Below are 57,671 nucleotides of genomic sequence, written 5' to 3'. Positions count from 1 at the left end.
GCTTACTGACCGGTAAAAAATCCTCCGCCGCATAGGTTCCCTCGGAAGCCACCGACAGGCGCTGAATACTTAGCTGATTTACCCCGTTGTAAATGCTGACATTTCCCTCCACGTACACATAGTCCATGGGAGAAAAGTCCGATATCCCCGGAGAATTGGGTTCCCATACCTTGGCATCAATGGTGCCGGTTCTGTCTTGCAAACAGACATTCAAGTATTCCTTCCCATTTTTTGTTACCGCAGCGTTCTTGGTTTTTACCAGATACACATTATTTACCCGAAGCCCATCTCGAAAGTTCTCAATAAAACGATTGGGGTTAGGAACTCGTTCCATATTCTTTCCTTCCTACCTTGCCTGTATAGGGCAAGAAAGCACTAACTCTACATACTCTTTACCATTATAACGGAGAAGTTCCACGGGAACAACCGCTCCTTCCGCCTGTTCCTGCAAAGTATCCTGAAAAGCCTTGCCGGTATCAACGCTCTTTCCGTTCAATTTTATGATAATATCCCCGGGAAGAATTCCAACAGAGTAGGCGGGACTGTCTTCCACCACCTCCGTGACATAAACCCCTTCCGGAATTCCCAGCTCCTTCATGGTCTTGGAACTGTTTTGAATCTTTACGCCGAAATAGGGAAGAATTCCTCCATTACTGAGTCGTTCCAGACTTTCTAAAGCATCAGATATTCCGATAATCTGTCTTCCTGCTTTTCTATCCTCTGCCTCCGTGTAGAAGCCTACCCATTCCCCCTTTGTGTTTAAAACAAAGGCTGTGCTGTTTTCTTCTCCGGAGAACTGCATCTTGATTTCTTCCCAAACCCTGTCCTCCGAAGCCTTGTCATAGGACAAAACGCCGATGGTGCTTAAAGCTGAGGAATAGGCCTGTCCCAAGGGGGAGCCTAAAAGCAGTACCGTGTCTCCCTTTTGCAGAAGTCTGGAATTTCCTCTGGGCATTTCCTGAATTTTCTCCCACTCCTTATCCGTTAGAGAAGAAAGTTCTACGGTAAGAACCACCCATCGATCCCTGCCGCTTTTCCCCCGAAGAGTGGCGGGAAGCTTTTTTTCCCGGTTAAAGGTGACCTCGTAGCCTGCCCCTGCCTTGGCCTCTCCCAAAAAGAGAATCACCGCCTCTTCTTTGGTCTTTTTTAAAATCACCCCGGTACAATGCTGGTTTGCTTCACTGAGAGAATCTTCTCCGGGAGTATGAATACTGACCTCTACCAAGGATTTTTCACCTTCGGAAATCAGCGTTTTGGCATTGGACATCAGGCTGTCATAGCTGGATACGGAGAAATCAAACTTTTGCAACTCTGACTGTACTACATCTTCAATCGCTTCGGTTTCCGCCGTGCTTTCCGATGCCGCTTCCGTACTTTCTTCCACCAGGGCAATGCTTTCCTTTGCTTGCTCAACTTCCCCCTGGGAAAGGCGTTTTCCCAGAAAAAAGAAAGAAAAGGCTGCCGCTATACCAAAAAGCCCGCCGGAAAGCAGAATCAGTACCGCCTTCTTCAGCCTTTTTTTCCATTTTCCCTTAGGACCTACGATTTTCTCTCGAATAAAATGTTCTTCCATCTTGCGTTCCTCTAAAGCCCTGCTATCTTACTCTTCTACCCGTTCCATTGCGGGAAGTGAAAAGCTGAATTCCGTACCCACTCCTTCCGTGGAAACACAGTCAATGTTTTCCTCGTGGGCAGTGATAATACTTTTTACAATGGCCAGTCCCAAGCCGGTACCGGCTTTATCCTTTCCTCTGGAAATGTCCGTCTTATAAAAACGCTCCCAAATCTTCCCCAAATCCTTCTTGGGAATTCCGATGCCCTGATCCTTAATGCCCACCAGCACCTTCGTGCCTTTTTGCTCCGTCCGAATCTGAATCTCCGAATCCTCCTTGGAGAATTTTACCGCATTGTCCAAAAGATTGTAAAAGACCTGCTGAATCTTAGGATAATCCCCATTGACCATCTGTTTTTTCTCTGCAAACACCAGAGAAAATCCCAGCTTTTTCTTCTGACACTGCATTTCAAAGCTGGCACAAACTTCTCGAATCATCCGGTTTAAATCAAAATTGCTTCGGTTTAAAGAGCTTCCCTGATCCAGCTTGTTTAAGCTCAGCATGGACTGGGTCAGTTTACTCAGGCGCTCCGTCTCGGAAATCAGCCGAAGCAAATATTTTTCCTCCGCCTCCTTGGGGATAGTTCCATCCAACATAGCCTCCAAATAGCCCTTTATGGAGGTTAGCGGGGAGCGGAAGTCGTGGGAAACATTGGCAATAAACTGCCTTTGGTAGTCATCGGATTTTTGGATTTCCTCCGCCATGAAATTCAGAGTATCCGCAAGGTAGGACATTTCATCCCCTCCACCGACGGAAATCCGATACAAATATTCTCCTGCCGCATAATGTACCGCCCCTGCCGTAATTTTTCCCAGCGGTCGATAAACCCAAAAGTAAAAAACGAAAAAAATGGAAAGAGACAATACGGCCACAGCCAGAAAGCCTCTATAGAAAATGCTGAACAGCATTGCTTTTTCCTGCTCTATTCCCGCTACGGATTTATGTAAAATCAGGTAAGCAAGATTTTGGTAATTTCTCTGAATGGGAGCCTGGGCCAAGATATGTTCCTCAGGCAGTAAACCGTGAAGATTGCCTCGGAAAGCAATTTTTCCACCGTTTTCCGTAGGATCAAAATCACTCACAATCTTTCCGCTCAGATTGTCCTTCCCCTTATGCTGTAGAATTTTCCCGTCCTTATCCACCAAGGTCCATTCCACGTTACTTCTATGAATGTTACCTTCCATCTCCTTACTGAGTCTATCCAGAGAAAGGGCTCCGTTTTCCTCTTTGGAATAGAAGTTGGCAAGCCTGGTAGCCTCACTATAAAGCTCCTGTCCCTCTCTTTGGTATAGATTCTGCCCGATAGACTTTTCTCCGTAAAAATAAAGAAAAAGAAAGCCAAAGAGAAAAAACAGCAGGTAGGTGATGATAAATTTGATAAATAATCGTTTTCCCAAATTCCCTCCTGCCTTATTCTATCCATCTCAACCTGAGCTTAGCTTCCGGTCTTTATCCTAATCTGAACTTGTACCCTATGCCCCAGACTGTGGAAATCTCCCACTCTTCCACCTGGGGAAGCTTCTCCCGAAGCCTCTTGATATGCACATCCACTGTCCGGGAATCTCCGGCAAACTCATAGCCCCAAATATGATCCAAAAGCTGCTCTCTGGTAAAAACCTGATTGGGAGAGCTGGCTAAGAAATACAAAAGCTCCAGTTCTTTTGGGGGCATATCAATAGCCTTTCCTTTATAATGCACCGCATAATTGCTTAGGTTGATTACCAAGTCTTCGTAGGCGATATATTTGCCCTTTCGTAAAAGGTCTTCTCCCCCTTCCTTTTCCTTATCTTCCTCCAAAGGTGGCGAAAAGACATGCTGGCTTCTTCGCAAAACCGCCTTCACTCTAGCTACCAGCTCCTTGGTATCAAAGGGCTTTAGCATATAGTCGTCCGCTCCAAGCTCTAAGCCCAGCACCTTATCAAAGGTCTCTCCCTTTGCGGAAAGCATGATAATGGGCACATTGGAGCTTGTGCGTATCCTTCTGCAAACCTCATAGCCATCAATTCCCGGAAGCATCAGGTCTAAAATAATCAGTGCCACCGGCTCCTTTTCCAGACTTTTCAAGGCTTCTTCCCCGTCTTCACAGATACGGGTATCGTAGCACTCCTTTTCCAAATATAGGGAAACCAACTCTGCAATGGAGCTGTCATCATCCACAATCAAGATTTTTTGTTTTTCCGCCATGCTTCCTCCTTTCTAATGTTTTCCAACTTTCCTTACGTTAAAAATCGCCGAAGCTGCTTTTCCCTTCAAGCTATGCAGTAGATGAGCGTTTATCGGCTTATTTCTGTAGTCTATGCAGAACTTAAGCTGCATCGGCTTTTTACTTCTTAAAAAAGGCAATGCTGACACCGTCAGAGCCTTCCCCATACTCTCCTAAACGGAAGGATTCGATATGCTTATTCTTTTTCAAGCATTCCTGCACCATCTTTCGAAGGGCTCCGGTACCTCTTCCATGAACGATTCGTACCTGAGGCAGTCTGGCCAAAAAGGCATCATCCAAATATTTATTTAATTCCGGCAACGCATCCGCCGTCATTTTTCCGATTAAGTTAATTTCCGGAGAGATTCCCAGCACCTTTCCTCTTCCGATGGAGGCGACTTTTCCCTGATTCTTTTCCGGCTTTTCCTTTTCCTTTTCCTTATGCTGGATAAATTCCACATCCTTGGCGGAAACCTTGGTGCGAAGCATACCGGCAGTAACGGTGAACATTCCATTTTTATCCGGAAGAGTGGTAACCGTTGCCACCATATCGTGCATGCTTAAAACCCTTACCTTGTCTCCGATGGCCAATTTCTTTAAGGAAATGGTTTGGGAAGGTCCCTTTACCATGGTGGAGGACAGAGCCTCGTCATTTTCCCGTATCTTTTGGTGAAGCTTGGTTCTGGTTTTTTCTCCCTCTAAGGCACTGCTCTTTCCTGCCTCCTGCCGACGTAGTTCCTTTACCACCTGGTCAGCGGTTTCCTTAGCCTCCCGTAAAATCTGAGCAGCCTCTTCTCTGGCTCTTTGCAGGATTTTCTCTCTTCCTTTTTCGATGCCTTTGGTGGATTCTCTGGCACGCTGCTTTAAACTCTCCACCTCCGCCTTGTAGCGCTCAATTTCTTCCTTTTCCCTCTGGGCAAGTCGTTTGGTATTTTCCAAATCCGCAATTACATCTTCAAAATGCAGGTCTTCCTCTCCCAAACGGTTCTTCGCAGAAGCAATGATGTCCTTTCGAAGACCAAGCTTCTCCGCAATGGCAAAGGCATTGGACTTTCCGGGTACACCGATCAAGAGATGATAGCTAGGCCTGAGACTTTCCACATCAAAGGCGCAGGCGGCATTTTCCACTCCATCAGTAGACAGGGCGTAAAGCTTTACCTCCGCATAGTGGGTGGTAGCCAGGGTTCGTATTCCCTGTTGGAAAAGGTGGTCCAGAATAGCCAATGCCAAAGCCGCTCCCTCTGTAGGATCTGTTCCTGCCCCAAGCTCATCAAAAAGGCAAAGGCAGTCTTCCCTTGCCCCCTGTAAAATCCGTACCGTATTGGTCATGTGGGAGGAGAAGGTGGAGAGACTTTGCTCAATGCTTTGCTCATCCCCGATATCTGCATAAATCTCCCGATACACCGTAATGCTGGAGCCTTGGAAAGCCGGAATAAAGAGTCCCGCCTGCCCCATCAATTGGAACAATCCTAAAGTCTTTAAGCAAACCGTCTTACCACCGGTATTGGGTCCGGTAATCACCAAAAGACTGAAGTCATCTCCCAGGCGAATGCTGATGGGCACCACTTTGTCTTTGGGAATCAGAGGGTGGCGGGCATCCAAAAGCACCGTCTTTCGTTCCTGATTCAAGATGGGCTTTACCCCGTCCATCTTATTGGCAAGTTTTGCCTTGGCAAAAACAAAGTCCAAATGACTTAAAATCTTTACATTTTCCCCCAGTTCCTCGGTAAAGGGCGCTAAAGAAAGGGAGAGCTGTAAAAGAATCTTCTCCACTTCCTTTTTCTCTAAAGACAAAAGTTCCCGCATATCATTTTCCAGCTGAACAATGGAGAAGGGCTCCATAAAAAGAGTAGCCCCTGAGCTACTTTCATCATGAACAATTCCCCGGAAAGCATTTTTATATTCCGCCTTAACAGGGAACACATGCCTTCCGTTTCGAAGGGTTATCACCGGATCCTGCAGCATGGAACGGTTATGCTGTAAAATTCGATTTAATTCCTGGTTGATTTTTTCCTCTAAGCCCTTTTCCTTCCTGCGTAGCTGGGAAAGCTCCGGACTGGCATCATCCGCCAGCTCCTCTTCGGAAAGGATACAGCGCTGCAGCTCTCTTCGAATATCATCCAAGGGGGCTAAAGCCTGAAAATACTCCTGTAAAGCATCTTCCCTCTCTTCTCCCTGATCCTTTGCTTTTTTGGTCTTTTCTAAAATCAGGATAATATCATATAGCTCCGGAATGGAAAGGGCTGTGGATAAGGCTAAACGGGAAAAATAGGGGCGGACTTCTTTGATTCCCCGAAAGGAAATTCCTCCCCCTAAACGAATGCGGTCTTGTGCCGCCTCTGTTTCCGAAAGACTCTGCTCCACCTCTAAAAAGGAAGAAGAAGGCTCTAAGGCCTTCAACTTCTCCTTACCCAAAGAAGAGTCTGCCTCCTCCACTAATCGGTCTATGATTTTGTAAAACTCCAATGTCTTTAAGACCTTTTGGTTCATTCTATCCCTTTCTACTCTTGGACGAACTTGTCCGGATTTACTTCCGCTAGACGATATCCATTCAAAGCATTTCTATTTTATACCTATTTATAGAGAAAACTATTCCCTATCCAGCATCAGCTTTGCACAACCGTAAATTCCTGCATCATTTCCAAGCTTAGCCAGCATCAGCTCCGCCTTTTTGTTTAAAATCGGTGTGTGCTCCTCGTAATGCTTCTTAATAATCTGTAAGAGGAAGTCTCCTGCTCGAGAAACGCCCCCACCGATAACGAAAATCTCCGGGTCCGCAATCATGGAAACCTGTGCCAAAACAATTCCCAGATAACGCATACTGCATTCTAAACTTGTACTGGCCAGAATGTCTCCCTCCTTAGCCGCTTCACAAACAATCTTTGCGGTAAGGGCTTTTCCATAGATACGAAGAGAAGAAGGATCTCTGAACATCCGAAGAAAACGCTCTGCCTCCTTCACTATTCCGGTAGCGGAAGCCACCTGCTCCAGACAACCCATGCCGCCGCAGGCACAACGTTCTCCCTCCACATCCCGCACATGGATGTGTCCGATTTCCGCTCCTGCACCATGAGCGCCGGTAACAATTTTGCCATGCAGAATCAAACCGCCACCTACGCCGGTTCCCAAAGTTACCATCAGCATATCGGAGAAACCTCTTCCTCCTCCCTGCCAAAGCTCTCCAAGGGCCGCCACATTGGCATCATTTCCTACTGCACAGGGAATCTTTCCGCCCATCAGCTCTCTCATGATTTTTGCCGGATAAATGTCTTTCCAGCCTAGATTTACCGCAACAGGCACATGTCCGTCCGGCTCTACAGGTCCCGGTACACCGATCCCGATTCCTGCCACATCCTCATAGGCAATGGTCTTTTCCGCCAAATGCTTCTTTAACTCCTCAGCCACATCCGGAAGAATATACTTTCCCTGCTCCGCCTTTCTGGTGAGTACCTCCCACTTGTCCAACAGTACGCCGTTATAGGTAAAGATACCGCATTTTACGGAAGTTCCCCCTACATCAATGCCTACGCAATATTGATTCATCTTACCCCTCCTCTGTAGCTAGCTACACACCTTACTCTTCTGAATATTTCTAAAAGCACATAGCTGAAGCTTTTTCTATTTTACCCGAATAGCTTCTTCTCTGTTTCGATATGCCAAGAATAAATCCGTTCCCCCGAACTGAATTTTTGACAAAGAACGAATATATTGCAAACCTTCTTCGGTCTCCCCATTATAACGCAGTCTGCCTTGAAAATCATAAACTTTAAAATATTTCTCTTGATAGAGAATTACCTTATCCTGACTTAACTCCATGTTGTTGCCCATAAAGTCTATGGGTTTATCCAAAATTTTCTCTCCGGTCTTTCGGAAAATCAAAAGTCTATAGGGTTTTTCCTGCTTTTTCTTTTTACTTCCGGAAGAGACTTTCGTCTTTTGCTTTTCTTTACCGGAATTCTCTTTGCTTTCCGTAAGGGTACTTCCACTTGCTACAGGACTTTGTTTCTTTTTCTTCGGGTCTTTAGTATTGCCGCCCTTTGCGCCCTCTTTACCTCCGGATTTTCCCCCATCCTCCTGAGTCTCGCCTCTTTGATCCGTAAGAACTGCAAGATAGTTATTGTCATAGGAAATCATCCGAATCGTTTCCGGAATTTCCACCTTCTTCTTCAGCTCCGGACTGGTTCTTACTTTCGTGGAGAAGAAAGCCAAGCCCCCGTCATACGCCGCAAAGGATTCCTCATCGGTAAAAAAATGCACTCTTCCTACAATACCCCCGGAAAAATCATCGGTAAAGCCTCCAACCACTCGGTCAGCACCGGCATTTTTCCCTAAGGAAGAAAAATTATAATAAACCACTCTGGATTTCACAGCGGTCTGCTCCAAATGGGCAAATGCCACACAGAGCTCCGTCCCATCCGGAGATACGGATAAATCCATGGGATAACCGTCCCCCGACATCACCGACTTGATGCCGATGTCCAGATTTTTGCCCTCCTTGGAAAATACCGTGATATAGGTTCCCTGATCCTCCGACAAAAGCGCATAAACTACACCCTTTTCGGAAATCCGTAATTTTTCTATGGTACTGGGAGCTTCTCCCTGCCCGCTAAGTCCCTGGGAAGAAAATATATACAGCTTGGTGCCGCCCTGCTCTCCGACGACAGCATAATCTCCGGAAACGGAAACCAGAGCTCGTCCCATTTCAAAGGCCTGATCCCAAAGCACCTTTCCCTGGGAAGAAACATACTTCGCTCCGTCCTTACTGAGTTTGATTACCCCATCCCGGTAAGGAAAATAGCTGTATTCCTCCTCTGCTCCCTTGCCTTCTTCCAGACTATCCTTCCATAGAAGTTCTTTTTGTCCAAAACGCCTTCTTCCGTAAAAGAAAAAGCCTACCGCAAAAAGAAAGAAAAGAATCAACAAAAAAGGAAGCCAAAAGTTTTTCGCAGTTAAAGAAAACGGATTGTCTTCTGCCCTTCTTCCTTCTTCCTGCAGCTCTTCTTCAAGACCTTCTTCCGCCTTACTTCCTATGATGACCCTTTGCTTTAATTTCCTTTTTCTTGATTCTCTTTCCCGATCCGCCAAAGCCTACTCCCTATCTTAACTTAACGGTATCACTGCTCCGGATACATTCCTTTAGTAATATAACTTGGGGACGTATCCTTTTTGCGATACAACTGCTCCGAATATACTCCCTTAGCGATATAATTGTTCCGGATATAAGCCCTTTGCAATACATTCCCGTAAAGCTTCTTCCGCCAATGCACGGTCTTCCTGATAGGTCACACCGAACCAACGGTCATGATCCTCTAAAACCTTTACTCTGGCCTTTCCTTCCTTCATCAGGCAATCCACCTCTCTGGGCAACAGATACTCAGACTTCGCTTCCTTGCCGTATTTCTCCAACCAAGAAGGGAATTTTTCAATCAGTACATCCAGAAAATGCTCCGGAAGTCCAAACATGTTCATGGAAGCAATGGCATCCTCCTGCAGCTCCACAACTTTCTTCTGTTGATTTTCTCCTCGTAAAATGCCGTCTTCCTTGCGTTCAATATTGTAGGTTTCGGAAATGGACTGAAGATAGCCTTCTGCACTCACCTGACAAATTCCACGATTTACAGAACCGTACTTGGAAAGGGTATTTACCAAATGATAGCCTGCCATGCACATTTCCATCATACCGGAATCCGCTCTGTCTGCCTGTAAGAAATTATTGATTAGACGAAAGCCCTCTTTTCCGTAGAAATCATCCGCGTTAATCACTCCAAAGGGTCCCTGTACCTGCTTTCTGCACTGCATTAATGCATGGGCTGTTCCCCAGGGCTTTGTGCGCCCCTCCGGCACAGAAAATCCTTCAGGCAGTGCCGTGATTTCCTGAAAAACATAATCTACATCCGCAATCTTTTCGATTTTCTTCCCAATTATTTCCCGGAAGTCCGCCTCAATATCCTTTCGAATCACAAAAACCAGCTTTTCAAAGCCTGCTTCCAGGGCATCATGCACGGAATAATCCATGATAATCTCTCCATAGGGACCAATTTTTGCCAACTGCTTAATGCCCGCACCATAACGGGAGCCCAATCCCGCAGCCATGATTACCAACGTTGTTTTCTTTCCCATAAGTCTCTCCCTTCGGGTGGATATTGTATAAAAAAGGAATGTACTGACAATCCTTTTGCTATCTCTTTTCCTATCCTTTAAAGATAAGGGAAAAATGCCGTTTCGTCCAGTCTTTCTAACGGAATTCTGTAAACAATGAAGAAAGCATGCTCTGACGCAGTGTGGGTCTGAAATCGGGGCGCGCTCTCGCTATGTTCGCTCTTCGTAGTGATGGACTGTAAGCAATGTAGAAAATACGCTCTGATGCAGTATAGGTCTGAAACGGGGGCACGCTCTCGCTAACCTCGCCTCGTAGCGATGGACTATAAATAATCAAGAAAACTCGCTCCGATGCAGTACAGGTCTGTAATTTGGGCACGCTCCCGCTAACCTCGCCTTCGTAGCAGTACTAACCTCAAGCTTCGCTTTGCTCGCTTTCAGTAAGTACTGACGGGCTCAGATTGCCCTTATTACAGACCTGTACTGCATCTTTCGCTTCGTTTATTGATTTTTGTAGTCCTTCACTTGGTCAGCTCGCCGTTAGTATCAAGGGGCTCAGATTACCCTTTATTTCAGACCCACACTGCATCTATCGCTGCTTTTATTGAGTTTTATAGTCCTTCACTTGGTCAGCTCGCCGTTAGTATCAAGGGGCTCAGATTACCCCTTATTTCAGATCCACACTGCATCTATCGCTGCTTTAATTGAGTTTTATAGTCCTTCACTTGGTCGGCTCACCAGCCCAGATACCTCTTATTTCAGACCTATACTGCATCTTTTACTTTCTTTATTGGTTTTTTACAGTTCTTCACTTGCTCAGTCTTCTTCTGCTGTTAGCTGAAGATTCTCCATGCGGTTATAAAGTTATTGGCCCACCAGCCGGATAAGCTTCTGTGCACCACGCGGCCATTGGAGGATGATGCATCGATAACGGAGCCTCCTCCGGCATAAATTCCTACGTGTCCTCGTACCACCACAATATCTCCTGCCTGTAGTTCTCCCATACTTACTTTCTTAAATCGTCCCGGATTTCTCCAACCGGAGGAGGTCATATAGGAGGTTCCCACGCCCGCCTGATTCAAACACCAGTATACAAATCCGGAACAGTCAAAGGAATTTGGTCCTTTGGCTCCCCATACATAGGGGGAACCGATTTTGGATGAGGCAATGGAAATCAAAGATCCTGCAGATCCGGAAACAGTTGCACCGCCCACACCGGAAGAAATACTTCCGCCGGATCCGGTATCTCCTCTTCCTGCCGGAGCGGAATTTCCTCCGGCTGCACCGCCTCCATTACCACGGCTTGGTGTCTTCGCCTTTGCTTTTGGCTTCGGCTTAGACTTGGCTGTGCCGGACTGAAGAAGCTGCAGCGTTTTCGCTCCTGCTGTTCCGTCTGTTCCTAAACCATTCACGGACTGGAAGGCAATAACCGCATCTTTTGTCAGCTCTCCAAAATAGCCGGAGGCTTTATCCTGAGGAAGATAGCCGTATTTTACCAAAAGATTTTGCATATTCTTTACATCATCACTTTGTTCGCCAAGACGCATACCGAAGGGCTTGGCATTTTCAGAATCCATAAGACTTCTGGTATCCGGACCGAGGTAGCCATCCACCACCTGGTCATTTCTGGACTGAAAGGCACGAATGGCATTTTGCGTACTAAGTCCAAAATTTCCATCCGCCTCTCCGGAAAGATATCCCAACGCAATCAGACGATTCTGGTATTTTTTTACAATCTCACTCTGTTCTCCAAGGGCAATAATATTGGCCTTTACTTCATCAGAGTATAGAAGATTGTAAGTGGTCTGGCCCACCGTTCCGTCTATCGTCAGTTTATTGACTTCCTGCAATTTCTTTACTGCAGTTTCCGTATCCTGATCAAAGGTTCCGTTAATCTGGCCGCTTTCCGTAAGGTATCCCAGGTTATACAAACGGTACTGAATCTTGGTAATATCGTCTCCCTGGAAGCCAAGCTTTGCCGCATAATGGGGAGCGGATTCCGACATCAGAGCATCCCAGGTGTCTACACCGGTAATACCGTCCATTTTCCGTCCTGTCTGTCTTTGGAAATACTGCACTGCCTTGGAGGTGGCATCTCCGTAATAAGTGGTCGGTTCATCCTCCTCCATATAGCCAAGGTTCATCAATCTTTGTTGCAAATCCTTAACAACAGAATTAATTACACCTACGGTAAGATTGACCGGTGCTAAGTCCTCTGCCTGCCCGTCAATGGTAACTCCTTCAATAGAGGGAAGAACATTGGCATTTAAGCCAAGAGCCGCAATGGCCATCACTCCTTCCGACTCCGCTTCAGTTGTCAGGACAATATCCGAAGAAGAAGCAGCCTGCTCCTCAGCGCCAAGCTTCTTCTCACAAGCAGTAAGCCCCAATAGACCGGCTACTAAGACAAGAGAAAGTCCTCTATGGAATAATTTTGAATTCCGTATATGATCTTGCATATATTTTTGTACCTCTTATTTCTATAGATGAAAACGCTGTTCTATGATACCATAGGCACTGTTCCTATCCTATAAAGAAAATCTTAATTTTGATTAGGAGGAGAGCCGGTAAGGTATAAAAAAACAGTAAAAATCAGGGATAAAGAAGAAAAAGCTAAGGGAGACTTTAATAAGTTTTTGAATTCATAGAAACTTAACGTTGAGTAAACAAAGAGTTTTAGCAAATATATATATGGATTTGTTCCTTCAGTAAGCATCACCAAATGTGCTCCGCACATTTTTGTGTAGGACAAAGGTGGCGCAGGCGGGAATGCAAGCATTTCCGACTGCACCGCCTTGTCCTACGCAATGCGGAAAGAATGCTCGCATTCTTTCCAGGTGATGCTATAGATTTAATCAAGCTCGCTTTTTTCTTTAAAATTTGAAAATCTGTTTTCATGTTTGTTCTAACATTTCGATATTGCTTTCCCTCCTCTAATTCAACCCCATTTATAAAGGAGTACCTATGCGTTTACGTCATATCCCCGGTTCCGAAGATTTTGTAGCAAATTCTCACTATGTTTTATCAAATCCGGAACAGTACAAGGGAGCTTTTTCCGAAAAGCTCTTTGGAAATACCAATCCTTTGCACATCGAAATCGGTATGGGCAAGGGGCAGTTTATCTTTGAAATGGCCAAAAGAAATCCGGAGATTAATTATATCGGAATTGAGCGCTACGATAGCGTTTTACTGAAAGCGATTCAAAGGAGGGAAAAACAGGAGCCTGATCTTACTCTCACAAATCTTTTCTACATCAGTATAGATGCCAGACTTTTGGCAGATGTCTTTGATCCTGAGGAAATCGGAAAAATCTACCTGAATTTCTCCGATCCCTGGCCAAAAAAAAGGCAGGCAAATCGAAGACTTAGCAGTCCTGTCTTTTTAAAGATTTACAAAGAAATTCTGGCAAAAGACGCCTTCCTGGAAATGAAGACCGATAATCAAGACCTATTTAGCTATTCCTTGGACAGCTTGGCGGAATGTCACTGGCAGATTCTGGCAAATACAAGAGATTTACACCACGATCCTGTCCTGAATGAGGGAAATGTGATGACCGAATATGAGGAGAAATTCTCTTCCAAAGGAAATCCGATTTGTAAGTTTATAGCTAAGCCTTAGTGAGTTTTTTCCATAAAGTCTCAGCACTGTTTTTCCATAAAAAATACTTGCCTCGCCTATCCCTATCATGCTATACTCAGTCGGTATGTAAATTTGAAAGGAATGGTTTTCCATGAAGATTTTTTTGGTTATTGTATTTGTATTACTGGGCTTAGCATTGTCTGCCATTATTCTGATGCAGGAAGGAAAGAGTCAGGGCTTAGGCGCTCTCTCCGGTACAACAGACAGCTATTGGCAGAAGAATAGAGGTCGTTCCGTTGAAGGGAACTTAGAGAAGTTTACCAAGTTTGCGGCTTTTGCCTTTTTTGCTGTGGCATTGGTGCTGGACATTATTTGGTAAGATTATTTCCTCTGTATGGTAAGCCTGCATTTTATGCAGGCTTTTTCTCATATCCAAAGATAATCCATACAGAAAAATAGAACGGCTAAGAAAATGAGCGTTCAAAGAGTTCACCGGAAAACTCGTTGAGCCTTCAAGGATTTAAAAGATTTAAAGGAATTAAAGAACAAAAGGAGTAAAATGCGGGAAGAGCAAAGGGATAAGTTAAAGAAAATTATATTGGATCTGATTAAGGATCCGAGCTACCACCCCATGAAGGAAAAGGAACTTTGCTTCTTTCTTGGCGTACCAAAAGAAGAAAAGGCAGCCTTTCAGGAGCTTCTTATGGAGATGCAGGAGGAGGGCATTATCGGCATTTCCCTGCAGGGAAAATACAGCAGGGCAGAAAGCTTTTCCCAAAAGGGCACTTTTCATGCCAGCAGACGAGGCTTCGGCTTTGTTTCTCTAAGTGAAAAGGAAGAAGAGGTCTATATTCCCAAGGGAGAAAGCGGTAATGCCATGGACGGAGACCTGGTAAAAGTCATCCTTACAAAAAGGGCGGAAAACGGCAGTAAGGCCGAGGGAAAAATCAGCAAGGTTTTAGAACGTGCCAATAAGGAAGTGCTGGGACTTGTAAAGGAAAAGCGGGAAGGCCTCTATCTTTCCCCGGATAATCCCAAGCTTCCGGATTGTATTTTGATTTCTCCGGGAAGAGATAAGGGTGCTGTTCCCGGAGATAAGGTTGTGGTAGAAATCCTTTCCTATGGTCCTTCCAAGGAGAACAATGCACCTCGAGGTCGAATTCCCCGGAAAAGAATCAGTTCCCTTCTCTCCTACCCTGTTGGAGAAGTAAAGGAGATTTTAGGAAATAAAAATGATCCGGGAATGGATGTGCTTTCCGTGATTCGATCCTTCTCCCTACCGGAGGAATTCTCCGAGGATGTACTTTTGGAGGCCAATCAGCTTCCCAATGCCGTATCCCCTGAGAAGGCTGAGGAGCCGGGACGAAAGGATTTTCGAAAGCTTACCACCATCACTATTGACGGAGAGGATGCCAAGGACTTGGACGATGCCATTTCTTTGGAATATTTTCCGGAGAAGGAAGAATACCGCCTTTATGTGCACATTGCGGATGTAAGCGACTATGTGAAGGAAGGAAGTGCTCTGGATTTGGAAGCACTGGAGAGGGGCACCTCCGTTTACCTGACAGACCGGGTAATTCCTATGCTGCCGAAGGCTTTAAGCAACGGCATTTGCTCCCTCCATGAGGGTGTGGACAGACTTTGTCTCAGCTGTATCATGGACTTTGACCGGGAAGGTCGCCCCCTTTCCCACGAAATCACCCCCTCCGTCATTTGCTCCGATAAAAGGATGTCCTACCACAAGGTTACGGCGCTTTTAGAGGATAAGGAATGGGAGTATCCGGAGGAAAAGCTTTCTTATCAGCCCTTCCGGGAGCTTCTTACGAAAATGCGGGAACTGGCAAGGCTTCTTCGAAAATCCAGAATGGCCAGAGGAGCTTTGGATTTTGATTTTCCCGAATCCAAGGTATACTTTGATGAAAATGGAAATATTTCCAAAATCTGTGCAGAGGAAAGAGAAGAATCCCATAAGATTATTGAGGAATTCATGCTCATTGCCAATGAAACCGTGGCAGAGGAATATTACTGGCGGGATATCCCCTTTTTATATCGTATTCACGAAAAGCCGGATTGGGAAAAATGGCAGAATCTCTCCCACGTTCTCTCCTCCTTTTCCTACATTTTAAAGACAAAGGATCCGGACAGCCTTAGACCAAAGGCCTTGCAGGAGGTGCTTTCCAAATTGAAGGGAAAACCGGAGGAAGCCATGCTCAGCAGCATGATTCTTCGTTCCCTAAAGCAAGCCAAGTACAGCACGGAGCCGGAGGGACATTTTGGACTGGCCAGTAAGTATTACAGCCATTTTACTTCTCCCATCCGTCGTTATCCGGACCTGCAGATTCATCGTATCATCAAGGAAAATATCGCCTATCAGGAAAATGAGAAACGGAGCAAGCATTATGAGCGGATTCTGCCGGAAGTGGCAAGCCAAAGCTCTCTTCGAGAGAGACGAGCAGAGGAAGCGGAACGGGACTGTATGAAGCTGAAAAAATGTCAGTACATGAAGAACTTTTTGGGAGAAGTCTTCCCGGGAAGAATTTCCGGCTTAACCCAGTACGGCATTTATGTTACATTAGAGAATAGCATTGAAGGCATGATTCCTCTTCGCTTTATGACAGAGGATTACTACATTTTCAATGAGGAGGAAATCAGTCTTAGGGGCGAGGCAAGCGGAAAGACCTTCCATATGGGAGACCCCATGTGGATTTCCGTTTATGCGGTGGACACCCTCAGCAGAAGTATTGATTTTCTTCCCTACTATCCGGAAGATGCAGAAGGAGGCAATAGTCTTGACTAAGGAAAGCATTAAGCAAATCGCCAACAATAAAAAAGCCTTTCACGACTACTTTGTGGAGGAAAGCTTTGAATGTGGAATTCAGCTCTTCGGAACCGAGGTAAAGTCTCTTCGTCTGGGACAAGCCTCCATTAAAGAAGCCTTTTGTCAGATTCGAAACGGGGAATGCTTTGTGGTAGGCATGCATATCAACCCCTACGAGCGGGGCAACATTTTCAATAAGGATGCCTTAAGAGACAGAAAGCTTCTGCTGCACAGGCAGGAAATTCATAGACTTCTGGGGAAAATCAAGGAACAGGGCTATACTCTTATGCCCCTTTCCCTTTATTTTAAAGGAAGTCTTGTAAAGCTGAACATGGGACTCTGCCGTGGTAAAAAGCTTTATGATAAGCGGGAAGATATGAAGAAAAAGGCTCAGAGAAGGGAATTGGAAAAGGAATTCAAAAAGGCGAATATCAGAGTATAGAGAACAGATAGGGAATCTACAAATCTCCTCTATCATCTCTTAAGTAACAGTTCTTTAAACGCCTAATGATTTCTTCTTTACTCTGTCGCAGACCTAACTGTTTTGTATCCAGTTCTTCAGTTTCCATCTTTAATAAAAATTCAGAGATATCTTTTTTAATGATTCCCTTCGTGGGAATCATTATTTCTTCTCCTAAAAGTTCAGACATGCGACATACATCATTTCTGTGTTTACGGATATCTCTACTATCAATTTTTTCGCCAAATTTTCTTCTTTCTGTTAAATCCAGCCATGCCTTCATTTTAAATGGAATCAAGTAAGGAGTATTCAGAATACTAACTCCATCCAATATTACCGGCCCATTTCTAAGAAATTGGTAGTAATCTTCATCTAAGAGAATTGCTGATAGACTCGATAACTCCTCTTCTAGCGGAATCGGTGTTAGTACTGCGTCCTCCGGTAATACCATTTTATCCGTTCTTCTGGAAAATATTTCAATCATAGCCGGATAAGAATCGTTTTTAGGTTTAGAAAATCTATAAAATTGACTATTTCCACTACTTTTGTTTCTATGTTCGTATCCCGCTTCCAAAATATAATCCCAAAATTTCCGACCAAACTCCACAGTCAGGACTTCAAGAATCAAAACAAGATCAAGATCTTTTGTTGCTCTAAATTCCATATCAAAGTTTGACATCAGTAAGTCACAAGCGGTACCGCCAATAATAATATAGTTGGATTCATAGTCTTGAAACCATTCTCTGAAACTATGTAAGCCTCTTATCATATTTCTTCCTCCAAAATTCTTCCATCATTTCAGTAAGAGAAATCTGTATGCGTTCATCCGCATTATCCTTTAAACTTAAATACAAGGAAAGAGCATCTATCTTCCCCTTCATTCCAAACAGCTTCGGATCATAATGCCATACTTCCAGCTGAATTTCTTTGTCTATATCCGTCATGAATTCATAGCTATTACCATAAAATTGCATAGTAGCATAAGTCTCTATTTTGGAAGGACTTAGCATGGAATATTCTGATAATGCGAAAATTCCGGCCTTTAAGAATTCATCCTTCAAATCTTTTCTTTCAATATACAACTTTTTCTTTACCGGAGATATTAAAAATTTTTCTGCAACTGTAAATAATTCTTTTCCATGAAATTCCGAAGTAACAAACTTGCTAACACCTCTTTTATGGCTTTTAATAATTCCGGTATCTTCCAGCTGTTTTGTAGCTCTACTGATAGTCATCAATGAATAGGATAGATGATTGGACAGCTCGCTGAGACTAATCTCCTCTTTTCCACTATATAGGAAATATAAAAATAAAACCTGTGCCGCAGGACTGATTTTTCTAGGAGCTAACATTCTTTTGCTAAATTTTTCTTGCAATGCTACTCCCATGAAAGGAAGAAATATCTGCGTCCCTTCCATTACAAAGGGAATTCTTGCCTTTATTAGACTTTCCCTTTGTCTGGGTAGACATTCATCAAGCACTAAAACCACAGGAATATTCACTATTTCAGCAAGTTTTTGTACATGCTTTTTCACTGAAACTATATCTTCCATTTTTCCCTTTATATACATGAAGAGACAATCTGTTTCATCCAACTTTGCCTTTTTAAAAGAATAGCGATCTGTTAGAAAATATGGTATTTTTTTTCTATCTTCCCAATCATTATATTCTGTTTTTATATCAAGTATCCGCTCTATATACTCCATTTCATTCCTCCATAACTACTAAAACGTATTATAACTTTATTTATGTTATAATACAATATTAATGTTATGATATAGTGAATTGTAGCTATAATATCCTCCCATAAACTTTAAAGATAAAAAAATAGCCACTGTAGGAACTCTAACTTTTGTGGCAGTTCAGAACTCCTATAGTAGCTTTTTTATAATAAATTTTGCTTATAATGAATTATTCTACTTTACCTTTACGCTTTCGCTTCCATATTATGAGAGCGTAAAAGTAAAGTATTATAATGCAGCTAAATGAAAAACATTCTTAACAACACTTCAACAATATATCGCCGAAGTCTAAAATCCCAATTCCTCATTCACCAAAATCACATGAATTCGGTCATTATGGCGAGAAAAGCGGGTAATTAAAATCTGACAGCAGATGGTATCCGGAGATTTACAATCCGAGCACTTTCCCGTTACCTTACAGGGTGTTTTAATATCAAACCTTTGGGTATTGGTGGGAGCCGTCACGTTTCTGGCTCTCTTCATAGCGCTATCCAGATCAGGACAAATCTTCTGTATCCCCACAATAAACACCACCTTCTTCGGTCCCTGAGCAATACAGGATACTCGATTGGAATTCCCGTCAATATTTACCAGAACTCCATCATCCGTCATGGCATTTGCACTGGCTAAGAAAACATCCGCATCATAGGCCGCAAGCAGTGCCGCCCTTGGCTCCATTTGACTTCTATCAATAAAATTGTATTCCCCTTCCTTTAAGGCAGACACCAAGCCAATCTCCATAGCACTCATACAGCCGCCCATGGAAATGCTGCTACCCTTGGGAATCAGATCCAAAGCAAGCTTCAAAGCCTCTTCCTTGTCCTTGGCATAATAGCCTGTCATATTTCGAGACTTCAAGCCCTTAATAACCGTCTCTGCCAGTAACTCATTTCTCTTTTTTCCGTAAATATCCATAAGCACTCCTTCCAATAAGACTCAACAGAATATTTTTAGCACGAGTTCCCAAGCTTTTCAAGAGAGGTAGACAATCTGAGCTCGTCGGCACTTAGCAAGAAAGAGTGAAACGAAGTTCGAGCTTAGTACCGCTACGTAAGCGAAGTTAGCGAAAGCGTGATTCCCGAAGAAACCCACCTTAGTATTTCTGCTATAAGCCATACCGCAGTAGTTTTGGTATAGATTTAGTAAAGCAAAAAGCCGATGGGGGAGTTTGAAGTAGACAATCTGAGCTCGTCGGTACTTAGCAAGAACGAGTAAAGCGAAGTTCGAGCTTAGTACCGCTACGTAAGCGAAGTTAGCGAAAGCGTGTCTACCGAGAAATCCCCATCGGCTTTTTGCGTATCCTTATTCTATTATATAACTACGAGGCTATGGCCTAAGCATCCCTCAGTCTTGCGCCCTTTTCCTCCAAAGCCTTCAAAAGACTATTAGTACATCCTACAATCTCCTGCTCTGTAAGGGTGTGGTCCTTGGCTCTGATGCTAACCTTATAGGACATGGACTTGTAGCCCTCCTGCACCTGTGCTCCCACATAGATATCGAAGAGCTCAATACTCTCCAAAAGCTCTCCCGCTCCCTTTCGGATGGCCTCCTCCAAGTCGCCGGCCATCACATTTACCGGTACTAAAAGAGAGAAGTCACGGGTAACCGCCGGGAACTTTGCCACCGGCTTATACTTTCTAAAGTCTCCGGAGAGAGGATAAAGAGCCTCTAAATCCATAATAGCCACATAAGCCTTTTCCTTCATATCAAAGTTCTGCAATACCTCCGGATGAATTTCTCCCAAGGAGCCTAAAAGCTTTCCTTCGTAAGAAATATTTGCCTTTCTTCCCGGATGGTAAAATGCCTTTTCGCAATCTTTATCATAGTGGAAATTTCCCTGTAAGCCGGACTGACGAAGCAGTTCCTCCACCTCTCCCTTTAAGCTGAAGAAGTCTCCCTCTCCTGCAAATCCAAGGGTCAAGGTCATTCTCTCCTTCGGAAGCTCTGTCAAGGGAAGAGCCTTGGGGATATAAATCTTAGCCATTTCAAAAAGCTTGGCATTCTTGTTCTTGTGATGCTCATTTAAGCTTAATGCCTGCAACATTCCCGGTACGGAGCTGGTACGCATTACGGAGAAGTCCTCTCCCAAGGGGTTGGCAATGGTAATCTGCTGCCACTCCATAGCATCCTTGGGGAATAAAAGCTTCTCATACACCTTCTTGGACTCAAAGGAATAGAAATAGCTCTCAGAATAGCCCAAAGCCTCTGCCAAATGACGAAGCTTCTGATTTAACTGTAAATCCTTAGCCTTGCCCCCGACGGTGGTAGCCTTTGGCAGGGTGCTGGGAATCTTGTCATAGCCATAGAAACGGGCAACTTCCTCCGCAATATCCGCCATTCTCTCCAAGTCCTGTCTAAAGCTTGGGATAACAAGGGATAGCTCCTCCCCATTTGCACCGTTCTTTACCTCTACGGAAATCTCCAAAGCGGTCAAAATCTTCTTCATTTCCTCTCCGGAAAGAGAAAGTCCTAAAAGATTGTTGATGTCAAAAACGGAAACTGTAAGCTTGGTATCCTCCCGCTTTACAGGATAGCAGTCCAACATTCCTCCCACTACCTCTCCTGCTCCAAGCTCTTCAATCAAGGTGCAGGCTCTATCCATAGCCATTTCGCAAAGGTTTGGATCCAAGCCCTTTTCAAAGTAAGCGGAAGCGTCGGTACGAAGTCCCAGTTTTCTTCCGGAAAGACGGATGTTGGTACCGTCAAAGCAAGCCGCCTCCAAAACTACATTCTTCACCTGATCGGTAATCATGGAATTCTCTCCTCCCATGATTCCTCCCAAGGCAATGCTTCTTTCCCCGTCCTTAATGCAGAGGATACTGTCGCTAAGCTCATGCTCTACGCCGTCCAGTGTGGTGAAGCTTTCCCCTTCCTTGGCTCTCTCCACAATAATCTTATGTCCCTTGATGGTGTCGTAGTCAAAGGCATGCATGGGCTGTCCCAGCTCCAGCATCACATAGTTGGTGATGTCCACGAAATTGTTGATGGGACGAATTCCTGCGGTGCGAAGACGGATCTGCATCCAAAGGGGGGAAGGAGCAAAATGCACATTTTTAATCAGTCTTGCGGTATAGCGCTTGCAAAGCTCCGGAGACTTTAATTCTACAGAAAGATAAGAAGAAACATCCTCCTGACTGCCAAGCTTTTCAATCTTTGGATACTGGAGCGCCTGCTTAAAAGTCGCCGCCGCTTCCCTTGCCAAACCAAGTACGGAGAAGCAATCCACACGGTTAGAGGTAATTTCATACTCATGTAAAATATCCCGAAGGCCTAAAAGTTCTGCCGCATCCACTCCCACCGGAGTTCCTTCCGGGAAAATGTATAAACCGCTCTCCGGTGCTTCCGGGAACAAGTTCTTTTCGCCTCCAAGCTCTTCAATGGAGCACATCATACCATTGGAGGGAACGCCCCTTAGCTTTCCGGCACGGATTTCCACGCCATCCTTGGGCTTACTGCCGTCATGGGCAACTTTCACCTTGCCCCCGTCCAAAACCACAGGAACAACGTCTCCCTGCTTCATATTCTGTGCACCGGTAACAATCTGAATCTGTTCATTTCCGATATCTACCTGACAAATGGAGAGCTTGTCCGCATCCGGGTGCTTCTCCAAAGAAAGGATCTTTCCGGTAACAATCTTTTCCAGATTCTCCCCCAAATCCTCCATGGTTTCTACCTTATTTCCTGCCAATGTCATGGCATCCCGGAATTCCTGTCCGCTTACGGAAAGTCCCGGAACATAGGCTCTCAGCCAATTCATGGATGTATTCATATTTTCCCCCTAACTCTTAAAACTGCTCCAGAAAACGCAGGTCATTTTCATACAAAAGACGCATATCATCAATTTCATACTTTAGTAAGGCAATTCTTTCTAAGCCCACACCGAAGGCGAAACCGCTGTATTCCTTAGAATCAATGCCGCAGCTCTCCAAAACCTTGGGATGCACCATACCGCAGCCCAAAATCTCAATCCAGCCCTCTCCTTTACAGAAACGGCAGCCCTTTCCCTTACATTTAAAACAGGACACATCCACCTCGGCGGAAGGCTCCGTAAAGGGGAAGTGGTGGGGACGAAGCTTGGTCTTGGTATCCTGTCCAAACAGCTCCTTGGCAAACAAATCCAGAGTTCCCTTTAAGTCGGAAAAATGAATATTTTTATCAATAACCAATCCCTCAATCTGGTGGAAAGAAGGGGAGTGAGTAGCATCCACCGCATCGGAACGGAATACTCTTCCCGGACAAATCATACGAATAGGCGGCTTATGAGTCTCCATATATCTTGCCTGTACGGAGGATGTCTGGGTACGGAGCAAAATATTGGAATTAATATAGAAAGTATCCTGTTCATCTCTTGCCGGATGCCCCTTCGGAATATTCAGCTTCTCAAAGTTGTAGCTGTCATACTCCACCTCAGGTCCCTCCACCACCTCATAGCCCATACCGATAAAGATTTTCTCTACCTCTTCCAGCGCTAGGGTATTGGGGTGGGGATGACCATAGCGAATCTTCTTGGCAGGAAGAGTAATATCAATAGTCTCCTCCCGCATTTTGGCTTCCCGAAGGCTTCTTTCCAGGTCTTCTCCATGGCTCTTAATGCTCTGCTCCACCTTTTGGAACATTTCATTTACCAGTTGTCCAAACTTAGGTCTTTCCTCCGGACTAAGATCCTTTAAAAGCTTCTTCGCCTCAGTCAGCTCTCCCTTCTTTCCTAAGAATTGTACTCTGATGTCATTCAAGGCTGTCAAATACTTGGAACCTGCAATCTGTTCCTCTGCCCGTTTTACAATCTCTTGCAATACTTGATGATCCATACACTCTTCCCTTTCCACTTTGAACTTTGTTTTACTTCCTTTTACAAAGGAAATCCGCTTTCTTTTGAGAACTCTTTTGGAGTTTATCTTTTTTAGAAATAAAAAAGCCCCTGTCTGTTCTCAAACAGACAGGGACGATTGCTCGCGGTACCACCCTGTTTTTCGATTCTTTCTTCTAAACCAAGAACCGAACCCTCATTTTGAATGTAACGTATTCCACGGTTTTTGCTACTCTCCTTCACAAAAACAGCTCCGGCGGGAAAATTCCATCGGGAAGATAGAAAGGACTTTCAGCCAAGGTCCCTCTCTCTAGGCTATCTTTTCTCCCTTTGTACTGGGCGCCATCTTCGCTTTTCAACCGACAGTTTATTGCCTAATGAAGGAAAAGTCAAGCTTTAGGCTCCTACTCCGGCCGCTTTCTACATCTACTCCGACTCTGACTCTTTCTATTCATTCTCCGGACTGGCCTCTTTGTGCTGATTCTCAAACGCAGGCTTTTTCTCCTTCTTTTCCTCTTCGTCTTTCTCCTTACCTAAATCTGTTGCTTCACTCCAGACACGAATCTGACTCTTAGTGGTTTTCTTCACCACATACATAGCATAGTCCGCATTTTTCTGGAGCTGATCCGGGTTAGTTCCTCCTTCGGGGTACCAGCTGACACCGCCGGAAAGACGGAGCTGCTTCTTTTCTCCATCCGGAAGCATGATGAAGCTGTTGTCAATGGTCTCCTGTAATCTTTCAATCAAGGCATTGATACGGCTCCGATTGCCCTCTTCATCAAAGATAAAGGCATTGAACTCGTCTCCGGAAATACGGGAATATATGGCTTCATCCCCCAATCCTTCTCGCATGGCATCGGAAGCACAGCGGATATATTTGTCTCCATATTCATGACCGTAGGTATCGTTTACAATCTTCAGATTATCCAGGTCCATCATGATATAAGCACCGATAGCATTTCCTCCGCCTTTTTTCTCCAAAAGCTCTCGGATTCTTCGTCCGAAGGCTCTTCGGTTATAAAGGTCTGTAAGGAAGTCATGGTCTCTTTCGTATTGCAGATTTCTTTGTTCCTGTAAAAGTCGATCGGACAAATCCTCCAGGGCCTCCGACATCTGATCAATCTCTAAAATGCCGGTTTCTCTGAGACGAAGTTTATCCGTCGTCTTATTACTGCGAATCGCCAGCGCCAGCTTCCGAATAGGCTTTTGCAAAAATAGGGAAATCACAAGGCTTCCCACGATTCCGATACCCAGAGTCAGAATAATGGTAACGGACATGACGAAGGTCATCCTATCCGCAAAGCGGTTCATCGTCTTATAGGGAATAGCCGCTCCCAACTGCCACTCCATATCAGTGAAAGGTCCTACTGTGGAAAAAAGATGTAAAGGCATACTGAAGGTAAAATAATTCTTCTTATCCGAAACAACTTTCCCTTCCCGGTCTTCTCCTATCGTAGCTTCTATCGAATTGAGCTGAATGATATCCTGGTAGCTTGTACTGCTTCCCTCTGAATTTCCGCTTTTATGAATACTGAGAAAATACGAGGCAGTTCCACTACCGTCCAATTCTCTGGAGGGCAGATTTTGCTTCAAATAATCCACCAAAATATCCACTCCCAGAACTCCATACACCCGTCCGTCGGAAAGCCGTAGGGGAACTGAATAGGCAATGGCTTCTCTGGTTTCGCCGAATAAGGTATAGGGTTTACTCCAAAATCCCATATCCTCCCAGGTCACATCCGGCTTACTGTAAAAGGTCGCTTGGGTAGGTTCATATAAAAAGTCATAATAGGGCACATCTGCCGTACCGAATTGAAAGCTGGTATTCCAGGTTTTATCGGTAGCAATCTGGGTATTTCGTACCACCAAAAGAGGAGAGCGTTCAATCAGTAAATCCAAGTTTTCCGAGCTGGCTCTGGATTCCGGATCCAAATCTCGAAAGTACAGACCCGGCTTATCCATATATTTCTTGGACGTCATACTATCTTCCAAGTTATCCGCATTTAATATCATGAAAACGCCGGTAACGTGATTGGTCCGCATCATACTGATTAAGTCCATACTGACTGCACTTAAGAAAGGAGCGGCATTTTCGGAACTGTCATCAATAGCCTCAATGTCCATCTTTCCCGCATCCACAAGCCCATCTGCCAAAAGATTAATCTTTTGCACGGTTTGGCTGACATTCATCCACTGATTCACCATCAGGCTTTCCAGATAATTTCGTCTCGCTTCCACACGACTTTCGATGATATCTTGGGAATTTTTATGAATCAGAGAAAACAAGCCCTGACCATAAATAGAAATCATCAAAATCAAAATCTCCAAGATAACCAACCCCATCAAAGGAATCAATATTTTCGTAAAAATCGGTTGTTTCTTCATACGCGTCCTTTGGCAACTTTTGCTCCCCGTATTGATAAGGAGTCTTAACTATCTGACAACAAATAATTTATTTCCTGTAATATAGTCTCATAATACTGTTCAAAATTCTCGTCATTATCATACTCCGCTATAGCATCCTCTCTGGATACGCCGGAAGCCATTGCAGTCTCAATCTTATACCGATCCGACAAAGCCTTATCCTGAAGCTCATATTCCAGAGCTTTTCTAATTTCTGCCAGATTAATGATGGAAGGGGTAAAATACAAGGTGTTGGAAGACATGGTGGACAAAGCCTTTTCCAAAGAAGGATCCATTCCGCTCCCCTTCTCCTTGTCAATAGCTTCCACGGTAAAGCTGTCTACACGTACCGGAAGATATTCTGCAGAAAGGGCGAACTGGGCATTTTCCTCATAGCTGGTCAGCCACTTTAAAAATTGAACGGAAGCCTCCACTCTCTTCTTATTTCCTTGAACAACACCCATGCCGATCCCCTGCTGCATCGCAATCTCTTCCCCTCCTTCAAAGTGAGGAGCCGGCAAAACAATATCGGTAATGGCATGTTGTTCCCGGTCCGAAATAATCACTTCCTTCGGAAAGTAAACACTGGAAGCGGAAGATGCGGTATAGGCCAGAATATCTCCTGTCTTCACATCATCGGACCGAAAACGCCCCTCAGAGGTGAAATAGCCTTTAATAATAGGAACATATAAATTATCCCACAGGGTTTTCATCACTTCTTTTGGGAATTGCACCTTAGGATTTCCTTCCTCATCTACAGAAATTAAATTCACGCCCAGCTCTCTGGCTCCTACCAGCATATAGTTCGCATAGTCATCAATGCCGTAGAACGCTTTGCCGTCATCCGGCGTTTCCGTAAGCGAATCCGTATACCGGTAGTATTTTTCTGCAACATTCAGTAAGCCTTCTTTGGTGCTTAATTCCGAAAGAGATGTTCCGGTAGCTTCCGCAAAGCTATCCCAATCCGTTTTGTTGATATAGAGGAGCTCCGTGGACTTGGCCACAGGCAAAATCTTTACGCCTCCATATTTCCTCCCCAATCGCCCTTCCTCAAGAAAGCTCGGCACAAAAGCACTCCAATCTTCTTTGCTGAAATAGGAATCCAGGTCTGTGAGAACCCCTTCCTCTTCCAATATCATCGCTGTATCGGTATGCAAGCTGACGATGTCCGGATAATCCCCCTGGGCTAATTTCTTTTGGTTAATCCCGTATAAATTATTCTGCAAATCCAAGGTGGAACCGGGGTTATAGGCCTTCACCTCTACTCCGATATCCTTTCCACGACCTTCATTGAAACGATTAATCGTTCGCTGAAAGGCCTCCTGTTGAATACCGGAAAAATAGGTCCAAACCGTGATTTCCAAGGGCTCTTCTTTCACACTAAAACCGCCCCTTTCTTTGCTAAAGGGGCTTTCTGCAGAACTGACCACCTTGGTACCGCAGGCCAAAAGCCCCAGTGCCATGGTCAGTAATACCGGCAATTCTAAAATCTGTATTATACTTTTCTTCATCTCCTTAATCCTTACATTCTCCCATAGCCCATGCGTATTTTTGTACAAAAAAATATCGGCGTTGTTATTAATAGCAATAATGCATTTTGTATAGCACTATAATTTTTTAACAAATGGGAAAATTTTCGGCATTTAGGATGAGAGCAAATTCTCTTTCCCATCCAAAATGGCTTCCAACAACTTCCCCTCCCGGTCATATCGTAAAGTTAAAGAGAAAAATCCCTCTCCCTTTGCCAACAATTCCAGAAAGATCCGGTCTCCCTCCCAAAGGGGTAATGCTTTCACCTCTTCATAGGAAAAATATTGCAGTTCACCTTCCAAACATTCCTTTAAAGGACCTTCTTCCAGTACGGCAGTGAATAAAAACATATAGCTGCAATCTTTTTCTCCATAGAAAAAGCTTACGATTCCCCTTAGTTGATGGCTCAGGACATGCAGTCCCGTTTCCTCGAAAACTTCTCGGTAAAGACAATCCTCCGGGCTTTCCCCCGCTTCAAAATGCCCTCCTACACCGATCCATTTTCCTTTATTAATATCTTCCTTTTTCTTATTCCGGTGAAGCATTAACCATTTTCCCTCTTTCTCTACATAACAGAGAGTGGTTAATACACCGTCAGCAAATCTTTTCTTCTCCATACGCAACAGTATACACAAAAATTGCACAAATTCCAAGTATGATTTTTGCGCAATTTACATAAAAACAAAGGTGCTTTCCTTTATTTTTAAGTTTTATATTCTCCTTTACTACGGTCTTCCGGATACTCCTGCCATGTAAGAAATAAGGACATTATTCCGGGAGCTTAAGAAAGATTCCCCGCATATTTCTGCAAAACTCTTTAAGGATCAAGAAAAAGAGGACCTGCACTATGGCGATCCTCTTTCTAAGATGCTGTCTAATTAATACTTGTCATCATCCGGTAAAATGCTTCTCTTATACTCAGTTTTCCGGATTTTTCCTAAATCCTTGGCTAAAGCCTCTTCTCTTTCCGCCTTTTCCTCGGTGGAAAGCTTTTCCTGATTCTGCAGCGGAGTTTTCTTTACTCCATCCTGCGGTACATAGTGAGCATCTCCGGGAATGGGAATCTGGGATAAATCCATACCATCCATACCGCTGATATCCACTAAAACCTGTCCTTCTTCTACCACGGATGCTTTCGCAGTTTTTGCCTTTTTCTTTTCTACCGGCTTCTTAACAGGAGTTTCTTCCTCCTTCAGCTCATCTGCTTCCGCAGCTTTTATTTCTGCTTTAGCTTCGGACTTTTTTTCGGTTTTGGCTACCGTTTTTTCTGCCTTCGCTTCCACCGGCTTCTCTTCTACCGGCTTCTCGAGCTTTTGTTCTACCTGCTTATCATTCTTTGGTCCAGCAGACTTCTCTTCCTTTTTTGCCACCGGCTTTTCTAATTTTGCTGTGGCAGACGTTGGTTTTGCTTTCTCTACTACAGGAGCATTCTTTACTTCCTCTACTGCCGGAGAAGCTTCCGTCTTTTCCAATACAGGAATGACTTCTATATCATCAACTACCGGAGTAGCTACCGGAGCAGTCTCATCCTTCTTTGTTGCAGCAAAGCCATTTAATTCTCTCTTATAAGGCTCTGTTCTTAACTGGAACTTCTCTAACAATTCGTTCAAGCGATCTGCCTGTCCGGAAAGCTCTTGAGATGCTGCTGCGGACTCTTCCGCTGTTGCAGTATTGCTCTGTACTACGGAAGAAATCTGGTCAAGACCTGTAGTAAGCTGCTTGATTCCTTCAGCCTCTTCCTCGGATGCGGAAGAAATGGAGGTGATAATACCGTTAATCTTCTCTGTTTTCTGGGATACTACAGAAAGAGACTCTGCGGTTTCCTCTGTAATTCTTGCTCCCTTATTTACCGCCTCAATGGTTTCCTCGATTAAGCTGGAAGTGTTCTGAGCCGCCTTTGCAGACTTCTGGGCAAGGTTTCCTACCTCATCCGCTACAACCGCAAAGCCCTTTCCTGCCGCTCCAGCTCTTGCCGCTTCGATAGCCGCATTTAAGGAAAGGATATTGGTCTGGAAAGCAATATCATCAATGGTCTTAATAATCTTACTGATTTCCTGAGACTTCTCGGTGATGTCCTGCATTGCTCTGGACATCTCGTTCATCTTCTGGTTACTGGTTCCTACCGCACTGCCGGTTTCCTTGGAAAGTCCGGAAGCATGCTGAGACATTTCCGCTGTTTCCTTGATTTTTACGGAGATATCATTCATGGTTGCGCTGAGCTCTTCGATGGAAGATGCCTGCTCCGTTGCGCCCTGAGACAGGGTCTGAGCGGAACCGCTAACCTGCATTGCGGAAGAGTTTACCATATGAGAGCTGTTCTGAATTTCTCCCATGGTTACATTTAAATCGTCTAAAATATCGTAAAGACTGGTAAGTAACGGCTCATACTCCCCGTTATAAAGCTGGGTATTCCAGAATTCGAAGGAGAAATTTCCCTTGGCAATCTGTTCCAACTTTCCTGCCAAATCCTGAATAATACTTCGGATTCGTTCCACAACCTTTTCCATGCTCTTGGCAATCTGTCCGATTTCATCCTGGTAAGGATAGTTGATTTCCTTGGAGAAGTCTCCCTCTGCCACGGATTCTCCCACGTCGGCAATCTTCTTTAATGGATTTAAGGACTTCTTGATGAAGAAATAGCTGAATCCTACCAAGAGTGCAATTCCCAGAACGGAAAGGGGAATTGCCAGCATAATCATGTTACTGATTGCCTTGGTATATTCCTTTTCGGAAACCTCAATGGCTACCCACCAGGTTACGCCTTCTATCTTTAAAGGACGGGCATTAAACTGCACCAGGTCTCCATTTTCATTTTGAATATGGGTATTGAAGGGTTCTCCCTGATCCAGATAGGATTGAAGCTTTTCCATACTATCCGCAGGAAGAATATCGCTTAATTGCTTTCCCTTAGCCTCTTCGTTCATACTGAACATGATGTGACCGTTTGTATCAAATACATTGCTGTATAAGCTCTGGAAACGCTCATCCTTCTGTTCAATGATTTCAAAGGAAGTCATATCCATATCGACGATAACGATTCCCTTAAACTCATCCTTATATATAATCGGTTCAATAACGGATACAACCCATCCCCCATCTGCACTTTCATCCTCATAGGCATTGGTCAGATTTAATCCCTTATTCTCCTTTGCCTTCAGGTAATAGTCCTTCTGAGAATACATGCTGTAAGGGTAAACCATCAGCTTTCTCTTCTCCGCATCAGTTCTGCTCATATAGGGCGCATAGTTTTCGATACCCTGATAAAAAGCATTCGGCTCCAAGAAAACACCGATTCCCACATAGGACTCATTATTGCTTAAAGAAGCATAAATGGAGTCCAAAAGAGTTGTCTCCGCATTATAGCGACTGGCGGGAATCGCTGCATCCACAATTCGGGAACGGAACATGGTTCCTGCCATAGTGGTGGGCTCTAAAATATTGTGCTGGTCATCCTCAATGGTCCAAAGATGGGAGGGAACCCCTCCCGCCATATCGTTCTGATCATATATACTTACAATGCCTTCTTTAATGGTGTTCGCCGTAACCTCAGCCTGGGTAACCACGTTATCCAGATCTGCAATTCCCAAACGAATCTTATCATCCATATTTCCTCGTAAAGCACCGTAAATGGCAGTCTTTCCCATGGAAATAATAGCAATGCTTAAGCCTGCCATTAAAATTATGCTAAGAAGTCCTATTGCCACAGACATTCTTGAACTGAGCTTCATCTTTTTCCAAAAGGATGTCCCAGTGGTATTGCTTCTTTTTTTCATTTTGTATTTTTCCTCCTTGAAAAATTCTACTTCCTGTTTTCTTCTCTAATTCATCGTCCGATTTAGCCTTTTTTATAAGGTAAATTCCCTTTTCCCCGGCACTTTCTTTATTTTTCACAAAAGACTTAAGATGTCCCCTGTAAACTAAGTGTCACATCCTGTGATACTCGTTAAGAATATAAACAGCCCCTTGGGACTCTGCATTATCCCTAAACCGGGGGTTTACAGTTTCTCAAGAGGCAGTCTTTTTTATTTTATGCTTAAGCTTAAGTATAGTATTAAACGCTCATTCTATCCTATACAGTTATATTTCATGAAGGCTTAATGCATATTTTTATGAAAACTCATTTTAAGTGTATTCTGGTTAGTCCTCGTTTTTTAATTGAAAACGATTTACCAAATCATTCATGATATTAGCCTGGCCGGAAAGCTCCTCAGAAGCTGCCGCAGACTGCTCTGCCGTTGCGGTATTGCTCTGTACCACAGAGGAAATCTGATCGATTCCCGTTGTCAGCTGAGAAACGCCTCTAGCCTCTTCCTCCGATGCGCTGGAGATGTTTGTGATAATGTCGTTAATATCCTTCGCATGGTTGGATACGGTTGTCAAGGATTCTGCGGTTTCTTCCGTAATCTTGGCTCCCTTTTCCACCGCTTCAATGGTTTCCTCAATAAGGCTGGAAGTATTCTGTGCCGCCTTTGCAGACTTTTGAGCCAGGTTTCCTACCTCATCCGCAACCACTGCAAAGCCCTTTCCTGCTGCACCGGCTCTTGCCGCCTCAATAGCTGCATTCAAAGATAAGATATTGGTCTGGAAGGCAATGTCATCAATAGTCTTGATAATCTTACTGATTTCATTGGACTTCTCGGTGATTTCCTGCATTGCCCTGGACATTTCTTCCATCTTTTGATTACTGAGACCTACCGCCTCCTCTGTTCTTTGAGAAAGTCCGGAAGCCTTCACCGCCATTTCCGCAGTTCCCTTAATCTGGGTGGAAATGTCGTTCATGGTAGCACTTAATTCTTCAATAGAAGAAGCCTGTTCCGTTGCACCCTGAGAAAGTCCCTGGGCACCGGAGCTTACCTGCTCCGCACCGGCATTAACCTCCTTGGCACTGGTCTTAATCTCCGACATGGTTTTATCTAAATCATTGGTGATTTCCTGAAGGGAGGTAAGAAGGGGACGATAAGCTCCCGGATACTGCTCCGCATTGTCCAAAGAAACACGGAAGTTTCCCTTTGCCAATTCTCCTAATTTCTCGGAAAGATCGGAAATGATTTCCCGAACATGCTGCATAACACTCTGGATAGCAGCGGCCAAGTCTCCGATTTCGTCCTGCTGATCGTAGGAAACCTTCACATCGAAGTTTCCTTCCGCAACAGCCTTTCCCGCCAATGCAATTCCCTGTAATGGATTTAAAGCCTTCTTAATTAGGAAGTAGCTGATGGCAATCAAAATCATAAGACCTACAATACTGAAAACGGCACACATGATAACCAACTGGTTTCTGGCTGCCATAAATTCACTGTCGGCAATGCTGATCATAGACCAAAGGGTGGAACCGTGAATGGTTAATGGACGGAAGTACATTCTCTCTTTTACCCCTTCTGCATTCATCACCGTTGCGGTAAAAGCTTCTTCCTTATCCATATTTTGGCGAAGCATTTCATAGGTATCCTTACCCAAAACTTCTTCCAGCTTCTTTCCAATTGCCTCTTCCTTCATGGAATACAAAAAGCTTCCATTTGCATCTAAGATGTTGGTTGCCAAAGAGGGAAAACGCTCATCGGTCTGCTGAATGGTGCTGAATACTTTGGTATTAATATCCAGAATAACCGCTCCCACAAAGGCATTGTTTTCATCAGTAATAGGATTTCCCAAACTGATCATCTGAATATCCGGATGAAGGGTATCGCTATACACATCGGTTAATACCATTTCGCCGGATTCTTTTGCCCCGTTATACCAGGAAGAGTCCTTGTAAAAGCTGTACTGGTAAGACATTACCCCCTTCTTTTCCAAATCCTCTGCAGACATGTATACCCCGTAATCGGAAACATTGTCGGAGAAGCCGTTTGGCTCAAAGAAGATTCCTGCTCCTACCAAATCCTTATTGTCGGTTAAGGCGGACTGTAAAGAATCCAAAATCACGGTTTCCGCATTGTAACGGGAAGCAGGAAGCTCCGCATTTACAATTCTGGAACGGAAGGTAGTTGCCCCCATCCCCGGATTATTGACTACTTCTCCGGTAGCTCTGTCCTTTACCACCCACTGGTTCTCCGGCGCCTGTCCGATGCCGTCATGCTGACTGTGCATGCTGTGAATACCGTTTTCCAGAGTCATGGAAATAGACTCCAAACGAGAAATAACCTGTTGCAAATCTCCGATGGCCATGGTGGCCTTATCGTTTAAGTTGTTATCCAGAGCCGAGCTGATGGAATGCTCCCCTGTCTTAATGATTGCCACACTCATGGCAAAAAACACCAATACACTGGCAATTCCTAAAATCATCGATAATCTTGTGCTGATGGAAGAACGCTTCTGCTTCTTCTCTACCCCAATACCCTTTTTCATTCTGTTCTTTCCTCCTTGAAAAAACAATTTCTACATCGCATCTGCTTTATTCTCTCACGTTAATAAGCCAAGGTATAAATCGGCGTTTTTCCAAGGAGGCATAAGAAAAGTTTATGGATTGAACAATCTTTTTTTACGAATACTTGCGTTTTTTGATGGAATAATCGTTATGCCGGAACGTTTTTCGATGAAATAATTGTCATACCGGAACATTTTTCGACGGAATAATCGTAATAAAAACAATTATATAATGAAAAGCGAATCATAGAAAAATCGGCAGAAGTAGCCCTAGCTACAACTGCCGACTTTTCCATCATATATTTTTCTTATAGAAAAGATTTCATAAAAACCTACGCTATAGCATGTTCTGCTGTTGCCATCTTGGAATGCAGCTTTGTTTTACTCATTCTGGTACGAATATCATATACCAGCATAAATCCTACCAGGATAAAACCAAGATAGCCATTCATACCATACAGAACATTTACCAAGCCCTTATAGGGAAGAAAACAAGCTATCACGCAACCTACAACACCTCCAATTACAGTGAGTAGCTTATATTTCTGTGTTCCTTCCTTTGCCACCTTTCCAACACCGGTCCATAGTAGCGGAACGGAAGTGGTATAGATTCCACAAAAGATGATGATTGCAAGTGCTTGGGCAAGAATAGGCGATATACTATTGGCAAGCACTAATGCAGGAATATCAGCATGTCCTGTTTCACCGATATAGCAAATCAACGCAATACTGGCAAGTACAGCCGTTCCCATAATAAATACTGTAGAAAGTAACATACCATAATTTACTTCCTTTAGCTTATTCTTTGCCCCAACCTCTCCCAGAAATGCCGCAAACCAAAGGATGACAAATCCTCCGTAGGAGAAGCCGGAAAGTAAAGGATTTCCATTTCCTACCTGAGCCAGTTTCAAGTCTCCACTATCCACCTGCTTCAGGTTAGCAGTAAAATTTCCTATACCTTTTACTCCACTCATAACGGAAACCAAAAGTATAATTACAATAATCAATGGACCTATCTTGCCTAATGCATTTAATATTCCATCCAAGCCAAATATTGCTGTTGCAATGACACAAGCAGTTAATATCACTGCACCTACACCATTGGGAAGTCCCCATTGCTGAGTAGCTGTTGAATTTGCTCCTCCACACATCACAATAAAACACATATAGCAGAAAAAGGCCGAAAAGTAATCATAAAAAGTGCCAATATACTTTCCGCAATAGTGATTATAAATGTCTCCTCCTCTTGAAAGACTCAAGCGATTTCCATTAGTTGCAAAAGATAGATTCGTGTAAATATAAATTACTGAAATAACTAAAATTACAATCCAAAGTTTGCTCCCGTAGGAGGCTTCATATTGCATGACCTCCTGCATTGTAGCAAATCCGGCTCCGATATAGAAAGCAATACAGGCGCCACAGAATCCTATGATTGCTCCTAGGCTACATTTCTTCTTGTCCATATTTCTCTCCATCTTATCCTATTTCCTGCCATCTTTAGGATTGACACGAAAAACAATTTTAAAAGTCTTCTTCAAATACAGTCTGCTCTGTAACAGGAACTGTCAATGTCTTTAGAGCTCTTCTTACTAAAGCTTCACGAATTTCATAGCTCTTAGGTTCACCCTTAGTTGGATCTCCCAATGGGTAAGGAATACCGATTGCCGGGACAATTCGATTTGCTCCAATCGTCAAAGAAATAGGTACAACAGTACAAATATGAACAACAGGAATACCTGCACGGTCAATTTCTTTTACCATCGATGCACCGCATCTTGTACAGGTTCCTCACGTGCTGACCATGACGACAGCATCCACATTATCTTCCTTTAACATGGGTATATATTCTTCCGCAAAACGCTTAGCACTATTTGTTGCAGTTCCTGTACCTGTAGTTGTAATGAAGTAATCGGTCAGTTCTCCAAATACTCCTTCCTTTTGCAGGTTCCGCAAAGCATCCACAGGAATACAAAGATCAGGATCTTCCATGACAAAAGCTCTATCATATCCACCATGTATTGTGGTAAAATCCGCCTTATCTGCATGATCCATACCGGCAATTGAATACTTTCCCCACTTTGTAGCATTCGATGACTCAATATGGTCAGGATTTCCCTGTGGTACAACTCCACCGGAGGTGATGAGTGCAATCTTAGCATGGGCAAGATCCTTTAATGGAGCTGCAGGTGCCACGTGGTCAATGACAGGCATTGGATAGTCAGTATAGATTTCCTCACCTTTAATCTTCTTTACTAATAGTTCAACCGCTCTCTCAGATCCTCTTCTCTCATTAAAGTAATTTACACGAATCCCCTGTGGAATATACCCCTCCTCTGCAGGAGAAAGTATTTCGCTACCATCTATCTTCTTCTTTAAAAGATTAGCCATCTTTGGAGCAGCTTTTTTCATATCTGCAGAGGAATCTTTTGTCTCAATAATATGAACATCTTTATAGAACATATCTGTTCCCGGATTCTCCACATACATGCCAGTTACAGAAGGAATGCCCAACTCATCTTGAACAGCCTTTGCCATGGTTCCACATGCCACACCATAGCGTCCGGCATTAAAAGCGGGTCCGGCAATAAAGCCATCCGGCTTTTCTTCCTTAATCAGCTCTAAAAGTTGAGGAACCACCCCTTTTTCAATATTTGAACCAAAATAGTTATCTCCACAAATTACCGTTGCTACTATTTCATATCCATCTCCCAGCTCCTTTTGTAAAGCAGTTCCGGGTCCAACCGCACCCTTTCTTACTTCCGGAGCTATATCCGCCTTTTCTTCTCCACCAATTCCTGCGAAGAACTGGTTAATATAGTGTACTATTCTCTTTCCCATAGTATTTTCTCCTTCCTTCGCAATTAATAAGTTCTTGCACAAAGCTTATTGAATCCATTAGCAATTGTAGAAGCGATAATAATTTGAATTTCCGCATCAAAGGATCCATCTTCATGCTTACAGCCAACCCAACCGCCAATCTGCATTTCGATGTAATCTTCCATGCCGATAACCTTATCCATTTTGGGAAAATGAATAACTACATTACCGTTACCGCAGGATATCATGGTATCAGCTTCCTCACAAACGTCTGCAAGAGAATATGACTTTCCATCTTTTCCGGGGAACTCATCTGTAATCAGAACAACTTTCACTCCCCGTTGTGTCGTCTTCTTACAATTCATCATTAAGTCAGTATCCGGGTTTCCATAACCCTCTTCAGTAAGAAGGACTCCATCTAATCCAAGATACTCACATAATTTAGAAGTCATATCAGAATGCCTTTCCTTATCCATCAGAAATACATTCTCATTCGTCAGAATAACGCCCAGAAAGTTCAAAGTTTTTCCATGCTGTTTGAATAAATCTTCAATGACAGGATTATGTAAATGATGGTATGTCGTCACCTTATCACAGGGTGCCACGCAATTGCCGGAAGTAATTGCACCATCAAAAATTTCTTCAGGATACATAATAGTAGGAACAATCTGTTTAGCATCTACACCATAGTAATAGGTATCATGTAAAAGTCCCTGAGATTGCAACATATGAATATATCCTACCTTAGGTAAGTCAGGATATTGGGCAACTTGCTGAAGCAAAGGCTTGGTTTCAAAGACCTCCCATTCCTTTGGCTCATGCCCTTCCAAAGCTTTAGCTAAATATACGGCAGCATTAAGACCTGCCATTCTACCAGCATTTTCATAAACATGAGTCTCAAGGCCATCCTTGGGCTCGATTACTACACATACGTTCTGTGTTTTAGAGAAGGGGCAATAGTCAGCAGCAGGACCTGTCATATCAATGACTCCCTCTTGGAAACCTACAATCTTTCCAACTGTTACTACACAAGCGCCATCCATACACAAAGTTTTTCCATGTCCAACTTCGGTAACTTTTCCCATTACACCGGGGAATACACATCCCGGGCCCTCTACCTTTAACCTAGGTTCAATAACATCTTTCACGGGAGTGATACGAATAGATTCTCCCGGCCTAGCCAGTTCGATGCGACAAGCAAGTAGACGATCATCCTTTAAGATCAAATCGGACAATTCTTTGGCATTCACGTAAAGAGTGTTGTCCTTAATTTCCGTCTTGTCGCCAAATTGTACATCTGCAATATGAATTCTTCCTAACTCCAATTTCATGCAAAATTTCCTCCTTGGCAATTTTCGTCACACACACCGGTGAGACAGTAGTTAAAATTAAATTATTTATATAAACCCGGCCGAGGTTATAAACTATAAACTAAATTCTACATCACCCATTGTCTTAACAAAGAAGACTGAAGAGCTGACTCCACTACAGACATGTCAATAATTTGAAAGTCCTTTAAACACTTTTCATTCCATCTGGGATTCTTCATCCCCTTACTTAACTTATCTGCTGTTTGAATACTGAGTTTTATAATTTCTGAATCCCTTTCTGCAGAAAATACAGCGATATCTTTGGAGAGCAATACTGACTTGTACGGACATTGCTTAGGCTTCAAATTACTAGCCAGGGGATGAGTCATTAAATGATAGCCTTTTTCTATAAAGCTCTGTGTTTCCCTTAAGATGTCGCAAAAATCATATTCAGCTAAATACTGTACAAAAATACTATCATGATTCTGATATTTTTGAGAAATTGACGGATTATTTGTTATAAAAATAAATTTTTTATGCATTTTCTACACCTCCGTGAGTATGTTAATACATTAACGTATTATTTTCATTTTGTAAAATTATATTTTTTTATGCACTTTTATTTTATATAAAAAAACTTTTATATCTTTTTTACATAATTGTGTGCTTTTCTTATTTGGTTTTCTTATATATATCCACACTTTCTCTTCAGTATATTCATTTTTTATAATTTTTAAAAATTCAAAAAAATATAGAGCCTCCTCTTGGAGACTCTATATTTTTTTCCTTAAAAGATATTGCTTTCTAAGCTTCAATATCTTGTGCAAATATTTTATATTATTATTCCGTTAATCGATTCTGTGTATTAATCTTCCTTTAACTGGAAGCGTCTTACCAAGTCGCTTAAGATATTGGCCTGTCCGGAGAGCTCTTCGGAGGCTGCTGCAGATTCTTCCGCTGTTGCGGTGTTACTCTGTACTACGGAGGAAATCTGGTCGATTCCTACAGATACCTGCTCTACCGCTCTGGACTGCTCCACAGAGGCTTCTGCAATCTGATTTACCAAATCGGTTACTTTTCCTGCACCGGTAACCACTCTCTGTAAGGATTCTGCAGTGCTGTCTGCCAGAACAGTTCCCTGCTCTACTGCCTGAAGTGTCTCCTCAATCAACATGGTAGTATCCTTTGCCGCATTTGCAGACTTCTGTGCCAGATTTCCTACCTCATCCGCTACTACCGCAAAGCCCTTTCCGGCTACGCCGGCTCTTGCCGCTTCGATTGCCGCATTCAGAGCCAGGATATTGGTCTGGAAGGCAATATCATCAATAGTCTTGATAATCTTACTGATTTCTCCGGACTTTTCATTGATGTTTTCCATGGCAGCCTTCATCTGCTGCATCTGCTTGTCGGAGTTGCTTACTTCCTTGCCGGCATTCTGAGCCTCTACATTGGCAAGACGAGTGTTCTCCGCTGTCTTCTTAATGTGCTCGGAAATATCATTTACCGTTGCAGAAAGCTCTTCGATGGAAGAAGCCTGCTCTGTAGCACCCTGAGAAAGTCCCTGGGCACCGGAGCTAACCTGTTCTGCACCGGAATTTACCTGAATTGCACTCTGCTGAATCTCTGCCATAGTATTGGAAAGATCTTCAGTGATATTGTTAATGGAATCAAAGAGAGGTCTATAGGATCCGCTATAGTATTCCGCATTCTTCATTTCCAGATTGAAGTTTCCATGAGCCAGCTCAGTGAGCTTCTCGGAAAGGTCGGAGATGATAGAGCGGATTCTCTCCACAACGTTGTTCATGGAATGCATCAAAACGCCGATTTCATCATTGCTCTTATAAGAAAGATCCATGGAGAAATCTCCTGCGGATAATTTCTCTCCTGCCTCTGTCACCTTCTGTAATGGCTTTAAGAAACGAGTAATCAAAACTGCTGTTACGATGACTAAAAGGATTACGGTTGCTATACCGGCAGTTGCTCCGAACTTTACCAGACGATCTACTTCTCTGTCGTAGTCTTTCTCAGAAATATTTAATCTAACCCACCAGGTGCTACCGTGCATATCGATGGGATGGAAATACTCTCTTCTCTCCTGATTATGCTCATTTACAACTTTTAAGGTAAAGGCTTCTTTCGCTTCCATCTTTTCGGAAATGGCTTTGTATGCCTTCTCCGGAAGAAGCTCTTCCAGTGTTTTTCCGTTTACTTCCTCATTTTTACTGTGAATCAGGCCTTCTCCATCAATCATATTTACAAACATAGAGGGGAAGTCAGGATCCTCCATGCTAATGTTAAGTAACATATCTTCCTTTACATCCAGAAGAATAGCACCCACAAACTGATTGTTGTTCATGATGGGCTTGGTGATGGCAAACATTCTCTTACTGGGGTCTACCGTATCACTGTAAACCGGGGAAACATAGGTATCTCCCTTTTCCTTCGCTCCGGTGTAATAAGCGATATTTTGATACTTCTCATAGGGGAAGTTCATGATTCTTCTATTCTCCACTTCATTTCTAAGAAGCACAGGTGCATAATTATCAATTCCCTGATAGAAGGCATGTGGCTCGAAAAGAACACCGATATCCTCCAGATTTTCATCATCCTTCATGTTGGAATAAAGCGCATTCAGCATTACCACCTCGGCATTGTAGCGGGAAGCCGGGATGTACGCATCCACCACACGACTACGGAAGGATGCATTTTCCATAGGGGTAACGGTTTGGTCATTGCCCTCGATATCTCTAATCTTCCATGGATTACCGGGTTTTCCGCCGACTTCATCATTTTGCTGGAAGACAAAGCTGATACTCTGCTCGATATTGTTCGTAATGGTATCTAATTTTGTCATCAAATCGCTCAGATCGGAAGATGCCTCTGCCGCCTTATCCTCCATATTGGCATTGATTCTCTTATCCATGGCAATTCTAAAGCTGTGAATCAGGAAATATAGCAATCCCAATAAAATCACAAAGGTCAATGAACCCAGGATTAAGGACATTTTCTGACTAAGCTTCAGGTTCTCGTAAAATGAGCCTGTGGCCTTTTGTTTCTTCTTCATATTTTTTCTTTCCTCCTTGAATTTCGTGCTCCTAAATCATTTTTTAATGAAGAACTCTTAGATTCATCGACCATCCTCAAGCATATATAAGTGAAAACTGTTTTTTCGCTTCTTCTTATTCCTCTCGAAGGCTGAATCTTCCCACCAAATCGCTTAAGATATGGGCCTGTCCGGACAGCTCCTCAGAAGCTGCTGCAGACTCTTCCGCTGTGGCGGTGTTGCTCTGTACTACGGAGGAAATCTGATCGATTCCTACGGATACCTGCTCTACCGCTCTGGACTGCTCCACAGAGGCTTCTGCAATCTGATTTACCAAATCGGTTACTTTTCCTGCACCGGTAACCACTCTCTGTAAGGATTCTGCAGTGCTGTCTGCCAGAACAGTTCCCTGCTCTACTGCCTGAAGTGTCTCCTCAATCAACATGGTAGTATCCTTTGCCGCATTTGCAGACTTCTGTGCCAGATTTCCTACCTCATCCGCTACTACCGCAAAGCCCTTTCCGGCTACGCCGGCTCTTGCCGCTTCGATTGCCGCATTCAGAGCCAGGATATTGGTCTGGAAGGCAATATCATCAATAGTCTTGATAATCTTACTGATTTCTCCGGACTTTTCATTGATGTTTTCCATGGCAGCCTTCATCTGCTGCATCTGCTTGTCGGAGTTGCTTACTTCCTTGCCGGCATTCTGAGCCTCTACATTGGCAAGACGAGTGTTCTCCGCTGTCTTCTTAATGTGCTCGGAAATATCATTTACCGTTGCAGAAAGCTCTTCGATGGAAGAAGCCTGCTCTGTAGCACCCTGAGAAAGTCCCTGAGCACCGGAGCTCACCTGCTCCGCACCGGAATTTACCTGTACTGCACTCTGCTGAATCTCTGCCATAGTACCGGAAAGATCTGTGGAAATATTTTGAATGGAATCAAACAGTGGAAGATATGCTCCGCTGTAGTACTCCGCATTATTCATTTCCACATTGAAGTTTCCTTGTGCAAGTTGATTTAATTTTTCGGAAAGGTCTCCGATGATGGAACGAATTCTGGAAACTACATCCCCCATGGAATGCATTAATTTTCCGATTTCGTCCTTGCTCTTATAGGAAAGATTCATGTCAAAATCTCCTACGGATAACTTTTCTCCTACCTCTACCACCTTCTGCAGGGGCTTTAAGAAATAGCCAATCAACAGGGCGCATGCAAATGCAAGAGCAAATACCGTGCTAAATCCTGCTACAATTCCCACATTTCTTAATCTGTCCACTTCCTTACTATAATCTTGGTGAGAAATACTGAGTCTTGTCCACCAGGTACTGCCCTCCATGTCAATGGGGTAATAGTACTCTCTTCTTGCCTGTCCATGCTCATTCACAATATTAAGAGCAAAGGCTTCCTTGGACTCCATCTTTTCGGTAATGGCAGTACTTGCCTTCTCCGGAAGAAGTTCCTTTAAAGTCTTTCCATTTACTGTTTCTTTTTTGCTGTGAATAATCCCCTCTCCATCAATCAGGTTCACAAACATAGAGGGGAATTCTTCATCGGTCTGACTTGCGGTAAGTAATACCTCTTCCTTCACATCCAAAAGAATGCTTCCCAAAAACTGATTGTCCTTCATAATAGGATGATAAATCGCAAACATTCTCTCTTCCGGCTTTGTAATATCTCCGTAAACCGGTGTAATAAAGGTAGATCCCTTTTCCTTTACCGCCTTATAATATATTTCATCCTGATAATTGGAATAAGGATGGTTGGTAATCGCTCTTTTATCCAGATCTTCTTGGGAAAGAATAGGGGCGTAATTCTCTATCCCCTGATAAAATGCATTCGGCTCAAATAAAATACCGATATCTGCCAGATTCGGTTCCGTCTTAAGGTTTGCATACAGCGCATTTAAAATCACTACCTCCGCATTGTAACGGGAAGCAGGAAGGTAAGCATTTACCACACGGCTTCGAAAAGCTACATTTTCCATAGGGGTAATGCTCTGGGGATTCCCATCCTCATCGTTAATGGTCCAGGGATTACCGGGAACGCCTCCCACCTCATCATGCTGGTCAAACACGAAGCTGATACTTTCCTCAATATTATCGGCTGTGGCATTCAGCTTGGTCATTAAGTTATCCAGGGTATAGGAAGCCTGCTCTGCCCTTTCCGCCATGCTGGCATCTACCTTTTTGTTCATAGACAATCTAAAACTATGCAACAAAAAATACAGTAAGCAGAGCAGCAGTACAAAGGTCAGCCCACCGATAATCAATGACATTTTCTGCCCTAACCCAAGGTTCTCCAATAAAGAACCCTTCATTTCTTGCTTTTTCTTCACGCTTTCATTCCTCCTTGAATTTCGAACTCCTATTTTTATTGTCGATTTTATAAAGCTCATAGGTTCATCGGCGTAGCCCATACTTATATAAGGAAATTAGCATTTTATCAAAGAATTTCCCTAGGCAGCTGAAAAGATGCAAGGAGGCAGTTAAAAACTTTTAAGAAGTCAGTGAAAAAGATTCCGGAAGCTTTCTTGTACTTTCTTTCTGAAAATGCTATTATGCAAAAAACTTTCTTCTTATTATATGGAAAGATTTTCAAATTCCGCTAAGGGATAATAAGGCCAAAAAAAGCACAACACGAAAACAGGAAGCGCGAAGACACAATTCTAAAAAAAGCAAAAAGAAAAATCTGCTTTTCTCTTATAAAAAAGCAAAACTGTCCGATATTGTGTTGAGCTAAAAAACAGAGAGAAAGGATAGCTATGTCATTATTTTATGGAAATGGAGTAGCCCTCACGGAGAAGACCCTGGATTTACTCTGGGGACGGCAGAATCTTACGGTGAACAATATCGCCAATGTGGATACGCCGAATTACAAGTCAAAATATCTCACTTTTGAGAATGAACTTCTCCACCGCATTTCTACTGCGGAGCAGGGTGGACGAAAAAAGGTCGCCATCGGGAATGCAATACAGTCCCAGAGGGCAAGAATTCACAGCACAAAAAACGAATCCAGTCGACTAGATGGAAATAACGTGGACATGGATCAGGAACAGGTGGAGCTTGTTAAAACCACCTATGCTTACCAGTATATGGTAAACTCTGTAAACAATGACTTAAGAAGACTTATGGCAGCAGCGAAGAGCTTCTAGCCCCTTTTCCATAGGATGATAGGAAGAGGAAAATGACGATTTCAGGAAGAAAGGATGCTTCCGAACTTTTCTGGAATACTGAGTTTTTCTCCCTTTTATGGAGGAAATGGGTATAGAAGCACTGCCGAAACGGCGGTGTTTTTTTTCGGCATTTTCCAACTTTGCCTTATGGCAGTAGGGATTTTGCCGATAGATAACGAGGATACTGCTGTGAAACAGAACACAGTTTAGTAAATAGGAAAAGGTGGTAAAACTATGGATAGTACAATGGAAGGAATGCTGGACACCTATCTCTTGGAGACGGAAGCGCTCCTGGATAAGTTGGACGAAATGCTTATCGCAGACGAAAAGGTAGGGGATTTCTCCACAGATGACGTAAATGAAATTTTCCGAATCATGCACACCATTAAGGGTTCCAGTGCCATGATGGAGTTCACTCCTCTCTCCAATATCGCTCACCATATTGAAGACATGTTCTTCTTTATTCGTGATAAGGGAATTGATTCTTTAAGCGGAGACCAGAAAAGTGAACTTTTCGACTTAATGTTCCGTTCTGAGGATTTTCTTCGTAGCGGACTGGAGAAGGTAAAGGCCGGCGAAGAGTTGGATAACAATGTTGAAGAATTTGCAGGTTCCATCAATGCTTTCTTGGCAAAGATTTCCGGAAAAGCTCCCGCAGACTCCGCTCCTGTTGTAGAGGCGGCAGACAGCACAAAGGCTTCCGGTGAGAATCGCAATCTTCCAAAGGATGATAAGGCGAAGAAATTCATCCATGTCTTCTTAGATGAAGGAATCGGCATGGAAAACCTTCGTGCATTTATGATTGTAAATGCAATCAAGGAATTTGACTTAGAGTTCCGTTATTATCCTGCAGATATGGATAGCAATCCGGAAACAGCACAAACCATTATCGATGAAGGATTTTTCCTTGCCTTCGATAGTGATGAAGACTGTGAAAAGGGTGAGAAAATCTTACGAGAACAGAGCCATATCCTCTCCTATGAGCCTGTAGAGGCAACAAAGGCTGAGGCGAAGGCTGAGGTTAAGAGCGCAAATGCGGAAAGCAGTTCCGCACCAAAAGCAAGTAAAGAGCCTGCAGCGGCTCAGCAGACTGCACAGCAAAAGGCTGCAGCACCTGTAAAGCAGAGCTTGATTTCCGTAAACCTGCAGAAGCTGGACAGCTTAAACGACCTGGTAGGAGAAATTGTTATTACCGAATCTATGGTAACCTCCTCTCCTGTTCTTCGTATGCTGCCTCAGGAAAGTCTCGACAACTTCATGAAGTCTGCAAGACAGCTTCGTAAGTTAACCGACGATCTTCAGGATATTGCCATGAGCTTACGAATGGTGTCCATCTCCGGTGTATTCCAGAAGATGAACCGTATCGTTCGTGATATGAAGCAGAAGCTTGGAAAAGACGTTAAGCTTACCATCATCGGTGAGGATACCGAAGTGGATAAGACTATCGTAGATAGCATCCAGGATCCTTTGATGCACATTGTCCGTAACAGTATGGACCACGGTATCGAGGAAACCAAGGAAGAGCGTATCGCAGCAGGTAAGGATTCTCAGGGTGAGTTAATCCTCTCCGCTTCCCACACTTCTTCCGAAGTTATCATTACCGTTCAGGATGACGGTTACGGAATGGATCCGGAAAAGCTTTTAGACAAGGCCGAGGAAAAGGGAATCCTTTACAAGCCTCGTTCCGAATACAGCAAGAAAGAAGCTTTGGGCTTGATTATGCTTCCCGGCTTCTCCACCAACACCGCAGTAACCGAGTTCTCCGGTCGAGGCGTTGGTATGGACGTAGTAAAGAAGAATCTGGAGTCTGTTGGAGGTACCATCAGCATTTCCAGTGAAATCGGTAAGGGTTCAACCTTCACCATGAAGATTCCTCTTACACTGGCTATTATGGACGGTATGAAGGTAAATGTTGGAGATACCATCTTCACCATTCCTATCGTAAATATCCGTCAGTCCTTCAAGGTAGATGATTCCGAAGTCGTATTTGACGAGAACGGAAATGAGATGGTAAAGAGAATGGATGTTTTCTATCCAATCATTCGCCTGAACAATTTCTACGGCATCGAAGGAAAATACACCGAGTTACAGGACGGTGTTCTCATCTGGGTAGAGGCCGGAGACAAGTCTTGCTGCCTATTCGTAGATGACTTAATCGGAGAACAGCAGGTTGTGGTAAAGCCACTCCCCGCCTACTTCAATGCGTATGACTTAAAGTCCAGTGGTATTAATGGTTGCTCCATCTTAGGAGATGGAAACATTTGTATCATCTTAGACGTGCTAGGCTTGTACTCTCAAGCCATTGAAAACATTTAAGGAGGGAAGCAGCATGGCAGAAGAATTGATGCAAGAAGAATTATTAGAAGAAGTTGAAAGTCAAGAAAACAAGCAGGACGAGAAAGATTTAACCGATGCAGAGCGTTGCTTAACCTTCGAATCCGGCGGATTGGTAATGTATATGAGCACAAGCTATGTCATTGAAATCATCAATGACCATAGCATCACTGCTCTCCCCATGGTTCCCCACTATGTAAAGGGAATCATCAACTTAAGAGGTTCTATCCTCCCTGTTGTAGACATTCGTTTACTGATGGACAGAGAAGCCGAGGAATATACCTCTAAGACCTGCATTATCGTATTAAACATTGATTCCGTACCTATCGGTATCATCGTAGATAAGGTACGTCAGGTTATCGACATTGACACCAGCGAAGTACAGCCTATTCCTTTACGGAATCGTCAGAAGCTTTGCAACGGCATGCTTACTTTAGATAGCGGAGAAGTTGCTATGTCCTTTGACGCAGCTTCCTTAGTGCAATCCTCCTCTACTTCTGAAGTAGTATAAGAGGGATTTTATGAACGATTTATCTGATGAGGACTTTAAGCGGCTTTATACCTTTATGCAGGAGAAATTCGGCATTGACCTAAAGCGTAAAAAGCCTTTGATTGTAAGCCGTCTCTCTTCTATCCTGGAGAGCCGGGGATATACGGACTTTCACGATTATGTGAATGACATTATCCAAAAACAGGACCAGGATATGATGACTACCCTGCTGAATAAGCTCACCACAAACTACACCTACTTCATGCGAGAGGAATCTCACTTTGATTATCTGGAAAATGTGGTGATGCCCCAGTTGGCAGAAAAACATAAGAATGACCGGGTGCTCTCTATCTGGAGCGCCGGTTGCTCTTCCGGAGAAGAGCCCTACAACATTTCCATGTATCTCTTAGAGTACTTTGGAAAGTTAGGAGGAAACTGGGACACTCGTATTCTGGCTACAGACATTTCTCAAAATGTCTTATCCAAGGCGGAAAACCCGAAATACCTTCCGGAAAGCTTGGAAAAGCTTCCAAAGAGCTGGAAAAACAAGTATTTTGTTCCCATTGAAGACGGTTACTACACCGTCAGTGAGGAGCTTCGAAGAAATGTTATCTTCCGCCCCTTTAATCTCATGTCTCCCATCAAATTTAAAAGAGACTTTGATTTAATCTTTTGTCGGAATGTTATGATTTACTTTGACCAGCCCACCAAGGACGCCTTGGTAAAGCGTTTCTATGACGTGACTTACCCCGGAGGACACCTCTTTATCGGACACTCCGAGGGACTGACAAAAGCCACTTGCCCTTATACCTATGTGAAGCCTGCGATTTATCGAAGGGATGAAAAATAAGAGCTAAGAAAAGCGCTTTATAAAGAGAATTATCAGCAACACAAATAAAGTGATAAAGCATATCTTCTATCTTTTGGAGGGAGATGTGCTTTTTTATTTTTACGCTCCCGCTAAGTTCGCCCCGGCTAGCGGTACTAAACGCAAGGGTAGTGCATATATAGGGAGCTTCGGAGCACTAGCCACCCTCCAGCCACAAGGCACGCTCCCGCTAACTTCGCCCCAGCTAACGGTACTAAACGCAAGGGTAGTGCTTATATAGGGAGCTTCGGAGCACTAGCCACCCTCTAGCCACAAGGCACGCTCCCGCTAACTTCGCCCGACTAGCGGTACTAAACTCAAGCTTCGCTTCGCTCGCTTTTGTTAAGTACCGAGGGGCTCAGATTGCCTTGTGGCTAGGGGGATGCTAGTGCTCCTTAGTTCTCGATATAGGCGAAGATGTGGATATGCAGTGCTCCTTAGCTCTCAAATATAAGCGAAGGTGAGAATAAACAATGCTCTTAGCTTTCAGATATGCCGAAGGGTGAGAATAGGCAGCCCTCTTTTATCAACTATACTCTATATTATCAATATACGGATAATATCCGAATGTGGAGTATAGGAGTTTTGCTAAATTGGTAGTAAGATAGAATGCAATAAAATTCAAGTGTTTTTATTCCTAAAGCCTAAACTTAACTTGAAATCTTAACTGCAATATTCTCGTTTCCATTTATCTTTTCTAAAAATTCAATTTACCTCTCTATCAATTTCTATTATCCAAATTATCTATAGGTGATTTATGAAAAAAACAAATTCTACTAATGCTAAAGTTAAAAAATCCGCTCGTTCAGAAGGTAAATCAAAGAGTACAAGAAAAAAGATGGATGCTCTGGAAAAGAAAAAAATCATTGCATCTCTTACTTTGATGGATGACCTCTTTATTCAAGTGGTTCTGGAAGAACAGGCTTGTACGGAGTATATTCTGCAAACGATTCTGGACAAATCTTCCTTAAAGTTAAAGGAGCAAAGACTTCAAAAGAGTCTGCCAAATCTGCATGGAAGAGCACTGGTATTAGATTGCTTATGTACGGATGATAAGGGCTTACTTTATAACATTGAAGTACAGAATTCTTCTGCCGGGGCAATTCCTAAAAGGGCTCGATATCATGCCGCTCTCATGGACACGCACACATTTAAGAAGGGAGAAAAGTTTTCCAAATTACCGGAAAGCTATGTTATATTTATTACAGATAAAGATGTATTGGGAGAGGGAGAACAGTTATATCAAATTGAACGTGTTATCAGGAAATCCGGCAATTTGTTTAAAGATGGTTCCCATATCTTATATTTCAATACAGCAAGTCAAGATGATAATGCGTTAGGAAAGCTGGCTAGAGACTTTAAAGAAGCCAATCCTAAGGAAATTCAATCTGAAATTTTGTCTCATAGAGTAGCCTCATTAAAGGAAGGTAAACTAGATAGGGAAGGAGAAAAGAAGATGAATGTTTTATTAGAGAAGTATAGAAAAAAAGCAGTGGAGGAGGGTATGGAGAAGGGACAAAATCGTCTGGCTCTCTTGGTTGGACGTCTACTGGAAGCAGGACAGATGGATGATCTTAAGAGGGTTTCTTACGATGAAGATTATCGGGCAAAGCTTTTGAAGGAGTTTGGACTTTAATTGATTCCACTAAATTGATTCCCTAATCAATGCGTACTTTCCTAGCTGATAAAAGTGTTAATTCGTGCTATACTACCCACAGAATATTTATTTTGTGGGGAAGAAAATGGAGTATCAGGATCAGAAAAAGCATATTGAATTAATTGCTATGGGTGCTTCTACAGGAGGAACCGAGGCGTTGCTTGCCGTATTAAAGGAATTACCGGGAAATCTGCCGCCCATCGTCATTACCCAGCACATGCCCCCTGTTTTTACGGGAATGTATGCAGAGCGTTTGAATCGTCTTTGTGCCATGGAGGTGCGGGAAGCAAAGGATGGAGACGAGCTCTATTCGGGACTTTGTCTTATTGCTCCCGGAGGGCTTCAAATGCGAGTTCACAAGGATGTTTTAGGAGCCAGAGTTTCCTGCACCGAAGAGGATAAGGTTTCTGGACACTGTCCTTCTGTAGATGTACTCTTCCACTCCGTTGCTGAGCAATATGAGGCTTCCGCCATCGGCATTTTACTGACAGGCATGGGAAAGGATGGCGCCAAGGGACTTTTGGCTATGCATGAACGGGGTGCTTATACCCTGGGACAGGATGAAAAAAGCTCTGTGGTCTATGGAATGCCCATGGAAGCCTACAAGCTGGGGGCTGTAAGTCAGCAGGGAAATCTGGAACAGATTCCACAGTACCTATTACAAAGGCTACGTTTCAGCTAATACCGATTAGTAGGCATTTAAAGAGAGTTTTAACATCAGCCTTACAAGATGGTTCTATCATCATCGTTACAAGATAGCTTTATCATCAGCCTTACAGAATTTCACGGTGAAATTTCTCTGTAGAATTCTACAGCGGAATCAAATCACAATCTCCCCTCCATTTTGTTTGTTAAATATTAATATTTACAATTAAAAAGAACAGGCTTTCTCTTTATAGCCTGTTCTTTTTTTGCCGATACATAAGTATAGAATGTTCCTCCTGAACCGGGAGGCCATGATTTTTTTGGAAATTTTTAGGATGATTTGTATATATTTAGGGAGATAACATGGGGTTCATCGGAACAGGATTAAGTAAATTAGGGGCAGCCAGTGCCCAGCAGCTTGGAATCGCAGCAGCCGCTTCTCTTTCCGTAATGGCGGTCAGCTTTTCCGCCATTGCCTATCAAGGTTATGTAACGGAAAAAAAGCAGGAGCAGGCACATAAGAAAAGCACTCTTACCGCTGAAAGCCGTTTTCAAGAGGTTTTTTATAACGGAAATTATGAGCAGGCACCTGCCGTATTGGGAGAAAATGAAATTCCCGGTACAGTAAGTGACGGAGAAGGTAGTGGAGACAGAGCTTTACCCGCTGAAGGAAGCGCCGACAATACCAATACCTCCGGCGGTCAGGGCGGTTCCGGTTCTACTGCATTTTCTGCCAATGCAGACGAAAGCAGTTCTGCAGAAGCAACTACGGCAAATGCAGAAAGCACAGGCGCTACAGAGGCTGAATCTGCAACAGAAGAAAGTACAGAAACCATTACGGAAATTGTTGACGGACAGAATAAAAAAACGGTAAAGAACAATGTGCAGGAAAGTGTTGCTCCTGCTCAGGAAGCAAGCTCTGCAAATGCAGAAAATGCTTCTGAAGCAGCAACTGCCGCAAAGCCTGTGGCAGATTTAAACACTCCGGAAACCGTGGAGGAATCTGCGGCGGACGTCAGCAATGTTGGCGGACTTCCCGTAAAGTCCGATTCTTTTTCCCAGTTTTACGGAAGTTCCACCTTTAACGATTACAATGTTTTCTTAGATACCGCTATGGGTCCGATGACCTACTATAACCAGCATGACAGCCATTGGGCAAAATATCTTTACGGCGGACAGGACTCTATCAGTAAATACGGCTGTGGACCAACTACTGTAGCGATGATTGTGTCTTCCTTCGGAAATGTAAATGGAAGCATCACCCCGAAGGAAATGGCGGAATGGTCTTCTCATTATAAGTTCTATGCGCCTCAAAGCGGTTCTTATCATGATTACATCCCCTCTGCCCTCTCCGCCTTTGATTTAATGGTGGATTCGGTACAGGAAAGAACTCCGGCAAAGGTAGCTGAACTTTTAAACAGCGGACATATTCTGGTCGCATTGATGGGTAAGGGCGCATTAACCAATGGAGGACATTTTGTTATTATTACAAAGCAGAATCCAAACGGCACCGTATCCATCGCAGATCCCAACAGCTATAAGAAAACCCAGCAGGATTGGGATCCGGCACAGCTGATGAGGGAATTAAAGAAGAACTATGACGGTGGCGGACCACTTTGGGCCGTAAGCAGTCCGAAAAATTACGGAAGATAAATAAGATAGCACACGCCATACGAATAATACTTGTTAAAAATGTGATGGCGCAGTTCGCACACAATATTCATTAAGAATAGGTCTGAAATCGGGGCATAGGAAGATTACCCCTGATTTCAGGCCTATTTTTTTAAAGAATAATATCTTTTGTTTCCGCTTTATACCACTTTATATCGCTTTATCTTTATATTTCTTATCTTTATATTTCTTATCTTTCTATCTCTTTCTCTTTTTTACCTCTTTCTTTTTTTATCTCTTCCTCTTTTTTTCTCTTCCTCTTTATACGTATTCAAAATCTTCTGCTGCCTTAAACCAGCTCTTTCTTCCTCCATGGAAGATAAAGGCTAAAATGGCAATGACCAGATATGCTATCGCGAATTGGGAGCTTGGATAAAAGCCAAGGGAGGCACTGTGAATAAATCCAAAGCAGGAAAGGACAAAACCTACGAGAGCCGTAATGGCCACCTTATCCAGTCTCTTGTCGATGACAAAGGTTACCATGGTTCCCAAGAGAATTCCTATAATGATGGCTCCGGACTTGGTTGCCGGCACGCCGTTCCACATCACACCGGCATCTTTAATCATTTGAGTAATCTCCGCATCATACTCGTTAAATCCGGAGGCCTGCATCGCGGTTTGCAGGTTGGCAAGGCTTAGAGCTCCCGTAATCTGGGTATACATATAGTCGGCAACGGGAGGCACCATGGCTACCGCAATCGCCGCATAATGCTTTTTATCATTGTCCTTAAAGGCCTGAGCCACCATAACCACGGCGCACCAAAGGAAGGTGATGGCACAAACTGCCGGAGGCACCACACTGTTTAGGAAGGTAAAGAGTCCGAAAATTCCCGCTGCACCTAAAATTGCTCCGGAAATTACGGAATAGCCTATACCGGCCTCAGACTTCTTAAGGCCTGCGTGCCCCAGCCAAACCGTATTGGGAATCACACCTCCGCAAAGAGCGGAAAGCATGGTGCAAATGCCGTCTGCAAACTGGGCTTCCCGCACATTGTAATTATCTCCTGCCGCATTAGAGGCCTCCACATTATCCAAGGTCTCAATAAAGTTATAAATCTCCACCGGAATAATAATGGTTAAATACGGTGCCACAATGGCGAAACCGTCAATCAGATGCTCAATACTGTTGACAGGATTGGGAACATAGAAGCCTATGCCGCTAAAATCCGGCTGAATTCTGCCAAGACACAGGGCATAGATGATTCCTCCCACAATCGCTATCACAAGTGGCGGAATCTGCTTTGGAAACATATATCCACCGAATAATCCAAGCGCCGCCACAAAGAGGACAGGAAGACCTATCATCGGATCTCCTAAAATGTCAAATACCCCCTGGGTTGCCATCCAGATAAAGCCGATGCCCGCAACCGTACCCAGAAGAGCCGCTCTTGGAATTCTCTTCTTTAACCAGGGGCCGATAATGCCGCCACAGAATTCCACAAATCCGCCGATAAAACAAGCTGCCACTCCGGCAGACCAGGCCATTTCCGGATCTCCCAAAGCATAGTGCAAAGGCATAATTACGCCATAGAGAAAAACAAACATGGCCGGAGTGGAAACTCCTGAGGGAAGGGCAGTCACATCCGCTCTCCCCTCCTTTTGGGATAATCTCCGTGCCATAAAGGCATAATAAAAGCATCCCAGCATAAGACCTATAGACATTCCCGGAATAACTGCACCGAATACGATTTTATCCGGCCATTTCAACACGCCTGACAGTGTTGCAATAACAATGAGATAGTTCACGATATTATTGGTAACCAGGTAAGTAATTCCGCCAATATCCCCTCTTCTAAACCATGGTACCAAAGCCTGATTTTTGTCCATTTCTTTCTCCCATTATCTAAGTTCATCCAGTTCCACAAGATTTGCCGATATTTCACTTGACTTGTAACGCCACAGGGATAATCATCTACTCTGCCTCAAGGGGAATAAAGGAAAATGTAGTAACATCAAAAAGTCCCATATCCGTAAGCTTAATCTCCGGAATTACTGCAAGAGACATAAAGGTTAAGGTCATCACCGGTTCCACCGTTTCATTTACCCCAAGCTCTTCATGGGCAAGCTTATGAATAGCTGAGAGCTTTTCCTCTACCCACTCTCCGCTTTGATCACTCATCAACCCTGCGATAGGCATAGGCATACTTTCAATCACTTTGCCATCCTTAACAAGAATAATGCCGCCTTCCTGTTCTTCCAGCGCTTTGATAGCAAATGCCATATCTACATCATTTGCCCCCACGGCAATAATATTGTGAGAATCATGAGCAATACTTACGGCAATAGCCCCCTGTTTAATGCCGTATCCGGCCAGAAGTCCGTTGGCAACATTTCCTAAAGCATGATGCCTTTCCGCGACACTTACCTTCACAATATCCACTTCCGGGTTTCTCACAAAGTTTCCGGCAGAATCAAGGTCTACAGTGGCTGTTGCCTTCTTCGTAACCACGCCGCCGGGAAGAACCTGAATAAGATTTACCTTATTGCTCTTCAGCTTCAACTTCAGCTTCTCCTTGGAGAAGTCGGCAAGGTGCACACTTCCTTTCACAGTATCAATAGAATGCTTCTTCAGTTCCGGCAGGTACTTACCATGCTCCGCACAAAGCTCACCCTTAATCCAAACCTTTTGTACACGAAAATCCTTAAGATTATCAAAAAGTACAATATCCGCTCTATAACCGGGAGCAATGGCACCTCTATCTTTGATTCCAAAGCATTCACAGGCATTGATGGTGGCCATCCGGATGGCTTCCACAGCATCAATCCCGGCTTCCACGCACATCCGGAGGTGATTGTCCAGATGTCCCTCATGTAATATTGTCTTAGGCTGTCTGTCATCGGAGCAAAGAATGCAACGTCTCGCATTCTGCGAAGTAACCCCCTTAACCAGCCTTTCCAAGTCCTTACAGGCAGAACCGTCCCGCAGCATCACATACATACCGCAGGCAATCTTATTTTGCATATCTTCTACGGAAGCACATTCATGGTCAGCCACAATTCTCGTTGCCGCATAAGCATTCAGAGCCTTTCCCGAAACGCCGGGGGCATGACCGTCCACAGGTTTTCCCGTTTCCTTGGAGAGCATAAGCTTATCCAGATCTCCTTCCGAAGCAGCTATCACGCCCGGAAAATCCATGAATTCTCCGATACCCAGAATATCCTCCGAATCAATGAATTCTCGCATTTTCTCCACATCAATCACTGCACCGGAGTGCTCAAAGACCGTAGCCGGGACACAGGAGGGAAGCATATACCGTATATCCAGCTTTGTATTCTTGGCTGCATCAATCATATATTGAAGACCGGTTAGCCCACATACATTCACAATCTCATGGGGATCTGCGATAATGGTGGTTCCCCCATGAGGAACCAGCAATCTTCCCAGCTCTTCCGGGGAAAGGTAGGAAGACTCTACATGGATATGGCTGTCGATAAAGCCCGGCGCAGCGTAGGCTCCTGCCCCATCCACCACTTCCTTAGCTTCATAGTCCCCTACTCCTGCAATCATGCCCTCCGTAATCGCTATGTTTCCTTCCGTGATTTCTCCGGAAAAAACATTGATAATCTTACAGTTTTTAATCAAAAGATCCGCCGGGATTCTTCCGGCAGCAACATCAATCAAGTTCTTTAAGCACTGTTTTGTCATACTTCCAACCTTTCCAAGCATATCTATCCGGCAATTTCAGCCCATTCCGGTGTCTCTATCTGACTATTTCAGCCCATTCCGGTGCCTTTATTCGGCTATTTATCCCATTTTGTTGCCTTTATCCGGCTATTTATCCCATTTCGGTACCTCTATCCGACTATTTATCCCATTTCGGTACCTCTATCCGACTATTTCAGCACCTCCAAAATAGGATCAAAGCATCTTAGGTTGACATAATCCACAGGTCCCGCATCCGTTATGGCATAATCAGGAATTGCCGTAATGGGCAGGAAGAACATATACATCATAGGATCCGGCAAGTCTGAGCCTAAGTCTCTTGCCGCTTGATCGATGCGCTTTTCACGGGCTGCCACTTCCTCCGGTTCAAGATCCGTCACAATTCCCCCTACAGGGAGAGGAAGAAATTCCTTGATTTCTCCATCACAAACCACCACCTGTCCGCCGCCCTGCTCAATTAAGTAGTTTGCCGCGATAGACATATCCTCGGCATTTGCCCCCATAACCACCAGATTATTGTCATCGGGAGCCGCAGAGGACGCCATAGCACCTTTCTTTAGCTTCCAGCCTGAAGCAAAGGCAAGGGCTTTGTTGCCATTTTTCCCAAAACGTTCCAGAACCGATACCATAAGCACATCCTGTACCGTATCCGGCTGAACGATGCCTTCCTTAACCTCCAGTACCACATCTCTTCTCTTTCGAACAAAGGGGCCCTTCACATCCATGGATAGAACCTTTACTTTGCCGGACTCTACCGGTGCCTTATATTCAAAGTCTTCTTTCCCGGTCAGCTTACACTTTAATTTACCCTTCAAAATCGGGCTTCTCTCCGGAGCCTTCAGCTCATAGCTTAACTTATGGTTCTTTGCCACCATTTTTCCATTCGTCATGACTTCCTCGATATTAAAGTTCTCCAAGGAATCCACAAAAAGAATATCCGCAATTCTTCCCGGGCAAATGGAGCCTACCAGATGGTCGATTCGATAAGCCTCCGCACTATTGATGGTAGCCATCTGAATGGCTGTCATGGCATCCACCCCGGCCTTCATAGCCAGTCTTACCACATTGTCCAAATGCCCTTTACTTAAGACATCCGTAGCCGTTACATCATCCGTACAGAAGCTGACTCTTCTGGCAAAATAGGGATTTACCTCTGTAACCGCCTTGATATTTTCCGCAAGGAAATGGGTTACGGAGGATTCACGAATCAGCATATGCATGCCCTTACGCATCTTTTCCACCACTTCCTCATGGTCATAGCTTTCGTGGTCAAGCCGGACTCCTCCACAGAGATAGCCGTTTAAATCATTTCCTCGAGCCATAGGGGCACAACCAAAAACAGGAAGACGGTTATTGTAGGCTGTTGCGATGGCGCCTAAGGTATCTTCATCCTCTTCCTGCACAAACTCACGAACGGTTTCCCATACCCCGTAACACTCATCCCACTTCTGTACTTCCTTATGGGTATCCTTTGTAAAATTATAAGTCACCGTAGATTCCGGAATGGTGTAAGGAGTCTTAAAGGGAGCTCCCCAGAAAACCTTAAGAGGGCTCTTCTTCATTTCCTCCAGCACTTCCCGCAGACCCTCCAAACCGGAAACCGAAATATACTCATCCAGACCGGAAACCATGCTGGTGGTTCCCCTTGGTACAACAGCCTTGGCATAGCTGGTAATGCTTAACTTACTGCACTCGCTATGGATATGACCGTCAATCATGCCGGGAACAAGAAAGCGTCCCTTAGCATCAATGATTTCCGTGTCCTTTCCAATGTAGGCACTCACATCACCCACCGCCGCAATCATCTCGTTATAGATGGCAATATCCGCCGGATAAATTTCCGCGGACATTACATTAACCAATTGGCCTCCCTTGATTACCTTATGGGCAGGCACCAGGCCTCTACCGGCTTTTACTCTTTCCTTTAATCGTTCCACTGTCATTTCCATGCTGAACCTTCCTTTCGTCCCTTCCAATGGCTGATATTTTATTTTCAATAATTGGCGATTATAGCACTATTGTACAAATATGAAAAGCAAAAAGTTTTTTATTTTATGCTATATAACCAGAATTATTTTTAGATTGTTTACAATACAGACAAATAGAAAGTCTATTTTCTTCTATTACTTTTGAATAGTAAAATCAGGCTTAGAAATATTTTCAATAAAAAAGCTGAATCCTTTATGTCCTTGGCTTCAGGAGTTTATGGTGGATATCGTTTATCCATATTTTTACAATCGAGTAGGAGGCGGTGACTAACCGCCGTCCTCTCACAGCACTGTACGTACGGTTCTCGTATACAGCGCTTTCAATAGTTGACGTGCACAGAGGTATGGAAGCGCCTCTTCGATAGTCATTCCATCAACTCCAGGTGCTCCCTTGT

The 57,671-nt window shown here is 43.8% G+C and carries 39 protein-coding genes and 1 other annotated feature (1 of these 40 running past the window's edge); of the genes, 11 read left to right on the top strand and 28 right to left on the bottom strand.

Annotated features, from left to right (window positions below):
- The 9 genes from RYO92_RS04615 to RYO92_RS04575 all read right to left on the bottom strand — a co-directional run.
- A protein-coding gene (locus tag RYO92_RS04615) for a 3'-5' exoribonuclease YhaM family protein (RefSeq protein ID WP_315369640.1) crosses the window boundary here: on the bottom strand, nt 1-334 show its beginning. Its footprint begins 650 nt before the window's first position; only the first 334 of its 984 coding nucleotides appear in the window; it begins with the start codon at nt 332-334; its stop codon lies beyond the left edge, outside the window.
- Nucleotides 335-346: 12 nt separating this feature from the next.
- Complete coding sequence (locus tag RYO92_RS04610) at nt 347-1,573, bottom strand: S1C family serine protease (RefSeq protein WP_315369639.1); 1,227 nt, start codon at nt 1,571-1,573, stop codon at nt 347-349.
- 27 nt (nt 1,574-1,600) lie between these two features.
- Nucleotides 1,601-3,010 (bottom strand): sensor histidine kinase, encoded by a 1,410-nt coding sequence (locus tag RYO92_RS04605; protein ID WP_315369638.1) that lies wholly within the window; start codon nt 3,008-3,010, stop codon nt 1,601-1,603.
- Between the two features lie 52 nt (nt 3,011-3,062).
- Nucleotides 3,063-3,797, bottom strand: a complete 735-nt coding sequence (locus tag RYO92_RS04600) for a response regulator transcription factor (RefSeq protein ID WP_007156692.1) — start codon at nt 3,795-3,797, stop codon at nt 3,063-3,065.
- 139 nt (nt 3,798-3,936) lie between these two features.
- On the bottom strand, nt 3,937-6,306 hold the full coding sequence (locus RYO92_RS04595; RefSeq protein ID WP_315369637.1) for an endonuclease MutS2: 2,370 nt from the start codon (nt 6,304-6,306) through the stop codon (nt 3,937-3,939).
- Between the two features lie 99 nt (nt 6,307-6,405).
- Nucleotides 6,406-7,359, bottom strand: coding sequence for an ROK family glucokinase (locus RYO92_RS04590; protein WP_315369636.1), 954 nt, complete (start codon nt 7,357-7,359; stop codon nt 6,406-6,408).
- Nucleotides 7,360-7,434: 75 nt separating this feature from the next.
- Nucleotides 7,435-8,901, bottom strand: coding sequence for a DUF5711 family protein (locus RYO92_RS04585; RefSeq protein ID WP_315369635.1), 1,467 nt, complete (start codon nt 8,899-8,901; stop codon nt 7,435-7,437).
- Nucleotides 8,902-9,012: 111 nt separating this feature from the next.
- A complete protein-coding gene (locus RYO92_RS04580) occupies nt 9,013-9,936 on the bottom strand; it encodes a nucleotidyltransferase family protein (protein ID WP_315369634.1) in 924 nt (307 codons plus the stop codon).
- Nucleotides 9,937-10,748: 812 nt separating this feature from the next.
- Entirely contained in the window at nt 10,749-12,374 is a 1,626-nt protein-coding gene (locus RYO92_RS04575; protein WP_314328690.1) for a C40 family peptidase, read from the bottom strand.
- Nucleotides 12,375-12,879: 505 nt separating this feature from the next.
- Here RYO92_RS04575 and trmB point away from each other — a divergent pair.
- The 4 genes from trmB to smpB all read left to right on the top strand — a co-directional run bounded on the left by trmB (nt 12,880) and on the right by smpB (nt 16,754).
- Nucleotides 12,880-13,533, top strand: a complete 654-nt coding sequence (gene trmB / locus RYO92_RS04570) for a tRNA (guanosine(46)-N7)-methyltransferase TrmB (RefSeq protein WP_315369633.1) — start codon at nt 12,880-12,882, stop codon at nt 13,531-13,533.
- Nucleotides 13,534-13,645: 112 nt separating this feature from the next.
- Complete coding sequence (gene secG, locus RYO92_RS04565) at nt 13,646-13,873, top strand: preprotein translocase subunit SecG (RefSeq protein WP_007156701.1); 228 nt, start codon at nt 13,646-13,648, stop codon at nt 13,871-13,873.
- A gap of 180 nt (nt 13,874-14,053) precedes the next feature.
- Nucleotides 14,054-16,291 (top strand): ribonuclease R, encoded by a 2,238-nt coding sequence (gene rnr, locus RYO92_RS04560; protein ID WP_315369632.1) that lies wholly within the window; start codon nt 14,054-14,056, stop codon nt 16,289-16,291.
- On the top strand, nt 16,284-16,754 hold the full coding sequence (smpB, locus tag RYO92_RS04555; protein WP_315369631.1) for an SsrA-binding protein SmpB: 471 nt from the start codon (nt 16,284-16,286) through the stop codon (nt 16,752-16,754). Before rnr ends, smpB begins: the two co-directional genes overlap by 8 nt.
- A gap of 16 nt (nt 16,755-16,770) precedes the next feature.
- Here smpB and RYO92_RS04550 read toward each other — a convergent pair whose 3' ends face one another.
- From RYO92_RS04550 to RYO92_RS04475, 16 genes are all read right to left on the bottom strand, one after another.
- Nucleotides 16,771-17,541 (bottom strand): hypothetical protein, encoded by a 771-nt coding sequence (locus RYO92_RS04550; RefSeq protein WP_315369630.1) that lies wholly within the window; start codon nt 17,539-17,541, stop codon nt 16,771-16,773.
- Nucleotides 17,522-18,478 (bottom strand): HTH domain-containing protein, encoded by a 957-nt coding sequence (locus RYO92_RS04545; RefSeq protein ID WP_315369629.1) that lies wholly within the window; start codon nt 18,476-18,478, stop codon nt 17,522-17,524. Before RYO92_RS04545 ends, RYO92_RS04550 begins: the two co-directional genes overlap by 20 nt.
- Nucleotides 18,479-18,802: 324 nt before the next feature.
- On the bottom strand, nt 18,803-19,429 hold the full coding sequence (locus tag RYO92_RS04540; protein WP_315369628.1) for a lactate utilization protein: 627 nt from the start codon (nt 19,427-19,429) through the stop codon (nt 18,803-18,805).
- A gap of 418 nt (nt 19,430-19,847) precedes the next feature.
- On the bottom strand, nt 19,848-22,283 hold the full coding sequence (pheT, locus tag RYO92_RS04535; protein WP_315369627.1) for a phenylalanine--tRNA ligase subunit beta: 2,436 nt from the start codon (nt 22,281-22,283) through the stop codon (nt 19,848-19,850).
- Nucleotides 22,284-22,299: 16 nt separating this feature from the next.
- Nucleotides 22,300-23,322 (bottom strand): phenylalanine--tRNA ligase subunit alpha, encoded by a 1,023-nt coding sequence (pheS, locus tag RYO92_RS04530; RefSeq protein ID WP_315369626.1) that lies wholly within the window; start codon nt 23,320-23,322, stop codon nt 22,300-22,302.
- A gap of 127 nt (nt 23,323-23,449) precedes the next feature.
- Nucleotides 23,450-23,679 (bottom strand) — a binding site (T-box leader).
- Nucleotides 23,680-23,768: 89 nt separating this feature from the next.
- Nucleotides 23,769-25,706 (bottom strand): sensor domain-containing diguanylate cyclase, encoded by a 1,938-nt coding sequence (locus tag RYO92_RS04525; RefSeq protein ID WP_315369625.1) that lies wholly within the window; start codon nt 25,704-25,706, stop codon nt 23,769-23,771.
- Between the two features lie 44 nt (nt 25,707-25,750).
- Nucleotides 25,751-27,235, bottom strand: coding sequence for an extracellular solute-binding protein (locus tag RYO92_RS04520; protein WP_315369624.1), 1,485 nt, complete (start codon nt 27,233-27,235; stop codon nt 25,751-25,753).
- Nucleotides 27,236-27,367: 132 nt separating this feature from the next.
- Nucleotides 27,368-27,871, bottom strand: a complete 504-nt coding sequence (locus RYO92_RS04515) for an NUDIX hydrolase (RefSeq protein ID WP_315369623.1) — start codon at nt 27,869-27,871, stop codon at nt 27,368-27,370.
- Between the two features lie 261 nt (nt 27,872-28,132).
- Nucleotides 28,133-31,027: a methyl-accepting chemotaxis protein gene (locus RYO92_RS04510; RefSeq protein ID WP_315369622.1), complete on the bottom strand. Its 2,895-nt coding sequence runs from the start codon at nt 31,025-31,027 to the stop codon at nt 28,133-28,135.
- Between the two features lie 364 nt (nt 31,028-31,391).
- Nucleotides 31,392-33,599: a methyl-accepting chemotaxis protein gene (locus tag RYO92_RS04505; RefSeq protein ID WP_315369621.1), complete on the bottom strand. Its 2,208-nt coding sequence runs from the start codon at nt 33,597-33,599 to the stop codon at nt 31,392-31,394.
- A 350-nt stretch (nt 33,600-33,949) separates the two neighbouring features.
- Complete coding sequence (locus tag RYO92_RS04500) at nt 33,950-35,080, bottom strand: YkvI family membrane protein (RefSeq protein WP_040648946.1); 1,131 nt, start codon at nt 35,078-35,080, stop codon at nt 33,950-33,952.
- A 58-nt stretch (nt 35,081-35,138) separates the two neighbouring features.
- Entirely contained in the window at nt 35,139-36,455 is a 1,317-nt protein-coding gene (gene grdB / locus RYO92_RS04495) for a glycine reductase complex selenoprotein B (protein ID WP_083793715.1), read from the bottom strand.
- 23 nt (nt 36,456-36,478) lie between these two features.
- On the bottom strand, nt 36,479-37,765 hold the full coding sequence (gene grdG / locus RYO92_RS04490) for a sarcosine reductase complex component B subunit alpha (protein ID WP_007156718.1): 1,287 nt from the start codon (nt 37,763-37,765) through the stop codon (nt 36,479-36,481).
- A gap of 107 nt (nt 37,766-37,872) precedes the next feature.
- Nucleotides 37,873-38,286: a GrdX family protein gene (locus RYO92_RS04485; protein ID WP_007156719.1), complete on the bottom strand. Its 414-nt coding sequence runs from the start codon at nt 38,284-38,286 to the stop codon at nt 37,873-37,875.
- 323 nt (nt 38,287-38,609) lie between these two features.
- The gene (locus RYO92_RS04480; RefSeq protein ID WP_315369620.1) at nt 38,610-40,808 is read right to left on the bottom strand and encodes a methyl-accepting chemotaxis protein; all 2,199 of its coding nucleotides are present in this window, start codon (nt 40,806-40,808) and stop codon (nt 38,610-38,612) included.
- Nucleotides 40,809-40,923: 115 nt separating this feature from the next.
- On the bottom strand, nt 40,924-43,122 hold the full coding sequence (locus RYO92_RS04475) for a methyl-accepting chemotaxis protein (protein ID WP_315369618.1): 2,199 nt from the start codon (nt 43,120-43,122) through the stop codon (nt 40,924-40,926).
- 426 nt (nt 43,123-43,548) lie between these two features.
- On the opposite strand from RYO92_RS04475, the gene flgB reads away from it, so the two are divergent.
- The 7 genes from flgB to RYO92_RS04440 all read left to right on the top strand — a co-directional run bounded on the left by flgB (nt 43,549) and on the right by RYO92_RS04440 (nt 51,606).
- A complete protein-coding gene (gene flgB, locus RYO92_RS04470) occupies nt 43,549-43,938 on the top strand; it encodes a flagellar basal body rod protein FlgB (protein ID WP_007156723.1) in 390 nt (129 codons plus the stop codon).
- Between the two features lie 255 nt (nt 43,939-44,193).
- Nucleotides 44,194-46,275, top strand: coding sequence for a chemotaxis protein CheA (locus RYO92_RS04465; protein WP_314670348.1), 2,082 nt, complete (start codon nt 44,194-44,196; stop codon nt 46,273-46,275).
- A 28-nt stretch (nt 46,276-46,303) separates the two neighbouring features.
- Nucleotides 46,304-46,804 carry a chemotaxis protein CheW gene (locus tag RYO92_RS04460; RefSeq protein ID WP_408637129.1) on the top strand — a complete coding sequence of 167 codons (501 nt, stop codon included), beginning with the start codon at nt 46,304-46,306 and terminating at the stop codon, nt 46,802-46,804.
- Nucleotides 46,805-46,814: 10 nt separating this feature from the next.
- The gene (locus RYO92_RS04455; protein WP_304069740.1) at nt 46,815-47,633 is read left to right on the top strand and encodes a CheR family methyltransferase; all 819 of its coding nucleotides are present in this window, start codon (nt 46,815-46,817) and stop codon (nt 47,631-47,633) included.
- A 775-nt stretch (nt 47,634-48,408) separates the two neighbouring features.
- Nucleotides 48,409-49,287, top strand: a complete 879-nt coding sequence (locus tag RYO92_RS04450; protein ID WP_315369616.1) for an Rpn family recombination-promoting nuclease/putative transposase — start codon at nt 48,409-48,411, stop codon at nt 49,285-49,287.
- 106 nt (nt 49,288-49,393) lie between these two features.
- Entirely contained in the window at nt 49,394-49,990 is a 597-nt protein-coding gene (locus RYO92_RS04445; protein ID WP_315369615.1) for a CheB methylesterase domain-containing protein, read from the top strand.
- Between the two features lie 326 nt (nt 49,991-50,316).
- Nucleotides 50,317-51,606 carry a C39 family peptidase gene (locus tag RYO92_RS04440; RefSeq protein WP_315369614.1) on the top strand — a complete coding sequence of 430 codons (1,290 nt, stop codon included), beginning with the start codon at nt 50,317-50,319 and terminating at the stop codon, nt 51,604-51,606.
- Nucleotides 51,607-51,885: 279 nt separating this feature from the next.
- Here the strand turns inward: RYO92_RS04440 and RYO92_RS04435 are convergent, their stop codons facing one another.
- The 3 genes from RYO92_RS04435 to RYO92_RS04425 all read right to left on the bottom strand — a co-directional run bounded on the left by RYO92_RS04435 (nt 51,886) and on the right by RYO92_RS04425 (nt 57,237).
- Nucleotides 51,886-53,451, bottom strand: a complete 1,566-nt coding sequence (locus RYO92_RS04435; protein ID WP_315369613.1) for a xanthine/uracil/vitamin C permease — start codon at nt 53,449-53,451, stop codon at nt 51,886-51,888.
- 85 nt (nt 53,452-53,536) lie between these two features.
- Nucleotides 53,537-55,270 (bottom strand): adenine deaminase, encoded by a 1,734-nt coding sequence (gene ade, locus RYO92_RS04430; RefSeq protein WP_315369612.1) that lies wholly within the window; start codon nt 55,268-55,270, stop codon nt 53,537-53,539.
- Nucleotides 55,271-55,458: 188 nt separating this feature from the next.
- On the bottom strand, nt 55,459-57,237 hold the full coding sequence (locus RYO92_RS04425) for an adenine deaminase (protein WP_315369611.1): 1,779 nt from the start codon (nt 57,235-57,237) through the stop codon (nt 55,459-55,461).
- Between the last annotated feature and the right edge of the window lie 434 nt (nt 57,238-57,671).

The organism is Oribacterium sinus, from assembly GCF_963553175.1.
Classification (GTDB): Bacteria; Bacillota; Clostridia; order Lachnospirales; family Lachnospiraceae; genus Oribacterium; species Oribacterium sinus_B.
Note: the sequence above shows the minus strand (reverse complement) of the source record. Positions and strands in the feature narration are given on the sequence as shown.

Excerpts from the sequence above, each read along its gene's own strand:
- RYO92_RS04610 (WP_315369639.1), bottom strand. The coding sequence starts at position 1,573 with ATGGAAGAACATTTTATTCGAGAGAAAATCGTAGGTCCTAAGGGAAAA.
- RYO92_RS04600 (WP_007156692.1), bottom strand. The coding sequence starts at position 3,797 with ATGGCGGAAAAACAAAAAATCTTGATTGTGGATGATGACAGCTCCATT.
- RYO92_RS04595 (WP_315369637.1), bottom strand. The coding sequence starts at position 6,306 with ATGAACCAAAAGGTCTTAAAGACATTGGAGTTTTACAAAATCATAGAC.
- RYO92_RS04590 (WP_315369636.1), bottom strand. The coding sequence starts at position 7,359 with ATGAATCAATATTGCGTAGGCATTGATGTAGGGGGAACTTCCGTAAAA.
- RYO92_RS04580 (WP_315369634.1), bottom strand. The coding sequence starts at position 9,936 with ATGGGAAAGAAAACAACGTTGGTAATCATGGCTGCGGGATTGGGCTCC.
- RYO92_RS04575 (WP_314328690.1), bottom strand. The coding sequence starts at position 12,374 with ATGCAAGATCATATACGGAATTCAAAATTATTCCATAGAGGACTTTCT.
- trmB (WP_315369633.1), top strand. The coding sequence starts at position 12,880 with ATGCGTTTACGTCATATCCCCGGTTCCGAAGATTTTGTAGCAAATTCT.
- secG (WP_007156701.1), top strand. The coding sequence starts at position 13,646 with ATGAAGATTTTTTTGGTTATTGTATTTGTATTACTGGGCTTAGCATTG.
- rnr (WP_315369632.1), top strand. The coding sequence starts at position 14,054 with ATGCGGGAAGAGCAAAGGGATAAGTTAAAGAAAATTATATTGGATCTG.
- RYO92_RS04550 (WP_315369630.1), bottom strand. The coding sequence starts at position 17,541 with ATGATAAGAGGCTTACATAGTTTCAGAGAATGGTTTCAAGACTATGAA.
- RYO92_RS04545 (WP_315369629.1), bottom strand. The coding sequence starts at position 18,478 with ATGGAGTATATAGAGCGGATACTTGATATAAAAACAGAATATAATGAT.
- RYO92_RS04540 (WP_315369628.1), bottom strand. The coding sequence starts at position 19,429 with ATGGATATTTACGGAAAAAAGAGAAATGAGTTACTGGCAGAGACGGTT.
- pheT (WP_315369627.1), bottom strand. The coding sequence starts at position 22,283 with ATGAATACATCCATGAATTGGCTGAGAGCCTATGTTCCGGGACTTTCC.
- pheS (WP_315369626.1), bottom strand. The coding sequence starts at position 23,322 with ATGGATCATCAAGTATTGCAAGAGATTGTAAAACGGGCAGAGGAACAG.
- RYO92_RS04525 (WP_315369625.1), bottom strand. The coding sequence starts at position 25,706 with ATGAAGAAACAACCGATTTTTACGAAAATATTGATTCCTTTGATGGGG.
- RYO92_RS04520 (WP_315369624.1), bottom strand. The coding sequence starts at position 27,235 with ATGAAGAAAAGTATAATACAGATTTTAGAATTGCCGGTATTACTGACC.
- RYO92_RS04515 (WP_315369623.1), bottom strand. The coding sequence starts at position 27,871 with ATGGAGAAGAAAAGATTTGCTGACGGTGTATTAACCACTCTCTGTTAT.
- RYO92_RS04510 (WP_315369622.1), bottom strand. The coding sequence starts at position 31,027 with ATGAAAAAAAGAAGCAATACCACTGGGACATCCTTTTGGAAAAAGATG.
- RYO92_RS04505 (WP_315369621.1), bottom strand. The coding sequence starts at position 33,599 with ATGAAAAAGGGTATTGGGGTAGAGAAGAAGCAGAAGCGTTCTTCCATC.
- RYO92_RS04500 (WP_040648946.1), bottom strand. The coding sequence starts at position 35,080 with ATGGACAAGAAGAAATGTAGCCTAGGAGCAATCATAGGATTCTGTGGC.
- grdG (WP_007156718.1), bottom strand. The coding sequence starts at position 37,765 with ATGAAATTGGAGTTAGGAAGAATTCATATTGCAGATGTACAATTTGGC.
- RYO92_RS04485 (WP_007156719.1), bottom strand. The coding sequence starts at position 38,286 with ATGCATAAAAAATTTATTTTTATAACAAATAATCCGTCAATTTCTCAA.
- RYO92_RS04480 (WP_315369620.1), bottom strand. The coding sequence starts at position 40,808 with ATGAAGAAGAAACAAAAGGCCACAGGCTCATTTTACGAGAACCTGAAG.
- flgB (WP_007156723.1), top strand. The coding sequence starts at position 43,549 with ATGTCATTATTTTATGGAAATGGAGTAGCCCTCACGGAGAAGACCCTG.
- RYO92_RS04465 (WP_314670348.1), top strand. The coding sequence starts at position 44,194 with ATGGATAGTACAATGGAAGGAATGCTGGACACCTATCTCTTGGAGACG.
- RYO92_RS04460 (WP_408637129.1), top strand. The coding sequence starts at position 46,304 with ATGCAAGAAGAATTATTAGAAGAAGTTGAAAGTCAAGAAAACAAGCAG.
- RYO92_RS04455 (WP_304069740.1), top strand. The coding sequence starts at position 46,815 with ATGAACGATTTATCTGATGAGGACTTTAAGCGGCTTTATACCTTTATG.
- RYO92_RS04450 (WP_315369616.1), top strand. The coding sequence starts at position 48,409 with ATGAAAAAAACAAATTCTACTAATGCTAAAGTTAAAAAATCCGCTCGT.
- RYO92_RS04445 (WP_315369615.1), top strand. The coding sequence starts at position 49,394 with ATGGAGTATCAGGATCAGAAAAAGCATATTGAATTAATTGCTATGGGT.
- RYO92_RS04440 (WP_315369614.1), top strand. The coding sequence starts at position 50,317 with ATGGGGTTCATCGGAACAGGATTAAGTAAATTAGGGGCAGCCAGTGCC.
- RYO92_RS04435 (WP_315369613.1), bottom strand. The coding sequence starts at position 53,451 with ATGGACAAAAATCAGGCTTTGGTACCATGGTTTAGAAGAGGGGATATT.
- ade (WP_315369612.1), bottom strand. The coding sequence starts at position 55,270 with ATGACAAAACAGTGCTTAAAGAACTTGATTGATGTTGCTGCCGGAAGA.
- RYO92_RS04425 (WP_315369611.1), bottom strand. The coding sequence starts at position 57,237 with ATGGAAATGACAGTGGAACGATTAAAGGAAAGAGTAAAAGCCGGTAGA.